This is a genomic window from Paraburkholderia sp. C35, from assembly GCF_003121405.1.
Taxonomy (GTDB): Bacteria; Pseudomonadota; Gammaproteobacteria; order Burkholderiales; family Burkholderiaceae; genus Paraburkholderia.
This window is the reverse complement of the sequence record NZ_QBUY01000037.1, coordinates 1-57671: the sequence shown is the minus strand read 5'-3', so window position 1 is coordinate 57671 and position 57671 is coordinate 1. Positions and strand designations below refer to the sequence as shown.

The following is a 57671-nucleotide window of genomic DNA, read 5'->3' as shown; positions in this document are numbered from 1 at the left end:
CTTGCGCTGGTCGCCTCGCCGGCGTCGAGACGCGCGAGCCATTCCTTCTTCGCCTGCGCGAACGCATCGAAAATCGACTTCGCGATCCACGGATGCTCGGCCAGCACCGAGTCCTTCACGACGATCGTGCCGTGCATCGGATAGACGCCCGTGCGCTTGTAGTACTCGGCTTCGAGCGCGGCAGCGTTGGGCAGCAGGTCCGGATAATCCGCTTCGACTTCCTTCCAGCCGCCCGTCGGCGCGCCCGTGCGGCCAATGCCCGCCGCCGCCGCAAAGCCCGCCGACAGTTCGCCCTTCTCCATCATTTCTGCCAGCGAACTGCCAGCGGGTGCGTGAATCACGTTCGACGGCAGCTCGAGTTGCGTGACGTGCTCTTCGTCATCGACAACCCACGTGACTTTCGATGAATCGAGGCCGAACTCGTCGATCAGGACCTGACGTGTCCACACGCCCGTCGTCACCGAATAGGCGCGCACGCCGACCTGCTTGCCTTCGAGATCCTTTGGCTCCTTGATGCCTGCGTCCGGGCGCACCAGCAGGCCGCCATGATGGAAACGCCGCACGACGAAGATCGGCAGACCGACGAACGGCGCGCCGTAAGCACGCGCGATGATGTACGTGGTCGGCGCCAGCTCGCACACGTCGAACTCGACGTCGCGCACCATCCGGCGAAACGCGCCGATCTGCGGCTGCACCGTGATGAACTCGGCATCCACGCCTTCGATGGGAATGGAACCATTACGGATAGCCGACGTATGCGGATGCTCGGCGATCGCGATCTTGAGCGGGACTTTCTTGGTCAACATCCTCTCCTTGGGTTGGTCGTCGCCGGCAACTGATGGAGCGCCTGGCGGGTCGTCTCGATGGGATGAGAATATTTGACCGGCTACGCCGTGTCCCTACACAAAATGGAGATTCAATGGCACTTTTGTGGGGCGTGTGGGTGCCGGGTTTCCGCTCATATTTCGGGGTGTTGCGCCGGAACGGCGCGCGGTTCCGCTGACACGCTTGTAATCAGGAACCTCAGGTCCGGGTGGGACTTTTGTGCAGCATCGTGAAACCGGCTTATCCTTGTACCTTCTCGCCGCAACCTTCGATATAGCCGACACCACGGGAGCCTCCATGACCGTCGACCCATCCGTTGTCACCGCGTTCACGCCCACCGGCAAGGTGCGCGCATCGATCAATCTCGGCAATCCGATTCTCGTCAACCGGCACGCCGACACCGGCGAGCCGTTCGGCGTCTCCATCGATCTGGCGCGCGCGTTCGCCGACAGGCTGGGCGCAGAACTGGAACTGGTCGTGTTCGATACGGCAGGCAAATCGGTCGAGGCCATCAACGAGGAGCGCGCCGATTTCGGCTTCTTCGCCATCGATCCACTACGCGGCGAAAAGATCGCATTCACGGCGCCGTATGTGTTGATCGAAGGCTTCTATCTGGTGCGCGACGATTCGCCCGTGAAGACGAATGCCGATGTCGATCAGCCGCACAATCGCGTTGCGGTCGGCAAGGGCAGCGCGTATGACCTGTTTCTCACGCGTGAACTGAAAGCCGCGCAGATCGTGCGCGCGCCGAGTTCGCCTGCTGTCGTGCAGACGTTCGTCGAAGAGAATCTCGAAGTCGCTGCGGGTGTGAAGCAGCAGATCGAAGCCGATGCGAAGAAGATCGGCGGGCTGAGGCTGCTCGACGAACGCTTCATGGTGATCCAGCAGGCGATGGGCACGCCGAAGAGCCGCGGCGAAGCGGCCGCGGCGGCACTGCATGCGTTTGTCGAAGAGATGAAAGCTTCGGGATTCGTGGCCGATGCGCTGAAAAGGCACGGTATTGCAGGCGCGTCGGTAGCGCCTCGAGCATAGGCGCATACGTCCGCGCCGGTGCCAGCCGGGCGCGGACGAGACGGCGGTCAGAAGCGGTGAATCACGCCAGCGGCAACCGTCACCATGCTGCGCGACGACGACGGCGTCGAGTTGAAGCCATCGCCGATCGTCGCCGTCGCGGGAATGATCGATACGCCGTTCGAACCTAGCGTCTGGCCGTTGGCGCGCTGATACGCCTGCAGCATGTAGATGCCCGTGCGCTTCGACAGGTTGTAGTACTCGGCCAGCGATCCCTGCTGATACTGCGCACCATTCGTAATGCCGTTCGCCTTGCTCGCGCGCGTGTAGCTGTAACCCGCCGCGAAATCCCACACGGTCGCAACGCGCACATGCGCAACAGCACCGAACGTGTTCCACACGCCCAAGGACTTGAACGACGATCCGATGCCGGGAATGTACTGCACGTTGGAATACGAAAACGACACGTCGAAGTTCTGCGTGAACGAATAGCCGCCCGTCACCGCAATACGCTGCTGTGCCGCCGACGTCTTGTATCCGTTGGTGACGGCCGAAATGCCCTGCTCGCCCGCTGACGATGCCGTCGAATTCACGTCCCACGCACCGCCGCCTGGCGTCGCGTTGTTGAAGCGCTCGATACCCGCGCCGATCCCAAACGCCCCGAGCTTGTATTGCAAGCCCGCACTCCAGCTCGCTCCCGTGTTGAGACTCCCCGGCACGCCGCCCAACGCATAGGAGCCGCTCGCAGTGAGTCCGTAGAAATTCGCTGTCGTGTACTGAACCGTGTTACTCGTCTTGTAGATCGTGTCGAAATTGTCGAGATCGCCGGGATGCGCGCCGGAGAAACCCGTCAGCCAGTTGGTCGGCGACCACGGCGCGATCATCCAGTAGTACGAGGTCAACTGGCGCCCGAGCGTCAACGTGCCATACGCCGGATGCGTCAAGCCGACCCACGCCTGCTGGCCGAACATCGCGTTCGCGAATTGCGCATTGCCGTTGCCCGAATTGAAGCGCGACATCAGGTTGAAAGTCGCGGCGAATCCGTCGCCCAGATCTTCGCGGCCGCGCATGCCGAACTTGCTGCCATCCCATGTGCCGGGTGCCATCTGGATGTTGTGCTTGCCGTTGCTGGTTGAGCCAAGCGTCGTCTGGCTGTTCGACCAGGCGATGGCATTGTCCATCACGCCATACAACGTGACGCTGTTTTGCGCCTGCGACAGGTTCGGCATGACCGCGAAGCACGCTGCCGACACGCCTGCCACCAGCCTTATTTTTTCGTTCACAACTGTCTCCTTTGTTTTTTATCAGCCGTTGCGCGACCACGTCATCGAGTTAGCGCTAACACGAAAAGACGCAAGTCGCGGCGGCAAACCGGGTGCAACTAGAACAGGAAAGCGGATTGGGTCAGCAGCATGGTCAGCCTGCGCGCTGTTCGATTTCTTCGAGACTCAAACCTGCCGTCTCGCGGATCTGGAAAATCGCGAACAGGAACGCTATTACGCAGCACGCGGAGAACACGCCGAAGGCCGATGCAGCGCCCATTTCAAGCAATGCCGGAAACGTCGACGCGACGATGAAGTTCATCAGGAACATAGCCAGTGCAGCGAAAGACATGGTGCGCGCGCGAATCCGCAGCGGCAGCAGTTCCGGCATCATCACCCAGACGAGCGGTCCCCAGCTGAACGAAAACGCTGCCTTGAAGACGGCCAGCGCACCCACGGCGATCACGCTGCCGGTTGCGGTCGCTGGTCCGCCGAAGTGGAACACACAACCGAGCGTCGCCATGCTTGCGCCCATCACCAGCGCGCCGCCGATCAGCAGCGGGCGCCGTCCAACGCGATCGACCACACGTGCAGCGAAAATCGTCATGAAGATGGACAGCACGCCGAGGCCGACGCTGTTCAGCAGCGCCGTCGATTCGCCGAAACCTGCCGCGCGCAGAATGGTCGGCGCGTAGTAGACGATGGTGTTGATGCCGAGCGCCTGTTGCAGCACGGCGAGTCCGAACACGCTGATGACCGTCGGACGCAACGCTTTCGACTTCAGCACGTCGATCAGGCGCACGCTCGAAGCGCTTTCGCTGGCCTGTTGAATCTCGCGCAGCGATTGCGCGGCATCGGCGGGCGTGTTGGTGATTTCGAGCACGCGGCGCGCTTCATCGACGCGTCCCTGACGCACGAGCCAACGCGGCGAATCGGGTTGAAACATCATGCCGAAAGTGAGGAACACCGACGGCACGGCCGCGAGGCCGAGCATCCAGCGCCATTGCCCGTGCGCGGCGAGCAGATAGCACAACACATAGGAAATCAGAATGCCCGAAGCAATGGCCAACTGGTTCATCGACGCCAGACCGCCGCGTATATGCTTCGGCGCGATCTCCGACAGATACAGCGGCACCTGCACTGTCGACACCCCGATCGTGATGCCGATCAGCACGCGCGCGGCGATCAGCGTCAGCGGGTCCGGCGCCAGCGCGGACAAAATCGACGTGACGATAAACATCACGCCCGCGCCGATCAGCATCTTGCGCGGACCGAAGCGATCAGCGAGGCGCCCTGTGCCGAATGCGCCGATCATCGCGCCCAGCAGCAGTCCGCCCACCACCATGCCTTGCAACTGCGCATTGAGCGCCATGTCCTTGCGGATAAACAGCAGCGCACCCGCGATCACGCCGCTGTCATAGCCGAACAGAATGCCGCCCAGTGCGCCGAACACGTAGGCCATGCGCGCGCGGTTGCGCGATCTTGCGGGAACATAGGTCAGCGTTTCGGTTTCCATGTGTTGTCTCGCTCATGTGTCTTTTTAGCAGGCTTTTCGCCCTGATATGTCGATGCAAACTGCTTTGATTGCTCGAACGGGCGCGTGTCGGCCCGCAAGGTCTCCTCCTGGAAAAAACCGCAACGCGCTATCCGACCACGGACACCTGCGCCAGACCGGCATCGACGATCATGTTTTGTCCCGTGACAGCCGCGGCCTGATCGGACGCGAGAAAGACGACCATATCGGCGATATGCTTCGTCTCGACGGGAAACTTCAGGCACTGCAACTCGATAAAGCGTTTCGCGTCTGCCGAATCGAACCACAGCGCCTGTTGCCGCTCTGTCAACACGGGGCCGGGCAGCACCGCGTTGACGCGGATATTGTCACCACCGAGTTCACGCGCGAGCGTCCGCGAAATGCCGCTGATCGCGGCTTTGGCCGCCGTGTAGGCGATCAGGTTGGGACGCCCGCGCAGCCACGAAATCGACCCCATGTTGATGATCGCGCCGCCGCCCGCGTGCGCCATGCCAGGCGCGACGCGCTGCGCCGCGAACACGTGATGCGTGAGGTTTGTATGGATCAGATCGTTCCAGCGTTCCGGCGTCAGTTCCTGCAACGCGCAGCGGTCGTCGCGGCCCGCGTTGTTCACGAGCACGCGGATCGGGCCGAGCGCCTGCGCGGCGGCATCCAGTACCGATCGATACGCAGCGACGTCGCGCACGTCGCAACGCGCGAACCACGGACGCGATGCGGCCGGATAGCGTTCGCACAGCGCGAGGCCCGCGGCTTCGTCGAGATCGCAGAAGGCCACGCGGGCGTGCTGCGCGACGAACGCATCGACGAGCGTCGCGCCGATCCCCGACGCGCCACCCGATACGAACACAACCGTGTTCTCCAGCGAGTGATAGATCGCGCTCATCAGTAGGCCACCTTCAGCGGCGCGTTGTCGGTCTGTCCTTTCATGCGCGCGAGCACCGACTTCGCCTGCTGCATCATGAACACGAGATCCGAACCGACGGCGACATAGTCGTAACCCATATCGACGAAACCCTGCACCATCTCCGGCGTCGGCCCGAGCGTGCCAACGGGTATGCCCGCCGCACGGGCGCGCTGCGCGGCAGAGCGCATCAGCGTCTGCACGCGTTCATCCTGCAAATTGCCGATGCAACCAAGCGCTGCCGACAGATCGCCAGGACCGATAAAGAGCGCATCGACGCCTTCCACCGCCGCAATTTCTTCGAGCCTGTCGATGGCTTCAGGTGTCTCCAGTTGCACGATGCACGTCGTCAATTCGTTGGCGCGCTTGCCGTACTCGCTGAACGTGCCATAGCGGCTCGCGCGATGGATGCCCGCAAAACCGCGCTGCCCAAACGGCGGATATTTCGCCGACGCAACGATCCGGCGCGCCTGCTCCGCGCTTTGCACATACGGAAACATCAGCGTGCGCGCGCCGAGATCGAGCGCCCGCTTGACCAGCGCGGGATCGTCGCTGCTCGACACGCGCACCACGGGCATGGCTGGCGTGCAGTCCACGGCCTGCAGCATCTGCCACATGTCGCGGAATTCGATCGGACCATGTTCCATGTCGATCAGCAGCCAGTCGAAGCCGGCATGGCCGAGCGCTTCCGCATTGCTTGCAGTGCCCGCCATCAGCCACGTGCCGAGCGGCGCGGTGGATCGGTCGAGCAGCGCGCGAAACGGGTTCACGTCAGCGTGGTTATCGGGTTGATGCTTGCTCATTGAAAACCTCAGGTTCGGGTATCAGTAGATCGACGGCTCGACAGGCGGATGCCATCCCTTCAGAAAATCGAAATCGCATCCTTCGTTGGCCTGCGTGACGTGCTCGAGGAAAATCTTCGTATAGCCACGCGGCGGCATGTTGATGGCGGGTTGCCATTGCGCGCGGCGTGCGTCGAGTTCTTCGTCCGTAAGGCGCACGTCGAGGCGTCCAGCGGCCACGTCCAGATCGATGATGTCGCCGGTACGGATCAGCGCGAGCGGACCGCCCGCTGCCGCTTCGGGCGCAACGTGCAGCACGCAGGTGCCGTAGTGCGTGCCGCTCATGCGCGAATCGGAGACGCGCACCATGTCGCGCACACCTTTTTCCAGCAGCTTTTGGGGAATCGGCAGATTGCCCCATTCCGGCATGCCCGGCGCGCCAAGCGGGCCGCCGTTGCGCAGCACGAGCACGGTGTTTTCGTCGACGTCGAGTTCGGGATCGTTGATGCGCGCGTTCAGGTCCGCCATCGAATCGAACACCAGCGCGCGGCCACTGTGCTTCAGGAAATGCTCGCTCGCGGCACTTGGCTTGATAACGGCACCCGAGGGCGCGAGGTTGCCGCGCAGCACGGCGAGTGCGCCCGCGTCGCTGACAGGCTGCGCGACAGGACGCACGACGTCGTCATCCTCGCACTGCGCGCCTTCGAGGTTGTCGCCGAGCGTGCGGCCATTCACTGTCATGCAATCGAGCGACAGGCCCGCATGAATCCGCTGCAACACGGCCGGCAAGCCGCCCGCGTAATAGAAGTCTTCCATCAGGCTCGTGCCGGACGGCAGGATGTTCGCCAGCACGGGCACACCTGCGCCGAGACGCTGGATGTCGTCGAGTGTGAGCGGCACGTTGCCACGGCCCGCTATCGCGATCAGATGAATCGCCGCATTCGTCGAGCCGCCGATCGCCATGTACGCGGCGACGCCGTTCGCCACTGCCTTTTCGTTGAAGAATGTGGATGGCTTCAGATCCTCCCAGACCATCTCGACGATACGCGCGCCGCTCGCCGATGCCATGCGCGTGTGCGCGGCATCCATCGCGGGAATGCTGGCCGCGTTCGGCAAGGTGAAGCCCATCGCTTCGGCGATCAGCGTCATCGTGCTCGCTGTACCCATCGTGTTGCAGGTGCCGGGCGTGCGCGCCATGTGCGATTCGAGCGCGATCCATTCGCGCCCGCTCAGATGACCCGCCTGCCGTTCGTCCCAGAACTTGCGCGTGTGGGTGCCCGCGCCGACTTTCTCGCCGCGATAACGGTCGTTCAGCATCGGCCCGGCCGGCACGAAGATACACGGCAGATCGGCGCTCAATGCACCCATCAGCAAACCTGGCACCGTCTTGTCGCAACCGCCCAGCAGCACCGCGCCGTCGATGGGGAGCGAGCGCAGCAACTCCTCGACTTCCATCGCAAGAAAATTGCGGTAGATCATCGTGGTCGGCTTGACGAGCACTTCGCCGAGCGACATCGCGGGCAGCTCGAACGGCATGCCGCCCGCCTGCAGAATGCCGCGTTTCACGGCCTCGGCGCGCTCACGCAGATGCGCATGACACGGCGACAGATCGCTCCACGTATTGACGATCGCAATCACCGGGCGCGACATGAATTCCTCGCGCCGCAAGCCCATCTGCTGCAAACGCTGCCGATGCGCGAACGATCGGGTGTTGTCGGGCGCGAGCCAGCGCTGGCTGCGGAGATCTTCGAGACGCTTTCGCTCTTTGTTCACGTGTGACCTGCTTCGATTGGCGAAACCCGGCGGATCGCCGCCGCGTTTTCAAGATAAAGGATGATGTTAGCGCTACCTTGAGATAGTATTCGTTAGCGCTAACGCAGAGTCAATCGAACCTGGTTAAGGATTTCCCTGGTCATGAATCAGTCAGCCCGCAAGCGTCGCGGATCCGGCCGCACCACATTGCACGACGTCGCCGAACTGGCGGGCGTATCGGCGATGACGGTCTCGCGCTACTTCAGCAACAAGGACAGCGTCGGCGTCGACATGCAAAAGCGCATCACGGCTGCCATCGAACAGACGGGTTATGTGCGCAACGTGTTTGCGGGTTCGCTGGCTTCCGCGCGCGGACGTTCGATCGGCATGGTGATTCCGCACATCTCCGGCGGCGTGTACGCGGAAACGGTGCAGGCGGTGACGGACACCTTGCGGCCGTTCGGCTATCAGTTGCTGCTCGCATCGAGCAACTATTCGACCGACGAAGAGGAAGCGGCCGTGCGCGCGTTTATCGGCTGGGCGCCTGCCGCCATCATCCTCACCGGGCAGAAGCGCTCGCGCAAAACGACGGATCTGCTCGCGAGCACGGGCATTCCCGTGGTCGAAACCTGGGCGCACAAGGCGAAGCCGCAGCATATTCAGGTGGGCTTTTCGAATCCGTCGGTGGGACGCGACTGCACGCGTTATCTGTATGAACGCGGCTATCGGCGCATCGTGTTCGTCCATCCACAGCGCACCGACGACGTCGGCGCGAACGATCGCGCGAGCGGCTATGAAGCCGCGATGCGCGAACTCGGCCTGACGCCGGCCACGTTTCGCCCGCAATCGGAAGTGCTGCTCGATGCGGGCATGGAAGCGTTCACGACGCTCACGAGCGGACGCAAGCCCGCCGAAGCCATCATCTTCCCGAACGACAATCTCGCAGCGGGCGCGCTGCTCTATGGCCTGCGCGAAAAGATCTCGATTCCCGACACCTGCGCAGTGATGGGATTCGGCGATCTGTCGATTGCCGACAAGCTGGTTCCTTCGCTGACGACCGTACGCCCGCCGCGCTACGAGATGGGCCGCATCGCTGCGTTGCGCGTGATCGACCTGATCCGCGCGCTCGACGAAGATGCGCCCGTCGATACGATCGAGCGCGACAACCTGTTGTCGTATGAGATCGTCGAACGCGAAAGCGCGTGACGCGGTTTGTCCGTTTGCCCCGATAAGAAGCGAGACACGTTTGATGAGCTATCCCGAACACGATCACCCTTCCCTGTCGTCTGTCGACATCGAACGCGTCGAGAGCTATGTGCTGCGCTATCCCATCGCGACGCCCGTTCAGACTTCGTTCGGCATCATGCGAGACCGGCCGGCACTGTTCGTCAAGGTGACGGGCCGCGACGGCGCATCGGGATGGGGCGAAGTGTGGTGCAACTTCCCGTCTTGCGGCGCGGAGCATCGCGCCGCACTCGTGCAGACGGTGATGGCGCCGTTGCTCGAAGGACAGCGCGTCGTGCATCCCGCTGCGATGTTCGAACATCTGACACAACGCACCGCCGCGCTCGCGTTGCAATCGGGCGAACACGGTCCCATTGCGCAGGTCATCGCCGGCATCGATCTCGCGCTGTGGGACTTGCAGGCGCGGCGTGCCGGCTTGCCGTTGTGGCGGCTGCTCGGCGGCACACGCGACGAGATCGGCGTCTACGCGAGCGGCCTCAATCCGACGGGCGCCGCACCTGTGGTCGCCGAACGTCTCGCGCGTGGCTTCAACGCGTTCAAACTCAAGCTCGGCTTTGGACGCGAACGCGACGCAGCGAACCTGCACATGCTGCGCGAGATCATCGGTTCAGAGCGCCGTCTGATGGCCGATGCGAATCAGGCGTGGGATCTCGACACCGCGCTCGCAATGGCCGATGTGCTCGACGCCCACGCGCTCGGCTGGATCGAAGAACCGCTGCGCTGCGACCGCCCGCTGACCGAATGGCAAACGCTGAGCGCGCGCCTCGCCACGCCCATCGCGGCGGGAGAAAACTTCGCCAGCGCCGCAGCGTTCGATGAAGGCATAACAGGCGGCGCACTCAGCGTGATTCAGCCCGACTCCGCGAAGTGGGGTGGCATTTCCGGCAACTGGCGGGTGACGCAGGCGGCGCAGGAAGAGGGTTTGACGTACTGTCCGCACTATCTCGGCGCGGGCGTGGGCTTGCTGGCGTCGGCGCATCTGCTCGCTGCAGCAGGCGACAGCAACGGGCGCGGCCTGCTCGAAGTCGATGCCAATCCCAATCCGCTGCGCTCGCTGCTGTGTGGCCCAATCGAAAGTCCTGTCGATGGCCGCGTGCGACTTGGCGATGCGCCGGGTATCGGCATCACGCCGGACATCGACGCGCTGCGTCGTGAGATTGCGCTGGCGGGCTAGCGCGCGGGTTCGCGTGCGTTGCACTCGCGCAGGCCAGCATGCCAAAGCGACGCTGTTAATATGCCCGGAGACGGACGGCCTCATCACGTCCGCACAACAAGCCACGAACACGTCGACAAGATCCCCGTCAGCATGCGAATCGATCCGTACAGCCTGGAGCTGTTCATCTCCGTCGTGCAGGAAGGCTCGATCGCACGGGCGGCGAGTCGCAATCACATTGCGCCTTCGGCGCTGAGCCGACGCATCGCCGATCTCGAGGCTGCGATGGGCCTGCCATTGCTGATCCGCTCGCCGTCAGGCGTCGAGTTGACGGAGGCCGGCCGCCACGCTTTCTCGCGCGCGGCATCCTTGCACGACCAGTTGCAGTCGCTCGCACGCGAGGTGCAATCGCTCAGCGGCCAGGTGGCCGGCGTCGTGCGTCTGTATGCCAATGCATCCGCGATCGTCGGCTTTTTGCCCGAGCGCCTGAAAGCCTTCCAGGCGCGCTTTCCCCTCGTGCAGATCGCACTCACGGAAGACATCAGCGACGAAGTGATCCGCGCCTGCATGGATGACCGCGCGGACGTCGGCATCAGCGCGAGCGGCAAGATTCCCGGTGGCCTCGATTCATGGCACTTCGCCGACGATCCGTTGATGGTCGTGCTTCCGCCCGATCACGAACTGACCGCATCGGACGCGCTGACTTTCAGCGAAGTGATCCGTTTCCCACTGGTCGCGTTGCAGGCGGGCGGCTCGCTGGATCAGACCTTGAAAGAGCGCGCCGATGCCGCTCGCACGCCCCTGAATGTCTCCGTCACGGTCAACAGTTTCGATGCGCAATGCCGGATGGTCGAAGCGGGACTCGGCATCGGCATCGTGCCGACCAGCGCCGCGTCCGCGTTCGCCGGATCGCGCGGTTTCGTGCGAAGGCCGCTCGATGAAACATGGGCGCGTGGCCGCACACTGCGAATTCATGCGCTGAAAAAATCGTCGCGGCTGAAAGCCGTGCAGGCGTTGATCGATTCGCTCGCGCACGCCGAGGGTTAACGCGGACATCGCCATTCGCGATGTCCCCTTTGCCGATCGAGCACTTCTGCGTCAATGCCATCGCCGTCTAGATTTCCCTTTGAAGGAGAAATCAGATGGCAACACTGGAATTGACAGGCCGGATACTGTTTCTTTGCGACGACCCTGAACGGATCGCACGGCAACTCGAAGGCGTCGATCTGACGCAAGCATCGGCGGGAACGTTGCGCGACGACGTCTCGACAGACGAAATCACGCCGATGAGCGTGCTCACCCGCTTCGACGAGCGCCTTGGCCGCTTCCCTTACGTCGGTTTCCGCGCGGGCGATCGCAATCCGATTGGCCCTGACGCAATACGCGACGGCGGGTTTTGCGTCACCGTCGCGGGCAACCGGTACGGCAAAGGTTCGTCGCGCGAACACAGTCCGCTCGCGGAATACCGCGCGGGCATCCGGCTCGTGATCGCGCGAAGCTTCGAACGGATCTATCGGCAGAACGCGGATAATCTCGGCCTGTTCACGTCGACGGATTTTGGGTTGATCGAACGCATTGCGCGCGGTGAGCCAATCGACATCGACGAACTGGTTGCATCCCGCGACAACCTGTCCGCGTCGATTCTGCGCAGCGGCGGACTGCTGCGCTATGGCGCGCAGCACATGCGGCATGTCCAGCCCGCCGCCGCACGCGTGGATAACACGCCACGTACGCTCGCGCAAAAGATTCTGGAGCGTCACGCGCTTCGCACGGAAGGCACGGGCGATTCGTTGACGCCCGGCGCCGGTGTGTTCGTTCGTGCCGATCACCGCTTTATCCACGAGTACTACACGGGCATGGCGACGCACATGCTGCACGCCACCTTCGGCAAGCCGCTGACGCTGCATCAGCCCGACACCATTCTCACGTTCGAAGACCATCTCTCGTATTCGCACAAGAGCGAACTGCACGTGCGAAACGGCCTGCTGCCCGATGTGCGCGAACTGTCGGCGGCGCACCGGCAATTCGCTGACGACTACGGTCTGATCAATCACGGCTACCTGAACACGAACGGCGACGCCTCGGCGGAAGGCTCCGAAGGCATCTCACACGCGATGATGGCGGAACGCTACGCGCTGCCGGGTCAACTGATCGTCGGGACGGATTCGCATACGCCGCATAGCGGCGCGCTGGGTTGCGTCGCGTTCGGCGTCGGCACCACCGATATGGCCAATGCGTTCGTCACGGGCGCGGTACGGATGACCGTGCCGCAATCGCTGCGCATCGAATTCAACGGCGACGTCCCGCCCGGCGTCACGGCGAAAGACCTCGCGCTGCATCTGCTCGCCGATCCACGCATCCGTTCCGGCGCGGGCGTCGGCAAGATATTCGAGTTCACCGGCTCCGCGATTGCCCAACTGACGACCGACGAGCGCGCGACGCTCACCAACATGACGGCGGAACTCGGTGGCTTCACTGGCATCGTCGCGCCCGACGCGGAAACGGTCCGCTTCCTGAAAGAACGGCGCGGTATCGACTTCGTCATCGAGCCGTGGATGTGCAGCGACGCGGGCGCAGCCTATGCCGACGTGATCGCAATCGACTGCTCGCGTATGTCGCCGATGCTCGCCGCACCGGGCGATCCCGGCAACGGTGTCGCGCTGCGCGATCTTGCGCAGCGTCCGCGTATCGAGATTGCGTATGGCGGCTCGTGCACGGCGGGCAAGCGCGAGGACTTCGATCACTACCACGCGGTGCTCGCATGGGCCGCCGCGCGCGGCATGCGCGTGCCATCGGGCGTGAAGCTGTATCTGCAGTTCGGCACCTCTGACGTCAGGGACTATTGCGTGCGGCGCGGCTATATCGAAGCGTTCGAACAGGTCGGCGCGATCCTGCTGCAGCCGTCGTGCGGCGCCTGCGCGAATTGCGGACCGGGTTCATCGACGGATGCGAGCCAGGTGACGATCAGCGCGATCAACCGCAATTTCCCCGGCCGCTCCGGACCCGGCCAGGTGTGGCTCGCCAGCCCGCCGACCGTCGTGGCGAGCGCATTGGCGGGCCGGATCGCCTCGTTCGCGGAGTTGCAGGAACAGCACGCATGACACATTCAAACTACGAGACAGGAGACAGACATGGCCATTCTGGAGGGCGCATCCGATCTACGCGCCACTGACGTTCCATCGCGGGTCGAGACAGCGTCGGCAGCCGCTGCGGGCGCGATTTCGGCGCGCCTCGACCGGCTTCCCGCGACGCGCGCGGTCTGGAAGCTGATCCTGCTGCTGAGCCTCGGCTTCTTCTTCGAACTCTACGATCTGCTCTTCACCGGCTATATCGCGCCGGGTCTCGTGAAGAGCGGCATTCTCACGCCGACCACCACGGGCCTGTTCGGCACGTCGGGCGTCGCGAGCTTTATCGCCGCGCTGTTTTGCGGGCTGTTCGTCGGGACGGTAGCGTGCGGCTTTCTGGCGGACCGGTTCGGCCGACGCGCGATCTTCACGTGGTCGCTACTTGCGTATGTCGCCGCGAACACGGTGATGGCGTTTCAGGACACGGCGGCTGGCCTGAACTTCTGGCGCTTCGTGTCGGGCATGGGGATCGGCGTCGAGTTGATCACGATCGGCACCTACATGTCGGAACTCGCGCCGAAGCATCTGCGCGGCAGGGCATTCGCGATCTGTCAGACGATCGGCTTTTCGGCCGTGCCCGTCGTTGCGTTTCTGTCGTGGCTGCTGGTACCCAAGGCACCTTTTGGCGTGGACGGCTGGCGCTGGGTCGTGCTGCTCGGCGGCATCAGTGCGCTGTTTGTGTGGTACTTCAGAAGAAACCTGCCGGAAAGTCCGCGCTGGCTCGCGGGCAAAGGCCGGCTTCGCGAAGCCGACGAAGTGCTCGCCCGACTCGAAGCACAGGTCGCGCAGCAACACGGACAGCCGCTGCCCGAGCCGGGACCGGCCGATCCCGTGCCGCGCAAGGCCGAATTCGGCGATATGTGGAAACCGCCATATCGCAAGCGCACGGTGATGCTGATCGTCTTCCACATCTTCCAGACCGTCGGCTTCTTCGGCTTTGCGAACTGGGTGCCAACGCTGCTCGTCAAACAGGGCATCACGGTGACGTCGAGTCTTCTCTATACGACGGTGATCGGACTCGCTGCGCCGCTTGGGCCATTGCTCGGCTACTGGATTGCGGATCGCTTCGAGCGCAAGCATGTGATCGTCTGCATGGCCGCGCTCAATATCGTGAGCGGGCTGCTGTTCAGCCAGGCGTCGTCGGCGGTTTCGATCGTGATACTCGGGGTGCTGCTGACGCTGGCGGGCAACATCATCTCGTTGACCTATCACGCGTATCAGCAGGAACTGTATCCAACGGCGATCCGTGCTCGTGCGGTGGGCTTCGTCTATTCGTGGAGCCGGCTCTCTGCCGTGTTCAGTTCGTTCGTGATCGCGTTCATGCTCAAGGATTTCGGCGTGGCAGGCGTGTTCGTTTTTATCGCAGGCGCAATGACGCTCGTGATCTTCGTTATCGGCTTGATGGGGCCGCGGACGCTCGGCAGATCGCTCGAAAGCATTTCACATTGACTGATGCGAGGCGCGTGCGGGCGGTATCGATCAAGTCCCGCACGCGTGAATCAGAAACTGCTGTAACGCCGCCGCCGGCCCGCTCAACTGCGCGCCCTTCTGCCAGATCATGCCTGCGTCCATCTGCGGCACGGTGTCGAGAATGGGCCGCGCGTCGATCCGCTTGCCTTCCAGCGACCACGGACGAAACACCATATCCGACAGCACGGTCACGCCGAAACCATGCGCGACCAGCCCGCGCAGCGCTTCCATCGAACTCGTGCGAAACGCGATATTCGGCTGGATGTTTTTCTTCTTCCAGTAGCGCAAGGTGGACTGCTCGCCTTCATCGACGGTAATCAGGATGTACGGATGTGCGGCGATGTCCTTCAGCGACGGCGAATCCACCTGCGCCAGCGGGTGCGACGGCGCAACCCACAATTGCCGCCGCGAGCGGATCAGCACCTGGCTGCCGAAGCGGCTGAGCTTGTCGATATTCGATAGCAGCACCACGCCGATTTCCACCTCGCCATCGAGCACCGCCCGTTCGATATCCGCCCGCTCCATGTCGCGCAGATCGAATTCGATAAACGGATACGTGGCCCGAAAGCGCGCCAGCAGTTCCGGCAGGAAATAGCCGAGCACCGTGTACGAAGCAGCGATGCGCACTGTGCCGCGCATATCGTGCGAGCGGAACGGCGGCTTGTGCACCGCATCACGCGCCGCGTCGAGCACGCGCCGTGCGTGGTTGTAAAAATCCTGCCCGTCGGGCGTGAGCGTGACGCCCTGCGGCAGACGCTCGAACAGACGCGTGCCGAGGCCGCTTTCCAGCGCCAGCACGGCATTCGTGATCGCCGATTGCGACACATGTTCATTCGCCGCCGCCATCGAGAACTGGCCTGTTTGCGCTGCCGCCACGAAGTAGCGCAGCTGCCGGAGTGTGAGATCGAACGCCATCTGATCTTCGAATACCAGAATTGTCTATTTGTGATTTTACGATAGCAAATTGGCTTCCTATACTCGGCTGAAAAATACGATTCCCCGGAGACAGCCCTGCCATGAATGCGCCCGATCTAGCCATTGCATCCGATCTAGCCGCCGAAACGCCCGACTCGTCGTCCGCGCCCGTCACGCTCGACGACAAATACACGTTGGAAAAAGGCCGCGTCTACATCAGCGGCACGCAGGCGCTGGTGCGTCTGCCGATGCTGCAAAAAGCACGCGATCTGAAAGCCGGCTTGAACACGGCAGGCTTCATTTCCGGCTATCGCGGCTCGCCGCTCGGCGCGCTCGATCAGTCGCTGTGGAAAGCGAAAAAGCATCTGCACGCCAATGACATCGTCTTCCAGCCCGGCGTGAACGAAGACCTCGCCGCGACGGCTGTCTGGGGTACGCAGCAGATCAATCTGTGGCCGGGCGCGACGCGCGACGGCGTGTTCGGCATGTGGTACGGCAAAGGTCCGGGCGTCGACCGAACGGGTGACGTGTTCAAGCACGCGAATTCGGCAGGCAGCGACGCGCGCGGCGGTGTGCTCGTGCTGGCGGGCGACGATCACGCGGCGAAGTCGTCGTCGGTGGCGCATCAGTCGGAGCATGCGTTCATCGCGGCGGGCATTCCCGTGCTGTATCCCGCGAACGTGCAGGAATATCTCGACTACGGGCTGCACGGCTGGGCGATGAGCCGCTATTCGGGCCTGTGGGTCGCGATGAAGTGCGTGACGGACGTGATCGAATCGACGGCGTCGATCGATCTCGATCCCGATCGCGTCGAGATCGTCACGCCGACCGACTACGCAGTGCCCGAAGGCGGCCTGAATATCCGCTGGCCCGATGCGCCGCTCGCGCAGGAAGCGCGGCTGCTCGACGAGAAGTGGTATGCGGCGCTTGCTTATGTGCGCGCGAACAAGCTGAATCGCGTGGTGATCGATTCGCCGACGCCGCGCTTCGGCATCATCACGGCGGGCAAGGCGTATCTCGATGTGCGCCAGGCGCTGAGCGATCTCGGCCTCGATGAAGACACGTGCGCGCAGATTGGCTTGCGCGTGCTGAAAGTGGGCTGCGTGTGGCCGCTCGATGCGCAGGACGCGCGCTCATTCGCGACAGGTCTGGAAGAAATTCTGGTGGTCGAAGAGAAGCGCCAGATTCTCGAATACGCGCTGAAGGAAGAGTTGTACAACTGGCGCGAAGACGTGCGCCCCAAGATCTACGGCAAGTTCGACGAGCGCGATAACGAAGGCGGCGAATGGTCGGTGCCGCGCGGCGACTGGCTGCTGCCCGCGCATTACGAACTGTCGCCCGCGCTGATCGCGAAGGCGATCGCGCGGCGTCTCTCGCGCGCCGATCTGCCCGACGACGTGCGCGCCCGCATGCTCGCGCGCGTCGCGATTATCGAAGCGAAAGAGCGCGAAGCGGCGAAGCCGCGCGTGTCGGTCGAGCGCAAACCGTGGTTCTGCTCGGGCTGCCCGCACAACACATCGACGAATGTGCCTGAAGGCTCGCGCGCGCTGGCGGGGAGCGGTTGCCATTACATGTCGATGTGGATGGATCGCAAGACAGAAACCTTTAGCCAGATGGGCGGCGAAGGCGTCGCGTGGATCGGCCAGATGCATTTTTCCGGCGACAAGCACGTGTTCGTCAATCTCGGCGACGGCACGTATTTCCACTCCGGCCTGCTCGCCGTTCGCGCGGCTATCGCGGCGAACGCGAACATCACGTACAAGATTCTCTATAACGACGCCGTCGCGATGACGGGCGGACAGCCTGTCGATGGCGTGCTGACGGTGCCGCAGATCGCGCATCAGGTTCACGCGGAAGGCGCGAAGCGCATCGTCATCGTCACCGATGAGCCGGAGAAGTATCACTCGGGTATCGTGCTGCCGGCCGGTGTCGATGTGCATCATCGCGATCAGCTCGATTCCGTGCAGCGCACGTTGCGCGAGATGCAGGGCACGACTGTGCTGATCTACGACCAGACCTGCGCGACGGAGAAGCGCCGGCGGCGCAAGCGCGGTGCGTATCCCGATCCGGCACGCCGTGCATTCATCAACGACGCCGTGTGCGAAGGCTGTGGCGATTGCTCGGTGCAATCGAACTGCCTGTCGGTCGAACCGCTCGATACGCCGCTCGGCACCAAGCGCAAGATCAATCAGTCGTCGTGCAACAAGGATTTTTCGTGCGTGAAGGGCTTTTGCCCGAGCTTCGTCACGGCGGAAGGCGCGCAATTGCGCAAGCCGAAGGCAGCATCCGGCAACGGCGCTCGCACGGAAGATTTCGACACGCTGCCGATGCCCTCGCTGCCTGCACTCGCGCGGCCCTACGGCATCCTCGTAACGGGTGTCGGCGGCACGGGTGTGGTGACGATCGGCGGGCTGATCGGCATGGCTGCGCATCTCGAGCGCAAAGGCGTCACGGTGCTCGACATGGCCGGTCTCGCGCAAAAGGGCGGCGCCGTGCTGAGCCACGTGCAGGTTGCGTCCACGCCCGACGCGTTGCACGCGACGCGCATCGCGACGGGCGAAGCGCGGCTCGTGATCGGTTGCGATGCGATCGTGTCGGCATCGAACGATGTGCTGTCGCGCACGCAGCACGGCGTGACAGTTGCCGCCATCAACAGCGGTGCAACGCCGACGGCCGATTTCGTCAAGAACCCGAAGTGGGCCTTCCCCGGCACGCAGACGGAAGCCGGACTGCGCGACAGCCTCGGCGACGGCTGTGCTTTCATCGATGCGAACGCGCTCGCGTTAAAGCTGCTCGGCGACACGATCTACAGCAATCCGCTGCTGCTCGGCTATACATGGCAAAAGGGCTGGCTGCCGCTGCAACTGTCGAGCCTGCTACGCGCGATCGAACTGAACGGCGTGTCGGTCGAGAAGAATCAGCAGGCGTTCAACTGGGGCCGTTACATCGCGCATCATGGCGATGCCGCTGTGCAGACGCTGCTGAAGCCCGCTGTCGCGCAGCAGGCGATCGTGATGCAAATGCCCGAATCGCTCGACAAGCTCATTGCATCGCGCGAGACGCTGTTGACGGCGTATCAGGACGCGGCATATACGCAGCGTTATCGGCAAGTGGTTGAAAAGATTCGCGCGAAGGAAACGCAGGTTGCGGGCAATGCGAAGTTGCCGCTCACGCGGGCCGTCGCTGCCAACCTTGCGAAGTTGATGGCCTACAAGGATGAGTACGAAGTCGCCCGCCTGTATGCCGATCCCGCTTATCTGGACAAACTGCGCCAGCAGTTCGACGGCGAACCGGGACGCGATTACAAGCTGAACTTCTATCTCGCGCCGCCGCTGCTCGCGAAGCGCGACGAACACGGCAATCTGCAGAAAAAGCGCTTCGGTCCGTGGGTGCTGCCTGTGTTCCGCGTGCTGGCGCGTATGAAGGGATTGCGCGGCACGGCGCTGGACGTGTTCGGCAAGACGGCCGAACGGCGCGGCGAGCGTCAGCTGATTGCGGAGTACGTCGCCATGGTCGACGAATTCTGCGCGACGCTCGATCTCGACCGGCTTCCCGTGGCGCTCAAGCTCGCCAACCTGCCGGACGATATTCGCGGCTTCGGCCACGTGAAGGAGCGCAACGTGCTGGCAGCGGCGAAGAAAAAAGAGCGCCTGCTCGACGCGTACCGGACGCCGCAGAAGCTGACTGCCAGCGCGTGAAATCGACGGGCTGACTGTCGGCCCGACGCAAATCCAGAGGACGAAAAGAAAAAGCCCACCGAGTTGGTGGGCTGAATCCATATCAAGAGGAGACATGGAGGAGACAGTTCTAAGTATAAACCCCTATCTCATTAATGCAAGCGTTTTTGTGTCGCAGCAACAACGCTTGTCTCATCTGCCCGACGGCGGGGAACGGCCAGTGCCGGTTCCGCACTGCCGTTGCAGGGCGAAGCAAGCCTGCTTCCAAGCCGCAAACCGCCGCCAGCGTCGCCATCGCGCCACACACCACACGCCAGCCCGTTGCACCAAAGCAACGCTTTCCGCATCTTCCCGCCGCGATTATTGAAATCGCATATGCGAATCATTCTTATTTGAATAGAATCGCTTCACCCGCCAGCATCCGTCTATACGACGACCGCTTCGCGCCACATACAAGCAGTTGACGCCCCGCCGTCACGCCCCAAAAAACAGTTTCATCCAGGGATTGGCCATCATGCCTACCAATGTTTCGTCGCGTCCGCGCGTGCGGCCGCTGCACGCCGCTGTCCGTCATCTGTTCGCCTTTGCGGCCTTGCCGCTGACGATGGGCATCGCCATCAACGCCCACGCGCAATCCGCCACGCCCTCAACCGGCGCCGCCGACAGCACCACGCTGCCCGCCGTCAAGGTGCAAGGCCAGGCGGACACGCTGCCCGGCGATTTCGCGCCGACTTATGGCGGCGGCCAGGTTGCGCGCGGCGGCCAGTTCGGCGTGCTCGGCAACCAGAAGAACAGCGACGTGCCGTTCAGCATGACCAGCTACACGGCGAAGGCGATCCAGGATTCGCAGGCGCAGAGCATCGGCGATCTGCTGTCGCACGATCCGGGTGTGCGTCCGGCGTATGGCTTCGGCAATTTCTCGGAAGTGTTCGTGATTCGCGGCTTCCAGCTGAATGGCGACGACGTGTCGCTGAACGGCCTGTACGGCATCACGCCGCGCCAGCTCGTTTCCGTGGATGTGCTCGAACGCGTCGACGTGTTCAAGGGCGCGAATGCGTTCCTGAACGGCGCGTCGCCGACCGGCTCGGCGATCGGCGGCGGCATCAACCTCGAACTGAAGCGCGCCGACGACAAGCCGCTCACGGAAGTGACGGTGGAAGGCACGGCGTCCGGCCAGATCGGCACGCATGTGGACGTGGGCCGCCGCTTCGGCAGCGAAGGCCAGTTCGGTATCCGCGTGAACGGTTCGATCGACGGCGGCCAGACCAGCATCGACGACGAATTCCGCCATAACCAGACCACGGCCGTATCGCTCGACTGGCGCGGCGACAAGCTGCGTCTGTACGGCGACTTCCTGTACCAGCGCAAGAACATCGATCAGGGCCGCTCGACCGTCTCCGTATCCGGCGACATCGTGCCCGAGCCGCCGTCGGCGACGCACAACTTCGCGCAGCCGTGGACGCAAAGCACGCTTGAAGACACGGTCGGTATCCTGCGCGCCGAATACGACTTCCTGCCAGGCTGGACGGCGTATGCAAGCGGCGGCGTGCATCGTTCGCATGAAGACGGCACGTACTCGTCGCCGACCTTCAACGCGCTCACGGGCACGACGGCCACGCGTGGCGACGTGCTGCGCACGACCAACGCGGAATCCGCCGAAGTCGGCGTGCGCGGCCGCTTCGCGACGGGCCCCGTCACGCATATGGTGTCGCTGGGTGCGGCGATCACGAGCCTGGTCGACCGCGAAGCGTTCGCCTTCAGCAGTTCGTTCCCGACCAGCCTGTATGGCGGCGGCATCGTGCCGGAACCGGCAGCGAATGGCTTTGTCGCGGGCAGCTTCGCCGATCCGAATCTCGCCGATCAGATCCTCACGAAGAGCGTGGCCGTGTCGGATACGCTCGGCTTCCTGAACGACCGCGTGCTGTTCACGATCGGCGCGCGTCACCAGCAGCTGCATCAGAACAACTACACGGTCGGCACGGACCAGATTTCGAGCACGTTCGACCAGTCGATCAACACGCCGATCTTCGGCCTCGTCGTCAAGCCGACCAACGAAATCTCGCTGTTCGCCAACCGCGCCGAATCGCTGGCTGCGGGACAAAGCGCGCCGTCGACGGCAGCCAACGTCGGCCAGACGCTCGCGCCGAATCGCACGAAGCAATATGAAGTGGGCGCGAAGTACGACACGAACCACTTCGGCGGCGAACTGGCGCTGTTCCAGATCGAGCAGCCGGTGGCCTACACCGACGTGACGACCAACATCTTCGGCACGAACGGCACGCAGCGTCACCGCGGGATCGAGTTGTCGGTGTATGGCGAGCCGATCAAGGGCGTGCGCCTGCTGGCGGGCGCGTCGCTGCTCAACGCGAAGCAGCTCGACACGAATGGCGGCGCGACGGATGGTTATCGTCCGATCGGCGTGCCGGCGTATCTGTTCAATATCGGCGGCGAATACGATCTGCCGTGGGTGCCGGGCCTGACGTTCACGGCTGCATGGGTCCACACGGGCAATCAGTATCTGGACGCCGCGAACAAGCTGTCGATTCCGGCGTGGGACACGTTCGATATCGGCGCACGCTACACGACGACCGTCTTCAAGCACACCACGACGTTCCGCGCGACTGTCGAGAACATCACCAACAAGTCCTACTGGTCGTCGACGACGGGCGCTTACCTGACTCAGGGCAAGCCGCGCACGTTGCTGATGTCGTTGACCACGGACTTCTGACGCGAGCGGTCGAACCAGACGCTGTCGGTGCGCCCCATCGATACGCGTCTGGCCGTCGCGCGCCACATCCACGCATAGCAGGCAGCGCCCAAAGCAGCGACGATATCGACGGCGAACGAGCCGTCAGCGCTGCCTGCCCATCCGATCGTCGACGGGAAAAGCCAGCCGGCCAGACTCGTCAACGGCAGCGCAGCCGTTGCAATGACGGCAAGCAGCAGCAGTTCAACGGCTGCACGCGGCGCACCACGCAAAAACGCCCACGCGATGCACACCAGAAACACCGTGTAGTAAATCGACGCGTGCCACTGGTGCATATCCGCGACATGGCCGTTCAGCCACTTCGCCGCGACGATGCTCAGCGAAATGCCGTTGATGCAGCCCAGCGCGACACCTACCGTCAGCGAAGCCAGAAAACTCGCCGAACGCTTCTGCGCGACCGACTGATTCTCCGCGCGCTGTGACTTGCGACGGCTATCGATCCACAGCAGATTGCCCGAGTAAAACAGGAACGCGCCTGCGAGTCCGAGCAGGAAATAACCCCATTGAATTGGCGCGCCGCCATAGCTGCCGAAATGCAGCGCGTAGATCGCGCTGGTGGTTGCGGCCCAGTTGTCGCCGTTGCCATCGCCGGGCAGGAACTTGTGGTTCACGAACTCGCCGCTGACGGGGTCCATCAACGCGAAGCCGCCGCTGCGCGCAAGGTAATGCGGATCGTCGCCGCGCACGAATACCGTTGCGCCGGGCTGTCCCGCGCGCCGCCACGTCAGTTCTTCAGGTTCGAAGCCGGGCGCCTGCGCGCGCACCTTGTCGAGCAGCGCGGTGGGCGCGAGCAGTTTCGTCGCATCCTGATCGGCTTTTGCAGGCGCCGCGCCGAAGAACGGATTCTGCGCGACCAGCATCGGTTGCAGCTTGCCGTCGTAGATCAGCTTGTCCTGCGCGCTGTAGATGTAATCATGCAGCCCGAAGCCGACCACCGACAGCGCCATCACCAGATGAAACGGCAGGCTCAGAATGCCGACCACGTTGTGCGCATCGAGCCACATCCGTTTGAGATTCTTGCCGATGCGCAGCACGAACAGGTCTTTGATCAGCGTCGGCAGCAGCACGATCACGCCCGACACCAGCGCCAGCCCATACAGCAGCGACACCACGCCCATCACGCCCATGCCGACATTGAAGCCGCCCGGCACGCCCGCCGTCATGTGCAGCACGTTGACGAACTGCGCGACATCGGATGGATGGGTTGTCTCGACATGCAACTGCCCATTTGAATCGAACGTGGCCGTCGCGCGCTGCGTGCGGCCATGCGTCGGCCACGAGAGCCAAGCGTGATCGCGGTCATGAAAACGCAGCGACAGATATTTGCGCGCGTCGGGTTGCGTCGCGAGCACCTGCTCGATGAGCTTCGGCGATTCGTCGACGCGAATCAGCTGATGCGCGCTCGCAGGCGACGTGGTCCAGTCGATCAGCTGATCCTTGAACATCGTGACGGCACCCGCGTAAAAGCAGATGAACAGCGCGAGTCCACAGATCACGCCCGTCCACGTATGCACGGTCTTGTAGACGCGTATGAGATCGGTGCGCATGGAAATTACTTGCAGAGTTCGAAGAGTGCGAGCGTGACGACGCTCGCCGCGCCCAGCCACAGCCACGCGCGCAATCCGCTGCGAAAGAAGTACGCGGCGGAGAAAATGCCTGTCCAGACGAGCGGCACGAACAACATCGCGGTTTCGGCTTTCGCAGCGTCGATGCTCGCACTCGGCGCGAGCCGCACCAACAGGCCGCTCAGCGCGAGCGCGACGATAAATCCGCAGATCACGCCCGCTGTCGTTTTGCCGATCCAGTGTCCTTCGACTTTGGGTTTCTTCGCCGCCGTGTCGCGGGTGACGTCGCTCATCGCGTGGTTCCTGATGCGCGCCGGTTGCGCAAGGCAGCCACGAACGGAAACGCGACAAAGCCGGCCATCAGCGTCGTCACGACGATGGAAAGTGTCGCGGCCAGATGACCCTCGGCAATGCCTGGCACCAGCGACGCGCCCAGCGCGATCAACGCCAGCCGGCGCGAGAAACGCGGCCATAGCGGCGCAGCGCGCCATTGCTGACCTGGCGATCCAAGATAGAAGAGAAGCGCGCTGACAAACGCGAGCGCGACCGGCAAGAACTCGCGCATGGGCGGGACGCTAAACAAAAGAGTGTCTTAATGAGAATCATTATCATACATCAGCGGCGCATCGGCCGCTTAAAAGGCGCGCGGAATCAGGGCAGACGCATCAGATCAAATGCTCGCGCTTGCGAAACTCGCGCGGCGCGACGCCGTAGGCATCGCGAAACCGCCGGCTGAAATGGGCGGCGTCGTTGAAGCCGTTGCGATACGCAATCTGTTCGATCGACAGACCGGACAACACAGGGTTGAGCAATTCGTCGCGGCACCGCGCGAGCCGCTGCTGCAACACGTATTTGCCGTATTGGAGATCGAGCGCTTCGAACAGCTTGTGCACATAGCGTTTCGACACACCGAGCCCGATGGCGCAGGCTTCCACATCCAGTTCCGGGTCGCAGAGATTGGCGTCGATAAAGCGCGTCAGTTGCACCCAGCGCAGCGGCTGCGCGGCTGCCGATGCTGCGGCATCGCCCGTGCGTTGCGCGATTTCTTCCGCTTCCCGATAGGCCGCGCCGAGCAACGCGACCAGCGCTTCTTCGGCAGCAGCGAGCGTAACAGGGCTCATGCTCTCGAACGACGGCAATACCTGATCGACGAAGCAATGCAGGCTCTTCACGATGCCCGACGCAGCGTCCGCGCGCTGCGGACGAAACTGCGCATGCCGCGACACCGCCTGCCCGAGAAAACGCGCGATCGGCAGACGGATCATCAGCAGATGCGCCGGCTCGTCGATGCGCGCAACGGACGGCACGCGCGCACGGCGGAACGTGACGTCGCCCTTGGAGAACGGCAGCGTGCAGCCCTGCTGCGTGACCGTGCCGCGCCCGGCCAGCGCGATCAGCACGATCACATCGTCGCCCGTGAGCCAGCGCAGATGATCGTTGTCGTGCCGCACTTCCTGGCGGCCCATATGCGCCGTCGCCAGCACGCCGCCGCCCGTCAGTCTGCAAGCGCGCAATTCGTCGTGCGCGATCTCGTCGTCGAAACGCAGTTCGCCCGGCATCACGATGTAATCGAGCGAACGCTTCAGCTCGTCGATACCGCGCGACGGCATCGGGAACAGCTTGGGCGCATACGGCAAACGAAATGCGGAACTGTCGGGCATGGCGAAATCCTTCCGGCCTGGACGCCGCTGGACGATCATGATGTCGCGATGACCCATTCTCGCATGGGATATCGGCGCGCCACGCTCAGAACAGCACGTCCGGCTCCCGTTTGATGACGCGCCGCGCGAACAGCGCAAAGCTCGACCTGACGATGCTCGGCAACAGCAGAAAGTCATGCGATTCTTTCGCGCGCTCCGCATCGATCGGCTTCAGCTCGCCGATCGATTGCGCAAGAATCTGACTGCGCGCCGCGCGCTCGATCAGCACCGACAGATACGCCGACTCTTCCAGCGACGACGTCGCCGCCAGAAAGCCGTGGTTCGCCAGCAGAATTACACGCTTGTTGCCGAGCGCTGCTGAGATGATCTCGCCTTCGCTATCGCCGATCGGCAGGCCCGGCCATTCGCGCAGGAACGCGCAATCGTCGTGAAACGGCGTGGCGTCCATGTGCGCGACTTCGAGCGGACGGCCTGTCATCGACAGCGCATTCACATACGGAGGATGCGTGTGCACGATGCAGTTCACGTCGGGCCGTCGCCGGTAGATCCAGAGGTGAAAGCGGATCGCCGGATTCGCCATGCCGCGGCCTTCGATCACGTTCATCTCGTCGTCGATGCGGATCACGTTGCTGCGCGTCGCCTCGTCGAATCCATAGGCCATTGCCGTGGTCAGAAACGTGCCGTCGGGTTCGCGCACGGTGATCTGCCCGGCGAGCGTTTCCGAATGTCCTTCGTGCGCAAGCATGCGGCACGTCAGCGCGATTTTCTGGCGTGCGTCCCACGCGCCCTGTTCGAGCTTGCGGTCCATCTTTGCGGCAAGGCCGTCGTTCGGATCGTTGCGGTCCTGTTCACTCATCGATTGCTCCATCAAAAGTTGTGCTTAAGCCGAACGCGCATCGCCCAGCGGACTCGCGCTGACATCGGGCGCATGATTCAGTGGCTCGGCATGCACCGCATCGTGCGTGCGCCGCGGCGCGAAGAACGTGAAGCACGCGGCAACCAGCGCACACGCCGTGATGTAGACCGCCACTGAATGCGGGTTGCCATGCCCTTGCGCAAGCAGCGACGAGCAGATCAAAGGATTGACGCCACCGCCGACAATCGCGCCGATCGCACCCATCGATACCCCCGAAAAGCGCACGCGCACATCGAACATATCGGCGAAGAAGCCGCCTTGCGGGCCATACATCATCGGATGCACGACGCCCAGCGCGAGCACGACGGCCACGCTGATCCACATCGGGTCGCGCGTGTTCAGCAGCGCAAAGAACGGCCATACGTAGAGCGCGCACGCCACCAGTCCTGCGAGATAAATCGGCTTGCGTCCGATGCGGTCCGACAACGCCGCGAACAGCGGCACCATGAATACGCCGAGCGCTGCGCCGCTCATGATCGCGCCGAGAATCACGGACTTCGGCAGCTTGAGTTGCACCGTCACATAGGCGACGGCAAACAGCACCACGAACACCGACCATGTAATCTCGCCCAGCCGCGCCATGAAAACAATCAGCACGGCGCGCGCGTGGTCGCGCATCAGATCGCGCAGCGGAAAGCGCGCGACACCACCACGTGCCTGCAATTGCGCGAACTCGGCGGTCTCCGGCAAACGCGCGCGGCCAATCAGGCCGATCACCACCAGCACCGCACTGAACAGAAACGGCAGACGCCAGCCCCACGCCAGAAACGCAGGCTCAGGCAGCAGCGCAGTGAGCAGCAGAGCGCCCGTCGATAGCAGCACACCGCCGTAGCTACCCGAATTGCTCCAGCTGCCGTACAGACCTCGACGATGCGCGGGCGCGCTCTCGACGCCCAGCACGATCGCCCCGCTCTGCTCGCCGCCGATGGCGAAGCCTTGCAGCACGCGTAGCGTCGTCAGCAGGATGGGCGCCCAGATGCCGATGGAGGCATAGGTGGGCAGGCAACCGACCAGCGTCGATGCAATGCCCATCACGAGCAGCGTGACCATCAGCAAGGTCTTACGGCCGATGCGGTCGCCGAAATGCCCGCAGATCAGCGCGCCCGCGCCGCGCGCGAAGTAGCCCGCTGCATACGTGCCAAGCGATGCAATCGTGCCCGCCAGCGGATCGAGGTTCGGAAAGAAAAGCCGGTTGAACACGAGCGCCGATGCCGTGCCGTACAGCAGGAAATCGTATTGCTCGATGGCCGTGCCGAGAAACGCGGAGACAAACACATACGGCCAGCGGGCGCGGGCAGGCGGGGACATGGGAACCTCGGGCGTGGGGGACGATGCATGCAGTATCGTTTTTGACGCGCCCGGGCATTTGTCTGTGCGTGAACCGATGTCTTGTTTGCGCGCGCACTGCGCGATGGCTAGGCGCGAAAGATGCGCCCCCAGTTGCTCACAGCATCGTTCGTGCATTCACGGCCTCGCCAGCCGATGTACCCATCCGGCCGCACGACCCATACCGCGCCGCCGGATGCCCCGAATGCCGACGCAAACGCACCCTGCTCGTCCGTCAGCACGGTCATCCGTTCGTCTTCCGCCACGGCGCAGCCCGGCGCCGTAATCAATACCGCCGACACTGCGCCCGGCAGCGACTCGCCCAGCGCGCGACAGCCATCGACGAATGCCTGAAGCTGCGAACCCGATGCATCGACATAACCGAGCAGCACATGCCGCCCATGCCCTATGAACTCGTGCAGACGACGCGGACGGCCGACAAATCGCTGCGTCAGGCCATGCACGTCCGGCACACGGTCGCCGGGTGCGGGTAACGCGGGGTCTGCGCCCTCGCATGCATCGGCGACGATCGGACTGCCGCGATACGTGATCAGCAGTTGTGTCTCGCGCATCGCGGGGTTGGCAGCCTGCCTGGCGAGCACGGCGTTGAGCGCGGCGCTCGTCGCCTGCACCACGTCCACACCGACGGGATGCCGCTCCGCCGAATAGCTCTCCAGCAGCGCAGCATGCGCAAGGCCCTTGGCGACGAGCGCGAGTTTCCATGCGAGGTTATGCGCGTCCTGCAAACCCGTGTTCATGCCCTGTCCACCGACAGGCGGATGAATGTGCGCCGCATCCCCCGCGATGAACACACGCCCCGTCCCATACGCGGACGCGATGCGATGGCTCACCCGATACACCGACGACCAGCGCATCGACGACAGACGCGTGCCTTCCGGCAGCGCGGGCAGCATGAGCGCGCTCATCGTGTCGAAATCGGGCGACGCATTGCCCGCCAGCAACGCCGCTTGTTCTTCGGGCACGATCATCGACAGCCGGTAACGCTGCGCCGATCCGCGCACAGGAACCGCGGCGATCGTGGTCTTCGCGCGCGCCGCGTCGCTCCATTCGAAGCGATACATCGGCCCGCGCGGCTGCGCCCACGCCACGTCGAGATCGGCCAGCGCAAAGGTCTGCGGAAACTGCGCGCCTTCGTACTGCAAGCCCAGCGCCGCGCGCACCTTGCTATGCGCGCCGTCGCATCCAACCAGCCACCGGCAACGCACCGTACGTGCTTCGCCGTGCGGACCGGTCAGAAACGCGTCGATGGCATCGTCCGTTTCGACAAAGCTGTCGAGCGTGAAGCCGTAACTCACACGTCCGCCGCGCTCCGCAAAAGCCGCCTCGAGCAGGCGCTCGGTTTCATATTGCGCAAGCGAAAGCGAGCCGTAGGGCAAGCCCTGCTCGGGCAGATGCATGCTCCGCGCCGGCATCATCGCCCCGTCCACCCATGTTTCGACACCCGAGAGCCAGATACCCGCCTCGATGGCACGATCGACGATGCCGAGATCGTCGAAAATCTCCAGCGTGCGCGGCGTCACGCCAAGCGCCTTACAAAAGAACGATCGCTCCGGCATCGAATCGATCACGCGCACGGCGACGCCGTCGCGCTGCAATTCGGTGCCGAGCAGCAAGCCGACCGGCCCCGCGCCGACGACAAGTACATCCACGTCTTCCATGTTCTGCTCCTCAGGTTCGATTGCGCATCCAGCTGGAATCAGGGCGGGCCGACATGCAAACCCAAAAAGAATACGTGATGCAGCGCAGCGTTTCATCCGAAGACCACGGCAATGAGCGCTATAGCGGTGGTCTATGGGCGGCATTGCCGCAATCGAATTCAGTTGCGCTCCGCCGTCGCATATATTGAAGTGGCACAGATATGCCGACACGCCACGATATGCGCAATCGCGCATGCCGGCGCGTTCGCGAACCCACACCCGAGGTGGGCCGACTGTCTGTCACACGAGCCTGACACCATCGTAGAAAGCAGAGTAGAGATCCTCACAAGGAGACGACGCATGTCAAACGATGCAAAGTGCCCCTTCATACACGCCGCCGGCGGCGGAACGACCAACCGTGACTGGTGGCCAAAGCAGCTTCGACTGGATCTGCTCAGTCAGCATTCCAGCCGGTCCAATCCACTGGACAAGGATTTCAGTTATGCCGAGGCATTCAAGAGCCTCGACCTCGCCGCCGTGAAGAAGGATCTCGCGGCGCTCATGACCGATTCGAAGGACTGGTGGCCCGCCGACTTCGGCCACTACGGACCGCTCTTTATCCGCATGGCATGGCACAGCGCGGGCACGTACCGCACCGGCGATGGCCGTGGAGGCGGCGGCCGTGGCCAGCAGCGTTTCGCGCCCCTCAACAGTTGGCCCGACAATGTCAGCCTGGACAAGGCGCGTCGTCTGCTATGGCCGGTCAAGCAGAAGTATGGCCAGAAAATTTCATGGGCCGATCTGCTGATTCTGTCAGGCAACGTCGCACTCGAAACCATGGGCTTCAAGACCTTTGGTTTTGGCGGCGGCCGCGAAGACACGTGGGAACCTGACCAGGACGTCTACTGGGGCAACGAAAAGACCTGGCTAGGCGGCGACGTTCGCTACGGCAAAGGCGCGGCACCGCGCGATGCCGGCGACGAAGGCGTACTCGTCGCGGACGAGGAACTGCACGGCGAAGAAACCAGCCGCACGGATGGCGGCCGCAATCTCGAGAATCCGCTAGGCGCGGTGCAGATGGGCCTGATCTACGTGAATCCGGAAGGCCCCGACGGCAACCCCGACCCGGTTGCGGCGGCGCACGACATCCGCGAAACCTTTGCGCGCATGGCGATGAACGACGAAGAAACCGTCGCGTTGATCGCGGGCGGCCACACCTTCGGCAAGACGCACGGCGCCGGACCCGCCGATAACGTCGGCGCTGAACCCGAAGCCGCCGAACTCGAAAGCCAGGGGCTCGGCTGGAAAAACGCGTTCGGCAGCGGCCGGGGCGGCGATACGATCACGAGCGGCCTCGAAGTGACATGGACGGCCACGCCAACGAAATGGGGCATGGGCTTCTTTGAGAACCTGTTCAACCACGAATGGGAGTTGACCAAGAGTCCGGCAGGGGCGAACCAGTGGGTCGCCAAAGGTGCCGCGCCCACGATTCCGCATGCGCATGATCCGTCGAAGAAACTGCTGCCGACCATGCTCACCACGGACCTGTCGCTGCGATTCGATCCCGCGTATGAAAAAATTTCGCGCCGCTTCATGCAGAACCCGGACGAATTTGCCGATGCATTCGCGCGCGCCTGGTTCAAGCTGACGCACCGCGACATGGGCCCGCGCGCCCGCTAGCGCGGCCCGGAAGTGCCTGCCGAAGAATTGCTGTGGCAAGACCCGATTCCGGCTGTGAATCATCCGGTGGTCGATGCTGGCGACATTGCGGCGCTGAAGCAGAAGATCCAGGCTTCGGGGCTGTCCGTGTCGGAGCTGGTATCGACGGCGTGGGCATCGGCCTCGACGTTCCGCGGTTCGGACAAGCGCGGCGGCGCCAACGGTGCGCGTATCCGTCTTGCGCCGCAGAAAGACTGGGTGGTCAATCAGCCTGATCAATTGGCGAAAGTGTTGAAGACGCTCGAAGGCATTCAAGGCGAGTTCAACGGCGCGGCAGCGGGCGGCAAGAAGATTTCGCTGGCTGATCTGATCGTGCTGGCGGGCGGCGCGGGCGTCGAACTGGCCGCGAAGAATGCGGGTCATGCCGTGACGGTGCCGTTCACGCCGGGACGGATGGATGCCTCGCAAGATCAGACGGATGTGGAATCGGTCGGTGCGTTGGAGCCGCTTGCCGATGGCTTCCGCAATTTCCTCAAGGGCAAGTTCAGTGGGCCGGCCGAGGCGTTGTTGATCGACAAGGCGCAGTTGTTGACCTTGACCGCGCCGGAGATGACGGCGCTGAGTGGCGGCCTGCGGGTGCTGAAGGTGCAGGCGGGTGGCGACTCGCATGGTGTGCTGACCAGTCGGCCCGAGGCGCTGACCAACGACTTTTTCCGCAATCTGCTCGATATGGGGATTGAGTGGACGCCTGTTTCGCAGGCGCGGGATGTGTTTGAAGGCGCTGATCGCAAGACAGGCGAGATCAAGTGGACGGGTACTCGCGTTGATCTGATCTTCGGGTCGCATTCGCAGCTGCGCGCGCTCAGCGAGGTGTATGCCAGTGAAGATGCGCAAGAGAAATTCGTGCGCGACTTTGTTGCGGCGTGGGCGAAGGTGATGGATTTGGATCGCTTCGACCTGTAGCTACCGCGATGTAACTTGACCCTTTGCGCGTTGCCCCTGGATGGGGCAACGCCTTCACACCGCCAGCAGCATCACACGCGGCAGAAACCGCCGGCATGCGAAACAAAAACTAAAAAAAGCAAAATCGCACAATATTACAACCCCCCAGTTGCCTCCATACAACGCCCCTGCGCACAGCGTTCTCCCGCCTTGCATACGTATTTTTGCACCGTTAACATAAAACGATATATACGGTTTCAGGCGTCATCTGCCCCTAACGCGGCAGGTCGTCTTCCAATCATCAATGCGCCTGCGTGGCAAGGAGGCGAATCATGTCCGACAAGCATCTCTCGAGTCAGTTCGACGCCTCGCTCAACATGCTCTCGACCAACCTGCTGGAAATGGGCGGCGTGGTCGAACGGCAAATCACCCGCTGTCTGTCCCTGCTCGACGCCTACGATCCGTCGCTGGTCGAAGACATCCGTGCCAGCGAACACGAACTGAACGCGCTCGAAGTCGAAATCGACGAAGAAATTCATCGCGTGATCGCGCGCCGTCAGCCCGCTGCACGCGACCTGCGCCTGCTGATGGCAATGTCGAAATGCGTGACCAACCTCGAACGCATGGGCGACGAAGCGCGCAAGATCTCCAAGCGCATGCGCCGTATCGACGAACAGGGCAGCCCGTCTTCCGTGTCGCTGACTGAACTGAAGAAATGCGGTGAGATGGCGTCGTCCATCCTGCATCGCGTGCTCGACGCGTTCGCACGCATGGATGCCGCCGCCGCTGCGCAGATCGTGCGCGACGACAAGGCCATCGACGAAGTATTCCGCACCTTTGTGCAGCGGCTCGCGACGCATATGAACGAAACGCCGCGCAACATTTCGGTTGGCCTCGAATATCTGTTTATCGCGAAGGCGCTGGAGCGCATCGGCGATCACGCGAAGAACATTGCGGAATTTGTCGTGTTCGTCGTGAAGGGGCGCGATGTCCGCCACATTCCGCTGCGCGAGCTCGAACGCGAAGCGCTGACAGATTGAAGCGGCGCGCAGCACGCGTAACCGGCAATCCCGCCAAACAGGCATCGGCAATATTCACTGTTGCAGATGCCCGTTCACGATAGCGGACATCACGCATCAAACTGCGGCAGAAAAGCATCGCAGCGCATATGAATAGCTCGATTGCTTTCTTGTCCTGACGTACTGCGTCGACAAGAATGAGCGCTCCACTACGACGGATGCGCTCATTCCTATGTCGAAAGCACCCAGCCTGCAACTCGATTCCGCCACGCTCGCCGATGAATACGATCGGCTCGGCATTCGCCAGTTCAATCACGGTCTGCAACTGCTCGACGCGCTCGCTCTGCGCGAAGGCGAACGCGTGCTCGACGTCGGCTGCGGCACGGGCCGTCTGACGGAATCCGCCGCGCAACGCGTCGGCCCGCAAGGCGAAGCGCTCGGACTCGATCCCTTGCCATTACGGGTCGAACGCGCATTGCAACGTGCACAGGGCCGTTTCGCGGCACGCGTAGGCCGCGCCGAGGATCTCGCCGGCATCGCCGATGCGCACTTCGACGTCGTCTACCTGAACAGCGTGATTCACTGGATACCGGACCAGCAACAGGCCTTGCGCGAAGCGTGGCGCGTGCTGAAGCCGGGCGGCCGGATCGGCTTCACGACCATGCCTGCCGATGTGCCGCACGATCTGCATCGCGTGCTGCACGCATTGACCGACAGCGACCCTGAGTCGCAACACGCCGACATCGGCGCGCCGAACAAGCTCACGCGCGATAGCGCGGCGACGCTGCTCGTGTCGCTGGGTTTCGAGGTCACGCTCAATGAAATCCGCGCATTCGACGACGCCTTCGACACCGTCGACGATGTGCTGTCCTTCAGCCGCGCCAGTTCGTTCGGCAACTTCCTGTCGTCGCTTCCTGAGCCACAGGTGGCGCATTTGCGCGCGCGTCTCGCCGTTGCGCTCGAAGCGCATCGCGGTCCGCGCGGCCTGCAGCTGACGCGCCGCATGATCTTCGCCACAGCGCGCAAACCGCTCGCGCATTGAGCCCGCCGGCAGCCGCCCGCCGCTCATCTCCTCATTCAAACGAATCCGCTTATTCAATGGACAACCGAATCCGCCGCACCTTCACGCTCGTGAAGTCCGTTCTGCTTGCGACTGCGCTGGCGTTCACCGTGCCGCAAGCGCACGCCGATAAACCCGCCGTGATCCGCATCGGTGTCGCGCAGCAAGGCACAGGCGATCCACCTACCTTCGGCGGCTCGCCCGCTGCGACCGTGCAGCAGCAGCAACTGCTCGAAAAGGAATTCGCCGCCGATGGCATCAAGGTCGAATGGCTGTTCTTCAAGGGCGCAGGACCGGCCGTCAACGAAGCCATCGCCGACAAATCGCTCGACTTCGCGTTTCAGGGCGATCTGCCCGCCGTGCTTGGCCGCGCGAACGGGCTGAAAACGCGCATTCTGCTCGAATCCGGCGTCCGTACTGGCGTGAAGATCGGCGTGCCACCCGATTCGAACGTGCAGTCGGTGAAGGATCTGAAGGGACGGCGCGTGTCGATTTTTCGCGGCACCAATCTGCAGCTCGTCGCGGATAACGTGCTCGCCGCCAACCAGCTCGACGAACGCGATCTGCGCGTGATCAATCTCGATTCGGCGAGTTCGCTGGCGGCGTTGTCGTCGAAAGGTATCGACGCGTCGGTCAACGATTACCACCTCTACAAGCTGCGCGATCAGGGACTGGCGAAAATCATCTACGAGTCGCAGACGGATGGGCCGCAATACACGCGTCAATCGCATCTGCTCGTACTCGACGATTTCGATCGCGCGCATCCCGACATCGTGCAGCGCGTGGTCAATGTGTTCGTCAAAGGCTCGCAATGGTCGTCCGACGAAGCGAACCGCGATGCCCTCTTCAAGCTGTGGGCCAAAAGCGGTGTGAGCTACGAATCGTGGCAGGCGGAGTTTGGCAAGGACAGCCTGAAGTCGCGCAATTCGCCGCTGATCGATCCGTTCATCGTCGCGCGCTACAAGGCGGTGGCGAGCGACGCGCTCAAACTCAAGCTGATCCGTCAGCCTGTCGACGTGGATGGCTGGTTCGAAACGCGTTATCTCGACAACGCGCTGCGCACGCAGTCGCTCGATCACTACTGGACGCGCTACGACGCGCAAGGCAAGCCGCTAGGCTGACGGAGGCCGCGATGAGCAAGGCAATGGATCAGTGGGCCGTCGTGTCGAAGCGCGCCACATCGGACCCTGCGAGTGACACCCATGAGCATGCGCGACGCCGTCTTCGCACGGTCGCGTGGCATCTCGCGCCCTGGCTGCTGCCCGCTGCGCTGTTCGCGCTCTGGAGCATCGGCTGTGCGCGCGGCTGGATCGCGCCGCAGATTCTGCCGCCGCCACAACAGGTATTCGACACGCTGCACGAACTCGCCGTGAGCGGCGATCTCGTGCGCAACACGCTGGTGAGCCTGCAACGGGTGCTGGTTGGCTTCGGTGTCGGCACATTGGCGGGCGTGCTGATCGGCGCGGCTTTGGGTTTGTCGCGCACCGTGGAAGCCTATGTGCTGCCCGCGTTCAACGCGCTGGTGCAGATTCCCGTGCTCGGTTGGCTGCCGTTTCTGCTGTTGCTGGTCGGCGTCGGCGAGCCGCTCAAGTATCTGCTGATCGCTCACGCCGCGCTCGTGCCCGTCACGCTGAGCACGATGCAAGGCGTGCGACAAACACCCGCCACGCTCGACGAAGTCGCGCGCGTGTTCGGCTACAACCGCTGGCAGCGCATTGCTTACGTCGTACTGCCTGCCGCCGTGCCGACACTCGCCACGGGCGTGCGGCTCGCCTTCACGAAAGCGTGGCTCGCGCTTGTCGTGGTGGAACTGGTGGCATCGTCGGAAGGGCTGGGTTACCTGATCGTGTATGGCCGACAGCTGTTCCAGCTCGATCTGGTGATGGCGTCCGTCGTGATCGTCGGTGCAATCGGCTTTGCGATCAACCGCGCGCTCGATGCGCTCGAAGCCCGTCTGCGGCGCGGGCAACCTTCCGCGTTCCGCGAATAAACCATTCGATCGAGGCATACGTCATGTCGTTCACGCGTTCGCTATCGCCGTCACGGCTGTTCTCACCGCGCAAGATCAGCGGGCCACCGCCATGCAGTTGCGATGCGCCCGTCACACCCGCGCGCGAATCCGCGCTGAAAAAGCGTCTGGCTGCGTTCAACTGGCGCGGGCTCGTCTTGCCGCTCGCTGCGTTCGCACTATGGTGGCTCGTGTCGGCACTGCATCTGGTGAAGAGCGGCCTACTGGTCAGCCCTGCCGATGTCGCGCGCACCGCTTGGCAGCAGATCGAAAGCGGTGCGCTGCTGCGTGCGCGGTCCGCGTCGCTCGCGCGCGAAGCCAGCGGTTTCGTGATCGGCACGGCGGGCGGCCTGCTGCTTGGCGCGGCACTTGGCTTCTCGCGCGTTGCCGCGCGCGTGATCGGCCCGACTTTCGATACCTTCAAGCAGATCTCGCTGTTCGCGTGGATCCCACTGATCTCCGTGTGGTTCGGTCTCGGCGATATGGCGAAGGTCGTGTTTCTCTCGCTGGCCGCGCTGCTGCCTGTCGCTGCGCATACATGCGACGGCATACACGCCGTCTCGCCGCGTTACGTGGAAGTGGCACGCGCTTTCCGCTACTCGCGCCTGCAGATGGCGCGCTTCGTGATCCTGCCCGCTGCGCTGCCGTCGATTTTCACGGGCATCTATCTCGCGCTGATCTATTCGTGGCTCGCCACGCTCGGTGCCGAGTACCTGCTCGTCGCGGGCAGCGGAATCGGCAACACGCTGATCGACGGCAGCGAGCAGTTCAGGATGGATCTGGTGCTGTTCGGCATCATCGTCGTCGGCATCACCGGCTGGGCGCTCAACGCCCTTGCGCGCGGCGTCGAACGGCGTGTGCTGGCGCGGCGCACGGCGGCATGACACAAGCAGGCAACCACATCGAAGGAACACCCTATGTCCACGACAGTCTCCGAAGGCATCCGCATTCGTAACGTCAGCAAGCGCTACCCGCAACAGGACGAAGCAAACGGCGCCCTGCTCGTACTCGACGATATTTCGCTCGACATCGCGCAAGGCGAGTTTGTCAGCGTGCTCGGCGCGAGCGGTTGCGGCAAGTCGACACTGCTGCGCCTGATCGCGGGACTCGATGCCGACTATCGCGGCAACATCAGCGTCGATGGCGAGCGCGTGCGCGATACGTCACTGGAGCGCGGCATCGTGTTTCAGGATCATCGGCTGTTTCCGTGGCTCACGGCATCGCAGAACATACTCGCGGCCTTGCGCAACGCACCGCTGTCGCAGCAACAGAAGCGCGAGGCGGTGGCCGAGCATGTGGCGCTGGTTGGTCTCGAAGGTTTCGAGCATGCGTATCCGCATCAGCTATCGGGCGGCATGGCGCAGCGCGTGGCAATTGCACGCGGACTCGTGAACCGGCCACGCGTGCTGCTGCTCGACGAACCCTTCGGCGCACTCGATGCACTCACGCGCAGCCGTCTGCAAAACGAGTTGCAGCGCATCTGGGAACACGAACGCATCACGATGATTCTCGTCACGCACGACGTTGACGAAGCGATCTATCTGGGCGATCGCGTCGTGACGATGGCACCGCGCCCAGGCCGCGTGAAGCGCATTGCGCACGTCGATCTGCCGCGTCCGCGCGAACGCAACGACGCACGCTTCGCGCAACTGCGCGAACAGATCCTCGCCGATTTCAGCGAGCGCCCCGCCTCCGACCATCACGACACGCCCGGCGGCGGCCAACGCGCGGCTGCACGCGAACCGCGTATCGGCGAATGGCGTCTTGCATGGTAAAGCGCGATTTCTTTCGACCTCGATCAAGGGAACCACAGTGAGCGAAGCACGACAACACCAACGACAGATCAGTCTCGGCGCATTCCTGATGGAAACGGGTCATCACATTGCCGCGTGGCGCCACCCGGACACGCATGCAACAGGCGGACTCGACTTTTCACACTACGCGCAGCTTGCACAGATCGCGGAACGCGCCAAATTCGACGCGATCTTTTTCGCCGATAGCGTCAGTGTGCGCGACACGCATCTGCCTTCGCTGTCGCGCACGGCGCGCGCCGACCACTTCGAACCGTTGACGCTGCTGTCGGCGCTTTCCGTCGTCACGTCCCATGTCGGACTCGTCGCTACGGTTTCGACAACATTCAACGAACCGTACAACGTCGCGCGCAAGTTTGCGTCACTCGATCATCTGAGTGGCGGACGGTCAGGCTGGAATCTCGTTACATCGAGCACGGAAACGGAGGCGCACAACTTCGGCTTCGACCAGCATCCCGACCATGCGCTGCGCTATGAGCGCGCGAAGGAATTCCACGACGTGGTGACGGGCCTGTGGGATAGCTGGGAAGACGATGCGTTTCTGCGCGACAAGGCGAGCGGCGTCTACTTCGATGTCGACAAGCTTCACGTGCTCGAACATCGCGGCAAGCATTTCAAGGTGCGCGGTCCGTTGAACGTCGCGCGCTCGCCGCAGGGACGGCCCGTCGTGATTCAGGCAGGCGCATCCGACGCGGGCAGGGAACTCGCCGCCCAAACGGCTGAAGTGATCTTCGTCGCCCATCAGACGCTCGACGAAGCGAAGCAGTTCTATCGCGATGTCAAAGGGCGGCTTGCGCGTTATGGACGGCGCCCCGAGGATCTGAAGATCATGCCGGGCATCTTTCCTGTCATCGGCAGAACGCAGCAGGAGGCGCAGGACAAGTTCGATGCGTTGCAGGACCTGATTCATCCTGTCGTCGGGCTGCAGTTGCTGTCGAACATGTCAGGCGGTGTGGATCTGTCGAAATACGATGTCGACGGACCGGTGCCGGAGTTGCCGGAAACCAATGGCGGCAAGAGCCGGCAACGGCTTTTGCTCGATCTCGCGCGGCGCGACAATCTAACGATACGTCAGTTGTATTTGCGGATTGCCGGAGCGCGCGGGCATCAGCAGGTGATCGGCACGCCGCAGAGCATCGCGGATCAGTTGCAGCAATGGTTCGAAGAAGAAGGCGCGGACGGGTTCAATATCATGTCGCCGTGGTTGCCTGGCGGCTTGAGCGAATTCGCTGATCTGGTCGTGCCGGAATTGCAGCGGCGCGGACTGTTTCGAAAGGAGTATTCGGGGCGCACGCTGAGGGATCATCTGGGGTTGGCGCGTCCGGAGAATCGGTTTGTGGCGCAGCAGAAACAGGTAGCGCAGACAGCCTGATGCCGTTGTAGCCGGCGACATGATCGAAAGTACAAGGATCAACCTGTCGCCGGCGCGCGTCACTTGTCAGAAGCGTCCGCCTCTTTGACATTCCCATCCCAACCGCCGCCTAACGCCTTCACCAGCATGACGGCGTCCTGCAGCGCAGTGCTGCTGTAATCGAGTGCGATCTTGCGGTCCTGCACCTGCGTCAGTTGCGTGTCGAGCACATCGATGCGGCTCGACGTGCCCGCCGTGAAATTGCGCTGCTGGCTGGCCGCCAGTTCACCACTGCGCTGCGCGACATCATTCGACGACGACGCCTGGCGCGTCGCGATCTGCACCGCGCTCAGATAATCTTCGACGTCCTGGAATGCGCTCAGCACGGTCTGCCGGTACGCGGCCACTTCCTGATCGTAGTTCGCGCGCGCCGCACGCACCGATGCAGCCGTCGAACCCGCGTCGAACACGGTCTGCGCGACATCGAAACCGAGCGACCAGAAACGCGTCGGCAGCGAGATCAGATGTGCGAGCGATGTGCCGCTCCAGCCGCCATCTGCGGAAAGCGTGATAGTCGGAAAATAGCCCGCTTTTGCTACGCCGATCTTCGCGTTGTACTGCGCAACGGTGCGTTCGGCCTGCACGATATCGGGCCGCCGCTGCAGCAATGCAGACGGTAGCGACACCGGCAGCGCAGGCAGGTCGAACCGATAATCCGCCTGGACGGGCAAGGAAAACGCCGCAGGCGCTTCGCCGATCAGCACGGCAATCGCATGCTCATACTGACGGCGCGTGAGCTGCGCGCTTGCGATGCTTGCGTCGATCGTCTGAAGCGTGTTGTGCGCGGTGCGCACATCGTCATATGACGACACGCCTTGTTTGTATTTCGCTTCCGTCAGCGCGAGCAATTCGGCGTCGATCCTGCGTTCTTCATCGAGAATCGCGAGATCGGCATCGGCGGCACGCACGGTGAAATAGTCGACGGCCAGCGTCGCGATCACGCTCAGGCGTTCGCCCGCCAGTTGCGCATCCGTAGCCTGCGCGCTTGCCTCGCTGGCTTCGACGGAACGCCGCACGCTGCCCCACAGATCCGGCTCCCAACTCGCCTCCAGTTGCGCCGACACGCTCTTCGACGTATAGCTGGTCGTGGTGCTGCCCGACGAAATCTGCGTCGTGCTGTTGCCGGTACCCGTGCGCGAACGCGTGCCCGAGCCTGCAAACGACACGGTCGGAAACAGGCTCGCACGCGACGACGCCACTTGCGCCCGCGCCGAGCGATAGGCCGCTTCGTACTGCGCGAGCGTCTGGTTGGCCTTCAGCGCGCGCTCGCACAGATCGTTGAGCGTCTGATCGTTGAACATGGTCCACCAGCGGCTATCGAGCGACGCTGCGGGATCGGGCTTCGCTTGTTGCCACACGCCACCAGCGTCCGGGCTGCTCATTTCCTTGAACGTGGCAGGCGTGGCGACATCGGGCCGCTTGTAGTCGGGGCCGACTGCGCAGCCCGCGCACAGTGCTGCAATGGCCGCAGCCACTACCGTTCGATGCACACGCCGCATCGTGCGGGTTGCTTTGTCCATCATGATGGGGTTCCGTTACGTGAGGCGCGGCGGCCGTTGAAGCGATCGAGCCAGAGGTAGATCACGGGCGTCGTGAAGAGCGTCAGGAGTTGGCTGACCATCAGGCCACCGAGAATCGCAACACCAAGGGGATGACGAAACTCGTGCCCGTATCCCGAACTGACGATCAGCGGCACGGCGCCAAGCAAGGCAGCGAGCGTCGTCATCATGATCGGCCGAAAACGCGTCAGGCAAGCCTGATAGATCGACTCTTCAGCGCTCGCATGCTGTTCGCGCTCATACGTCACCGCGAAGTCGACCATCATGATCGCGTTCTTCTTCACGATGCCGATCAGCAGCACAATGCCGATCAACGCGATGATCGTCAGTTCGTAGCCGCAGACGTACAGCGCGATCAATGCGCCGAGCCCGGCTGAAGGCAGTGTCGACAGTATCGTCAGCGGGTGGACGAGGTTTTCGTACAGAATGCCGAGCGCGATATACACGGCGATCAGCGCGCCTATGATCAGCAACAGTTCGCTGCCGCCAGACTGCTGCATCATCGCGCCTTGTCCTGCGAAGCCGGGCAAGATCGTGTTCGGCAGATGCAGCGAAGCGACAGCGGATTGGATGGCCGCGTTCGCGTCGCTCATCGTCACGCCTTCGCGCAGGTTGTACGACAGCGTGACAGCGGGAAACTGGTTGTCGTGTGCAATCGTGACGGGCGCGTGCGAAAGCGATCGCGTGGCGAGCGCGGACAGTGGCACAAGCGTTGTGGTGCTCGTGGTACTCGTGGTACTGGTCGCGTTCGTCGCAGGCACGTACAGCGTGTCCAGCGTCTTCGGATCCTGCCAGTATTGCGGCGCGACTTCCATCACAACGTGATACTGATTCGCCGGGCCGTAAATCGTCGCGATCTGGCGCTGGCTGAATGCGTCATTCAGCGCATCGTCGATGGCTTCGAACGGCACGCCCAGGCGCGCGGCTGCGTCGCGATTCACTTGCAGCATCATCGACAGGCTCGCGCTCTGCACATCCGTGTTCACGTCGCGCAATTGCGGCAGCGCCCGCAGCTTCGCCTCGATGCGCGGCACCCACTTGTCTAGTTCGTCCTGATTCTCCGCGGTCACCGTGTACTGGAACTGCGCGGAGCTTTGCCGTGCGCCGAACATCAAGTCCTGCGCCGATTGCATCAGCAGGCGCACGCCGGGAATGTCCGCTGTGCGGCGACCCAGATCGGCAATCACCTGGTCGGCGCTGTGTTTGCGTTCGGACAAAGGTTTGAGCGTAATGAACATCATGCTGTTGCTCACCGCATTACGCCCACCGACATAGCCCGAAACCGATTGCACATCCGGGTTCTGCAAAATGCGTCTGTTGATCTCGTCGAATTTTTGCTTCATCGCCTGAAACGAGATGCTCTGCGACGCCTGGATGCTGCCCATCAGCCGCCCCGTATCTTCGATCGGGAAGAAACCCTTCGGCATCACCGCGACCATGCCGACGTTAGCGAACAGCAGAAACACGGTGACAGCGAGCATTGTCTTCGGATGCCGCAATGCCCAGCGCAGACTGCGGCCATATGCACGTTCGACGCGCGGCCCGAACGCGCCTTCGCTTTGCTTGTGCGGCGCGCCGCGCAGCAGCAGGCGTCCGAGCGTCGGCGCGAGCGTGAGTGAGATCACCATCGAAATCAGGATCGCAATGGCCAGCGACACCGAGAACTCGCGGAACAGCCGCCCGACCAGTCCGCTCATCATGATCAGCGGCAGGAACACCACGACCAGCGATACGCTGATCGTCAACACCGTAAAGCCGACTTCGCGCGTGCCATCCAGCGCGGCAGCGAGCGGCGACTTGCCCTGATCGAGATGCCGCATGATGTTTTCGACCACCACAATCGCATCGTCGACCACGAAGCCGGTCGAAATCGTCAGCGCCATCAGCGACAGGTTGTTCAGGCTGTATCCGAGGAAGTACATCGCGGTGAAGGTGCCCGCCAGCGCGAGCGGCACCGTGATCGCGGGAATCAGCGTGCTGCGCCAGTCGCGGAAGAACGCATAGGACACAGCCGTCACCAGCAGCACGGCGGCCAGCAACGAGATCTCGACGTCGAACACCGACGAGCGGATCGTCTGCGTGCCGTCCAGCACGACGTTCAGCTTCACAGTCGACGGCATGCCTGCCGCAAGTTGCGGCAGCGTCGCGCGAATCGCATCGACGGTTTTGATCACGTTGGCGTTCGACTGCTTTGAGACGATCAGCAGCACGGCGTTCTTGCCGTTCGCAAGACCGTAGTTGCGCAGGTCTTCCGTCGATTTCACCACCTGCGCAACATCGGTGACATGCACGACGCTGCCGTCGTGCGTGCGGATCACGAGCGGTTTGTAATCGGCGGGTTCCATCAACTGATCGTTCGCGCCGATCACATAGTGCTGGCCGTTCATGCTGACCGCGCCCTTCGGCAGATCGACGCTGGCGTTCGCCAGTGCGGTGCGCACGCTGTCGAGCGAAATGCCGTAGCGGCTCAACTGATCCGGGTTCAGTTCGACGCGCACGGCGGGCAATGCGCCGCCGCCCACCGTCACGTCGCCGACGCCTTCCACCTGCAGTAGCTTCTGTTGCAGCACAGACGACGCATAGTCGTACATCTGCCCCACGCCCACCGTATCCGACGTCAGGCCGACGATCATCACCGGCGCTGCAGCGGGATTCATCTTGCGATACGTCGGCGTTTGCGTCAGCGTCGTCGGCCGATTGCTGCGCGCGGCGTTGATGGCCGCCTGTACATCGCGCGCGGCGCCGTCGATGTCGCGGTTCAGATCGAACTGCAACACAATCTGCGACGAACCCGACGAGCTTTGCGACGTCATCTGCGTGAGGCCCGCAATCGAGCCGAAGGCGCGTTCGAGCGGCGCAGTGACCGTCTTGGCGACGGTATCGGGGTTCGCACCCGACAACGTCGCGCTGACCATCACCACAGGAAAATCCACCGAAGGCAACGCGGCCACGGGCAGCAGCCGGAACGCGACGATGCCAAACAGCGCAAGACCGATTGCTAACAACATCGTGCCGATGGGACGACGGATGAACGGAGCGGACAGATTCATGCGTTAGCTCGCGTTCGGATCGTCTGACGGCGTGATTGCGGCGCGCGTCGCGAAACGATGCAGCGCGAGGAAGATCACGGGCGTCGAGAACAGCGTGAGCAACTGGCTCACCACCAGCCCGCCGATAATCGCGATGCCGAGCGGCTGCCGCAATTCGTGGCCCATGCCCGTGCCAAGCGCGAGCGGCAGTGCGCCGAACAGCGATGCGCACGTCGTCATCAGAATCGGGCGGAAACGCAGTTCGCACGCGCGGCGCATTGCATCTCGTGCGGCGAGCCCGAGCGTGCGTTCCTGTTCGAGCGCGAAGTCCACCATCATGATCGCGTTCTTCATCACGATGCCGACCAGCAGCACGATGCCGATCAAACCGATGATGTCGAGTTCGCCACCGCACAACAGCAGCGCAGCGAGCGCGCCGCAGGCGGCGGAAGGCAGCGTCGACAGAATCGTCAACGGATGCACGAGGCTTTCGTACAGGATGCCGAGCAGGATATACACCGCCACCAGCGCGCCGACCAGCAGCAAGGCTTCATTGGAAAGCGACGTGCTGTAAAGCTGCGCCGCACCTTCGAGGTTCATCTGCACGCTCGCGGGTGCATTGAGTTTCTTTTCGATCGCTTCGACGCGATTGACCGCCGTGCCGAGCGTGACGCCATCGGCGAGATTGAACGACACGTCGGCGTACGGGAATTGCGCCTGGCGCTGGATCGTCAACGGTGCCGCGCCGACTGTTGCTGTCGCGATGCTCGACAAAGGCGAAAGCGAAGCGGATGTGGAAGTCGAAGTCGTGGTCGAAGTAGACGAGGAAGAAGCACTCGTCGTCCCCACATACAATCCGTCGAGCAACGCAAGCGGCGACTCGCCGACTAACCGCACGTCCGCGCCGATCGTCACGTGATACTGGTTCACATGCGTATAGATCGTCGAAATCTGCCGGTCGCCGAATGCGTCGTAAAGCGTGTTGTCGATGTCTTGCGCCGTCAGGCCGAGCCGCGACGCCGTCGCACGGTCGAAGTCGAACTTCAGCACGTTGCCCTGCTGTTGCGCCTGGCTCTGCACATCGGTGAACATCGGGTCGGCGCGCAGCGCGTCGAGCAGACGCTGCGTCCATTCGTTGAGTTCGGTGCGATCCGTGGCCTGCACGCCAACGCGGTAACTGTTCGCGTTGATCTGGTCGTCGAGCGTCAGATCCTGTACGGGATGCAGATAGAGCTTGAGGTCCGCACGCTGCGCAGCGTCGCGCGTCAGCCGTTGGATGACTGTACGGCTCGCATCGCCATCCTTCAGCGTGATCAGCATGCGGCCTTGATTGATGGTCGGATTGTTCTGATCGATACCGACGAACGACGACACGCTCGCCACCGCGCTATCGCTAGCGACACGGCCCGCCAGCGTGCGGGTCGACGCCGCCATGCGCTCAAACGATGCACGCGGCGACCCCAGCGAAATCCCTTCGATCAAGCCCGTGTCCTGTTCGGGAAACAGGCCCTTCGGCAACAGCACGAACAGCACACACGTCAGCAACGTCGTGATGCCCACCATCACAAGCACCGTCACGCGATGCTCGAAAGCCCAATCGAGCCCGCGCAAATAGCCGCGATTCAAACGCGCGAGCCAGTCTTTCGCGTTGGCATCGCTATCGCTCGCGGCGTGATCGGCGCGCAGCATGCGGGCGGCCATCATCGGCGTGAGCGTCAGCGAAACCCACGCGGAAATCACGATCGCAATAGCGAGCGTCAACGCGAACTCACGGAACAGTCGGCCGATTACATCGGGCATGAAGAACAGCGGAATCAGCACGGCGACGAGCGCGACCGAAATCGACAGAATCGTGAAGCCGATCTGCCGCGCGCCTTTTAACGCAGCATCCAGAGGCGTCTCGCCGTTTTCGATGTGACGCATCACGTTTTCGAGCATCACAATGGCGTCGTCGACGACGAAGCCCGTCGCCACCGTCAACGCCATCAGCGTGAGGTTGTTGACGGAGAAGCCAAGCGCGTAGATGCCCGCCACCGTACCGACCAGCGCGAACGGCACCGTGACAGCAGGAATCAGCGTGAATTCGAGCCTGCGCAGAAACACGAACACGACCATCACGACAAGCGCAATCGCCGCAGCCAGTTCCATCTTCACGTCGTGCACGGAAGCGCGGATGGTTTGCGTGCGGTCGCTGAGCACGCTGATCTTCACGGTCGCGGGCAACGATGCGCGCAGTTGCGGCAGCAGCGCTTCGATCCGGTCCACCACTTCGATCACGTTCGCGCCCGGCTGACGCTGCACGTTAATGATGATCGCGGGCGTCGCGCCGCTCCACGCAGCCTGACGCGGATATTCGGCAGCTTCGGAAATCTTCGCGACATCGGCGAGGCGAACGGGTGCGCCGTTGCGATACGAAATCACCAGATCCTGGTAGTCGGCAGCAGACGTGAGCTGCTCGTTCGCGTCGATAGTGAAGGCTTGCAACGGACCGTCGATGGTGCCTTTCGCGCTGTTCACATTGGCATCGCCAACCGCCGTGCGAATGTCTTCTAGCGATAAACCCATCGCATTCAACGCGCGCGTATCGGTCTGCACCCGCACGGCAGGCCGCGCACCGCCCGACAGCGTGACAAGACCCACACCCGACACCTGCGATAACTTCTGCGCAATGCGCGTATCCGTCAGATCTTCGACGCGCGTGAGCGGCAGCGCATCGGACGTGACGGCGAGCGTCAGCACCGCTGTATCGGCAGGATTGACCTTGCTATAGACCGGGGGATACGGCAGATTCGTCGGCAGCGTGCTGTTCGCGCTGTTGATCGCGGCCTGCACTTCCTGCTCGGCTTCATCGAGATTCGTCGAGGTCTGGAACTGCAGCGTGACCAGCGACACGCCAAGCGAACTCGTCGAGTTCATGCGCTTGAGTCCCGCCATCTGCCCGAACTGCTTTTCGAGCGGTGCGGTGACGGACGTGCTGATCACATCGGGCGATGCACCCGGATACTGCGTATAGACCTGGATGGTCGGATAGTCGATTTCGGGCAGCGCGGACACGGGCATCAGCCGGTACGCGATCAGGCCGATCAGCAGCAGGGCAAGCGTCATCAGACCCGTCGCGACAGGACGGCGGATGAACGGGCGGGAAATATCCATCGGTATCGGTTGCGTCTAAGGCGCGTCAGTTGCGCACGATCTTCACGGCGCTGCCGTCGTCGAGCTTGTCCGCGCCGTCGAGCAAGATCACGTCGCCCGCTTTCAGGTCGCTCTGATCGATCACGGTGGCGTCGTTGTACGAGACACCCGCCGTGACGTGGCGCAACGCGACTTTGCCTGCGCCCTGTTTTGCATCGGCGGCATTCAGCGTCAGCACGAAGTCGCCGGATGAGCCGTGCTGGATCGCGACTGTCGGCACGGTCAACGCGTTCTGCAAGGTCCCAACCGTCATCCGTACATTGACGAAGCGGTTCGGGAACAGGCGGCCTTCGCGGTTCGGCGCGCTGGCCTTCAGCTTGACCGTGCCCGTCGTCGTGTCGGCCTGGTTGTCGATCGCGGCGAGCGTCGCGTGGTCGAGCACCGTGCGCTTGTCACGCGCGAAAATCTCGACGGGCAACGCGCCCTTGTCATGGAACGCGTCGACCACGTCGCCCATCCTGTCTTCGGGCAGTGCGTAGACAACGGTGGTCGGCGAGTCGCTGGTGATGGTCGCGATACCCGTCGTGTCGCTGGTCGTCACGTAGTTGCCTGCGTCGGTGGAGAGCAGGCCGATCGTGCCGTCCATCGGTGCGACGATCTCGCAGTAGCCCACCTGCACCTGCAGGTTCGCCACGCTGCCCTGATCCGCCTTCACGGTGCCCTGATACTGACGCAGCGTCGAGCGTTGCGTATCGAGCGTCTGACGCGAGATCGAACCGCCGTCGATCAGCGTCTGATAACGCGTCAAATCGGCCTGCGCATTGGCGAGCAGCGCCTGATCGTGTTCGAGCGTGCCTTGCGCTTCAAGCAGTTGCGCACGCAACGCACGCGAATCGATGCGCGCAATCGGTTGGCCCGCTTTCACACGCTGGCCTTCCTTCACGAGCACGGCTTCGAGCGTGCCGTTCACCTGCGTCTTTACGGTCACGGTCGCGCGCGGCGTGACGGTGCCGAGCGCGTCCAGTTGCAGCGGCACGTCGGCGCGCGTCGCGCTGCCAACGGTGACAGGCGTGGCCTGCGCTTCGGGATGCGGCGGCTTGTGGAGCGCAGCGAACGCCTGCCAGACGATCACGCCGGCAGCCACGATGCCTGCAGCGATCAACACACGACGGATTGGACGATTGAATTTCACGCGATGATTTGTCGGCACTCGGGCCGCTCAACGGTTTGCCACACGGAATAGAAAGCGACGCAGCGCGCCGCGCCTCACTCGAGGTTTGACGCGCTGGTCGGGATGTAGGCGGAATGTAACAACGAGGAAGCGCGCCCAGGTTTAGCGCGCTTAGCAGATGTTTCAGCGTGTTACGGCTGAGCGGCGACGCGCGTGGGCTGTGCGGCTTGCTGCGCGTAGGGCGCATCGGCGGGGCGCGGGGTGTCGCCCGAATGTTCGATCCAGCCGCCGCCAAGATACTGATAGAGATCGACAAGATTGGTCAGGCGGTTCAGCGACGCCGTAATCAGCGACTGCTGCGCCGAATACAGATCGCTCTGCGCCGTCAGCACGTTCAGGTAGCTGTCCACGCCGTTGCGATAGCGCATGTCCGACAGGTCATAGCGACGCTGCTGCGATTCGACGTTCTCCTGCAGCGCCTTGATCTGCCGGTCGTACGTGCCGCGCGCCGCCAGTCCGTCCGAGACTTCGCGGAACGCCGTCTGGATCGCCTTCTCGTACTGCGCCACGGCAACGTTCTTTTCGAGTTTCGCGAGATCGAGATTCGCGCGGTTCTCGCCGCCCTTGAAGATCGGCACGGAGATGGTCGGGCCGAAGCTCCATGCGAGTTGCCCCGGCTTGAACAGCGTGCCGAGGCTCGCGCTCGCCGTGCCGAAATCGCCTGTCAAGGAGATGCTCGGGAAAAACGCCGCACGCGCTGCGCCGATGTTCGCGTTCGCGCCGATCAGCGTCGCCTCGGCTTCCATGATGTCGGGACGGCGCGTCAGCAGATCGGACGGCAGGCCAGCCGGAATGTCCGCGAGCAGTTGCTGGCTCGCGAGCGGCAAGCCCTTCGGCAAGTCTGCCGGCAACGGCGCGCCGACCAGCAGCACCAGCGCATTCTCGGCCTGCGCACGCGAGCGCTGCTGGCTTTCGTAGTTCGCCTGCGCCTGCTGCATCGTGCCCGCCGCTTCGCGCAGATCGAGTTCGGAGCCAGTGCCGGTGTCGTACTGGAGCTTCGTCAGTTCGTACGAACGGCGTGCCGTGTCGTACGTGTTCTTCGTGCTTTCCAGCATGTCGTCGTAGGCGATCAGCGTCAGGTACTGGTCCGCCACCTGCGACACCAGCAGAATCTCTTCCGCCTTGCGCGCCTGCGCCGTCGAGAAATACGTCTGCAACGACTGTTCGGTCAGGCTGCGTACCTTGCCGAAGAAATCGAGTTCCCATGAAGCGCTCGCCGCCACCTGATAGTCGCTGCCGACCGACGCCCTGCCGACATACGACAGATCCTTTGGTGTGCGGCTGCGCGTGCCCGTGCCATCGACGGAAACCGACGGCATCAGGTCAGCACGTTGAACACGGTATTGCGCACGGGCTTCTTCCACCTTCAGCGCCGACACGCGCAAATCGCGGTTGTTCTGCAGCGCGAGTTCGATGAGCTTTTGCAGGCGCGGATCGGTGAAGAATTCGCGCCATCCGATGTCGGTTGCGGCGTGATCATTTGATGTGCGCGTTGCCTTGTCCGATGCGGGCTGGTTGTCATAAACGCCGCCTTGCGGAAACGTCGACGCGACGGGTGCAGCCGGACGCTCATACGTCGGCGCGAGCGTGCAGCCTGCCGCCAGTAACGCAGCGGCGAGCGTCGTTAATAATGTTTTGTTCATATGCGTGTCCTTACTGAGCCGTTTCTTCTTCGACATCGTGTTCGGCGCTGTGCGGCGCCGAACCGTCGCGCGAGAACTTCTCGCGGATCACGACGTAGAACATCGGGATCATGAAAACGGCGAGAAACGTGGCTGTCAGCATCCCGCCGATCACACCCGTCCCGATTGCGTGCTGGCTCGACGAACCCGCACCGTTGCTGACGGCGAGCGGCAACACGCCGAGCACGAACGCAAGCGACGTCATCAGGATCGGTCGCAAGCGCAGACGCGCCGCTTCAAGCGCGGCCTGCACCGCCGTCATGCCTTCGTTGATCTGCAATTCACGCGCGAACTCGACGATCAGAATCGCGTTCTTCGCCGACAAGCCCACCGTGGTCAACAAACCGACCTGGAAGAACACATCGTTCTCCAGTCCGCGCAGCGTCACGGCGAGCAGCGCACCGATCACGCCGAGCGGCACGACGAGGATCACCGCGAACGGAATCGACCAGCTTTCGTACAGCGCGGCAAGACACAGGAACACGACGAGGATCGAGATGCCGTACAGAATCGGCGCCTGCGAACCGGATTGACGCTCCTGGAACGACAACCCCGTCCACTCGTAGCCGATACCTTGCGGCAGCTTCGCGGCAATCGCTTCCATCGCCGACATCGCCTGGCCGGTACTCTTGCCTGCCGACGCCGCGCCCTGAATCTCGACCGATGAAATGCCGTTGTAGCGCTCGAGCTTCGGCGAGCCGTAGATCCAGTGGCCCGACGCCACCGACGTCAGCGGCATCATCGAACCCGAACTGCCGCGCACGTACCACTTGCTCATGTCTTCGGGCGACATGCGGAATTGCGCATCGCCTTGCAGATAGACCTTCTTGATGCGGCCATCCGTATCGAGGAAGTTGTTCACATACGCCGACGCCCATGCAATCGAAAACGTCTGGTCGATATCCGACACGGTCACGCCAAGCGCCTGCGCCTTCTCGCGGTCAATATCGACCTTGAATTGCGGCGTATCCGACAGCCCGTTCGGACGAACCAATGCAAGCGACGGATCCTTCGCAGCCATGCCGAGCAACTGGTTACGCGCCGCCATCAGCGCTTCATGGCCGAGGCCGGCGTTATCGGTCAACTCGAAATCGAAACCCGATGCCGTGCCGAGTTCGGGAATCGACGGCGGATTCACCGCGATCACAGTCGCGTCCTTGTACGCTGCGTAGTGTCCAAACACGCGGCCCACCAGCGCCTGCACCTTCTGGTTGGCATGCTGACGCTGCGAATAATCCTTCATTCGCACGAAGGCGATACCCGCGTTCTGGCCGCGTCCCGCGAAGCTGAAACCGTTCACGGTGAACACGGAATCGACGATGTCTTTTTCGTCGTTGAGCAGATAGTCGGTGACGTTCTTCAGTGTGCGCGCGGTGGTTTCCTGCGTCGAGCCTGGCGGCGTCTGCACCAGCACGAACATCGTCCCCTGATCTTCATCGGGCAGGAACGACTTCGGCAGACGCATGAACAGGAAGCCAACCGCGACGATCACCACGAGATACAGCACCAGCCAGCGGCCCGAGCGGCGAATCACATGCTGCACGCCCGTGTGGTATTTGTCGCGACCGTTATCGAAGGTGCGATTGAACCAGCCGAAGAAGCCCGTCTTCGCGCCGTGATGACCCTTCGGAATCGGCTTCAGAATCGTCGCGCACAACGCCGGCGTGAGCACCAGCGCAACGAGCACCGACAACACCATCGCCGCGACAATCGTCAACGAGAACTGCCGGTAAATCGCGCCGACAGAACCGCCCGAGAACGCCACCGGCACAAACACGGCCGACAACACCAGCGCCACGCCGACCAGCGCGCCCGTGATCTGGCCCATCGCCTTGCGTGTCGCCTCTCTCGGCGATAGGCCTTCTTCGGACATCACCCGTTCGACGTTCTCGACCACCACGATCGCATCGTCCACCAATAGACCAATGGCGAGCACGAGACCGAACATCGAGAGCGTATTGATCGAGAAGCCCGCCGCGCTCATGATCGCAAACGTGCCGAGCAGCACCACGGGCACCGCGATAGTCGGAATCAGCGTCGCGCGCAGGTTCTGCAGGAACAGATACATCACGAGGAACACCAGCACGATGCCTTCGAGCAGCGTCTTCACCACTTCCTCGATCGACATCTTCACGAACGGCGTCGTGTCGTACGGATACTTCACGACCAGGCCGTGCGGGAAGTTCTTCGACAGCGCGTCGATCTTCGCGCGCACCAGCTTCGCCGTTTGCAGCGCGTTTGCGCCCGTCGCAAGCTGGATGCCGAAGCCGGCTGTCGGCTGGCCGTTGTACTTGGTGTCGAAGTTATAGTTTTCGCCGCCCAGGTCGATGCGCGCAACGTCCTTGATGCGCACCTGCGAGCCGTCCTGATTCACCTTCAGCAGCACATTGCCGAACTGTTCCTGTGTTTGCAGCAAGGTGGCCTGCGTGATGGTCGCCTGCAACACCTGACCGGGCACGGCAGGCGTGCCGCCGAGCGAACCGGCCGCGACCTGCACGTTCTGATTCGTCAACGCCGTTTCGACATCGACGGGTGTGAGGGCGTACTGGTTCAGCTTGTTCGCGTCGAGCCAGACGCGCATTGCGAACTGTGAGCCGAACAATTGCACCGTGCCCACACCATCGACGCGGCTCACCGGGTCTTCCACGTGCGACGCCACATAGTTAGCCAGATCGTAGCGGTCCATGCTGCCGTCCGTCGAGACGAACGCCATCACCAGCAGGAAGCTGCTGCTCGACTTCGTGACCTTGGTGCCTTGCTGCTGCACGGATTCGGGCAGCAGCGGCGTTGCGAGTTGCAGCTTGTTCTGCACCTGCACCTGCGCGATGTCCGGGTTGGTGCCCGCGGCGAAGGTCAGCGTGATGGTCGCATTGCCCGAGTCGTCACTCGACGACGACATGTACAGCAAGTGATCGAGACCGCTCATCTGCTGCTCGATGACCTGCGTAACGGTGTTCTCCACCGTTTTCGCCGATGCGCCCGGATACGTCGCGCTGATCTGCACGGCGGGCGGCGCAATGGTCGGATACTGCGCGATGGGAAGATTGAAAATCGAAGCGATGCCCGCAAGCATCAGAATGATCGCGATGACCCACGCGAAGATGGGCCTGTCGATAAAGAACTTTGCCATGAGACGCGCCCTCGTTACTGCGTGCTTTGCGCGCTGGACGCAGGCGCTGCCGCCGTTTGCGCGGCGGCGGTATCGGCATTCGGCAACTGTGCGTCGACGGTCTTCACGGCCATGCCGGGACGCACTTTGTCGACGCCTTGCACGATCACGCGGTCGCCCGTTTGCAGGCCGCTTTCGACTACCCAGTTCGCGCCATAGGTGCCGGACGTCACCAGTTGCCGCGTGACGACCTTGCCGTCCGCGCCGACTACGAGCGCCGTCGGATCACCCTTCTGGTCATGCGTGACGCCCTGTTGCGGCACGACGTACGCCTGTTCGTTGACGCCTTCCTCGATCTTCGCGCGCACGTACATGCCTGGCAGCAACACGCGCTGCGCGTTGTCGAACAGTGCACGCACAGTGACGGAGCCTGTGGTCTGATCGACGGTCACATCGGAGAATTCGAGCTTGCCGGTGCCGCCGTATGGACGGCCATCTTCGAGAATCAGCGTGACCTTCGCGGCGTTCGGGCAGCTCGTCTTCAAACGCCCCTCCTGCGCATCTCGACGCAGCTTGAGGCCAACGAGACTCGATTGCGTGAGATCGACGTAGACGGGATCAAGCTGCTGCACGGTGGCGAGCAGCGTTGCCGCGCTCGACTGCACATACGCGCCTTCCGTCACCGACGACTTGCCGATGCGCCCCGAAATCGGTGACGTCACATCGGTGTAGCCGAGATTGATCTGTGCCGTTTCGACGGCAGCCTTGCCCGATGCGACATCGGCGGCGGCCTGGCCTTCCGAGGCGACGGCGTTGTCGTAGTCCTGCTTGCTGATCGCGTTCGCTGCCACCAGCACCTTGTATCGTTCCGCTTCCGCATGCGTCGAAACGAGCGAGGCCTGCGCCTTCGCAAGCGTCGCCTTCGCGCTGTTCAGCGAAGCGATATACGGCGCGGGATCTATCTTGTAGAGCGTCTGCCCTGCCTTCACTTCGCTGCCTTCCGTGAAGGCGCGCTTCAACACGATGCCATCCACACGCGCTCGCACTTCAGCGACGAGATGCGCGCTCACGCGGCCAGGCAGTTCGATGGTTACGGGTACGCCCGTGGGTTTGACAGTGACGACGCCGACTTCGGGCGTCTGTTGAGGCGGCGCGGCAGGCTTGTCGCTGCACGCGGCAAAAAACGGAATGATTGCGGAGATCGCGGCAGTGGCCGCGAGCATACGAAAGTTACGGTTCTTTAATAGCGCTGGCATCGTGCAAACTGGTTTGAATTGAACGGGGCCGGCGCGCAACGAGCGTTCATCCAACACGCACCGACACGATAAGGTCGTGACGATAGGCGTTGTCAGCCTTTCGTGGGTTACAAGGCCCAGGCTGCCGTAAGACTTGTTAATCCAGTGCCTGCTTGCGCCGACTACGATGGCCGCGTGATTCCTGCAGGAAACGAGGTATGAGACGAACGAAGCAACAGGCGCTCGATACGCGGGCAAAGATCATCGACGCCGCCGAGCGTGTGTTCTTCGTGCGTGGCTTTGCGCGTGCGTCGCTGGAAGACATTGCGTCGGAGGCGGGTGTGACGCGCGGCGCGGTCTACGGCCACTTCCGCAACAAGGAGGCCGTGTTTCAGGCTATCTACGAATGCGCGGACATGCCACTCGATCCGTTCGTCGTGCAGTCGTGCGAGCAGGACGCCGATCCGTTGCAGCATCTGCATGCGCAGTTGCGCCAGCGTTTGCGCGACGCGCTGCATCTGCGGCGCGCGCGGCGTCTGTACAGCATCGCGATGATGAAATGCGAAGTGACGGCGGAAACAGCGGCGTTCTATGAACGTGTGTCGATGGCCGCGCTGCGCGCCGAAAAACAGATCGACGCTGCGCTACGCGCCGCCTCGCAACGCGGACAGCTGCCGCCCGATGTCGATACGCGCGCTGCCGCCGGCTTCATTCACGCCGCGTTGACGGGCTTTCTTCACAAACGTCTGATGATGTCGACGGAATCGCGCGGCGATCTCGAAGCCGAGCAGACACTGGCTTCAGCGTTGCGCTGCGTGGGTGCTCACACTGCATTCGAGCGCGCCCGGGTATGACCTCGCAGTTCATCATACGTTTGTTCTAAACGGTTAAGATTTGGTAAGACTTGCTAAGTCCCCAGAACCGGGGCTGCGGCGCGTTGCGCTATAGTCTTACAGACCCGATACCTGGCGGCAACATCGCTGCCCGCCTCATGCGGCACAGCGTCGGCGCAGCCTCATCTCATCATGCCCAACACGCCTATCCAGGTGCTGCTCGTCGACGACGACGCCGACCTGCGCGACCTGCTTCGCAACTTCTTCCAGCAACGCGGCATCGAATTCTCGGTGCTGCACGATGCGACCCATCTTGCACGGCGGCTCGAACGCGAGCGTCCGTCGATCATCGTGCTCGACCTGATGATGCCGGGTGTCGACGGCCTCACTGCCCTCAAGCAGTTGCGCGCGAGCGGCGACACGATACCCGTCGTCATGCTGACCGCGCGCGCCGATGGCGTGGATCGCGTGATCGGTCTCGAACTCGGCGCGGACGATTATCTCGGCAAGCCGTTCATGCCGCAGGAATTGCTCGCGCGCATTCATGCCGTGCTGCGCCGTCACAAGCTGCATCCCGAAGCGCCGCCTGTCGAGCATCGTGAAGCACTGGTGTTTGGGCGCTTCAGGCTCGACTTCGCATCGCGCACACTGTTCTGCGACAACGAACCCGTCAAGCTCACAGGCAGCGAATATGCGCTGCTTGAAGTGTTCGCGCAGCATCCGATGGAAACGCTGTCGCGCACGCGCATTGTCGACTTGCTGCATGGGCCCGATTCGGAAGTAACGGAACGCGGCATCGATGTGCCTGTTTGGCGCTTGCGTCGACTGCTCGAAGACGATCCCGCTGCACCACGCCGCATTCAGACGATGCGCGGCATCGGCTATATGTTCGTGCCTGGCGAAACGGGCGACGGTATCGACGACAACGACGTCAGCGAAGACGACGACAGCGCATCGCAATGAAGAACCCGTTCAACACGCTCTTTGGCCGTCTCGCGACGCTGACGGTCGGCCTGATCGTGGCCGTGCATCTGATCTCGCTGATCCTCGTCGATCGCGAGCGCGGCCAGATCGACGCCGAGCATGCGCGCCGCGATGTGCTGCTGGCCGTGCAGGCCAAACACGACGGCGAAGCCGCTGCGCGGCACGTTGCGCAGACGCTCGGCATGGAATATATCGCTGAGGCGGATGTGGCCCGCTCGGGCTGTCCGAATGGCTGTACGGGCTCTGACGCACCATTCGAGCATGATCTGCTGGAGCGCATGCCGCCCGATAGCCGGGTCGTGTTCGATCCGCATACGGGGTCGATCTGGATGCGCTACGGCAACGAACCGTATTGGCTGTTCATGCGCAATGCGAATTTGCCGGGGATGCGGTTTGTCGGTTCATCGCTGGTGATGCTGGTGTTGGCTGTTTGTGCGGCGTTGCTGGCGGCGTGGCAGTTTCAGCGTCCGCTGCACCGGCTGGCCGATGCGGCGCGCGAGTTCAGGGTCGGCAAGCGCGTGCCGCCCGTGCAGGAGAGCGGTCCTGCCGAGATGCGCGCGTTGATCGGCGACTTCAACCAGATGATGCGCGAGTTGGCGCAGTCCGAGCAGGAGCGCGCGGTGATGCTGGCGGGTGTTGCGCATGATCTGCGCGCGCCGATTACGCGCATGCAGGTGCGTGCCGATCTTTTACCCGATGCTGCGAATCGTAGTGGCTTTTTGCGCGATGCTGAGTCGTTGTCGCGGATCGTCACGCAGTTTCTCGACTATGCGCGCGATACGGCTGATCCTTCGCCGCATGCGAATGTGGATGCGCATTGTCGTCGGCACTATGGCGATGGTCTTGATGATGAGGCGCTTGTGAAGTTGCATCTTCAGGCTGGCGAAGGCTTCAATCTGCCGCTGGTGGATCTCGACCGGATATTGTCGAATCTGATCGAGAACGCGATGAATTATGGTGAGCCGCCGGTTGAGATTTCTACTTCTGCGCATAACGGTGTGTATACGCTGACTGTGAGGGATCATGGTGTTGGGATTCCTCGGGATCAGCTTGAGCGGGCTTTGCAGCCGTTTACGCGACTCGATCCTGCGCGTGGTGGGGATGCGCATTGTGGTTTGGGCCTTGCTATTGTGCGAAGGCTTACGCGGTATAACGGTGGGAAGTTTTCTTGCGATAACGCTGTAGATGGGGGGTTTTGTGTGACGCTGATGTTTGGGCGGGAGGGGTAGTTGTGGTGGGTTTTGATTTGTTTTTTTCTGGCATCCGCTTTTTGTTATTGCTTTTTTCTGGCATTCGGTGGTTGAGCTCTCGCTGGCGTCCGCGTTTTGTTAGCGGTGCTTCATGCGTTGCCCCTGTGCGGGGCGGCACCTACTTTTCTTTGCCGCCGCAAAGAAAAGTAGGCAAAAGAAAGCGGGCTAACAC

At 62.8% G+C, this 57671-nt stretch carries 40 protein-coding genes and 1 pseudogene (1 of these 41 running past the window's edge); 20 read left to right on the top strand and 21 right to left on the bottom strand.

Features of this window, described 5'->3' with window-relative positions; genetic code table 11:
- A protein-coding gene (locus tag DK391_RS21930; RefSeq protein WP_109480084.1) for an ABC transporter substrate-binding protein crosses the window boundary here: on the bottom strand, positions 1-806 show its 5' portion. Its footprint begins 172 nt before the window's first position; only the first 806 of its 978 coding nucleotides appear in the window; it begins with the start codon at positions 804-806; its stop codon lies beyond the left edge, outside the window.
- A gap of 316 nt (positions 807-1122) precedes the next feature.
- Here DK391_RS21930 and DK391_RS21925 point away from each other — a divergent pair, with 316 nt between their 5' ends.
- Complete coding sequence (locus DK391_RS21925; protein ID WP_109480083.1) at positions 1123-1857, top strand: ABC transporter substrate-binding protein; 735 nt, start codon at positions 1123-1125, stop codon at positions 1855-1857.
- A 47-nt stretch (positions 1858-1904) separates the two neighbouring features.
- On the opposite strand, the gene DK391_RS21920 is transcribed toward DK391_RS21925, so the two are convergent.
- From DK391_RS21920 to araD, 5 genes are all read right to left on the bottom strand, one after another.
- The gene (locus DK391_RS21920; protein WP_275426829.1) at positions 1905-3107 is read right to left on the bottom strand and encodes a porin; all 1203 of its coding nucleotides are present in this window, start codon (positions 3105-3107) and stop codon (positions 1905-1907) included.
- Between the two features lie 145 nt (positions 3108-3252).
- A complete protein-coding gene (locus DK391_RS21915; RefSeq protein ID WP_109480082.1) occupies positions 3253-4614 on the bottom strand; it encodes a sugar porter family MFS transporter in 1362 nt (453 codons plus the stop codon).
- 127 nt (positions 4615-4741) lie between these two features.
- Entirely contained in the window at positions 4742-5515 is a 774-nt protein-coding gene (locus DK391_RS21910; RefSeq protein WP_109480081.1) for an SDR family oxidoreductase, read from the bottom strand.
- Complete coding sequence (locus DK391_RS21905; RefSeq protein WP_109480080.1) at positions 5515-6336, bottom strand: aldolase/citrate lyase family protein; 822 nt, start codon at positions 6334-6336, stop codon at positions 5515-5517. Before DK391_RS21905 ends, DK391_RS21910 begins: the two co-directional genes overlap by 1 nt.
- Before the next feature lie 21 nt (positions 6337-6357).
- Entirely contained in the window at positions 6358-8088 is a 1731-nt protein-coding gene (gene araD / locus DK391_RS21900) for an L-arabinonate dehydratase (RefSeq protein WP_109480079.1), read from the bottom strand.
- A gap of 141 nt (positions 8089-8229) precedes the next feature.
- On the opposite strand from araD, the gene DK391_RS21895 reads away from it, so the two are divergent.
- From DK391_RS21895 to DK391_RS21875, 5 genes are all read left to right on the top strand, one after another.
- Positions 8230-9273, top strand: coding sequence for a LacI family DNA-binding transcriptional regulator (locus DK391_RS21895; protein WP_109480078.1), 1044 nt, complete (start codon positions 8230-8232; stop codon positions 9271-9273).
- Positions 9274-9316: 43 nt separating this feature from the next.
- On the top strand, positions 9317-10486 hold the full coding sequence (locus tag DK391_RS21890; RefSeq protein WP_109480077.1) for a mandelate racemase/muconate lactonizing enzyme family protein: 1170 nt from the start codon (positions 9317-9319) through the stop codon (positions 10484-10486).
- 132 nt (positions 10487-10618) lie between these two features.
- Positions 10619-11512: a LysR family transcriptional regulator gene (locus DK391_RS21885; RefSeq protein ID WP_109480076.1), complete on the top strand. Its 894-nt coding sequence runs from the start codon at positions 10619-10621 to the stop codon at positions 11510-11512.
- Between the two features lie 95 nt (positions 11513-11607).
- A complete protein-coding gene (locus DK391_RS21880) occupies positions 11608-13566 on the top strand; it encodes an aconitase family protein (RefSeq protein ID WP_109480075.1) in 1959 nt (652 codons plus the stop codon).
- Positions 13567-13596: 30 nt separating this feature from the next.
- Positions 13597-15039, top strand: a complete 1443-nt coding sequence (locus tag DK391_RS21875; RefSeq protein ID WP_109480074.1) for an MFS transporter — start codon at positions 13597-13599, stop codon at positions 15037-15039.
- Positions 15040-15069: 30 nt separating this feature from the next.
- On the opposite strand, the gene DK391_RS21870 is transcribed toward DK391_RS21875, so the two are convergent.
- On the bottom strand, positions 15070-15975 hold the full coding sequence (locus tag DK391_RS21870) for a LysR family transcriptional regulator (protein ID WP_109480073.1): 906 nt from the start codon (positions 15973-15975) through the stop codon (positions 15070-15072).
- 101 nt (positions 15976-16076) lie between these two features.
- On the opposite strand from DK391_RS21870, the gene DK391_RS21865 reads away from it, so the two are divergent.
- The gene (locus DK391_RS21865; protein WP_109480072.1) at positions 16077-19673 is read left to right on the top strand and encodes an indolepyruvate ferredoxin oxidoreductase family protein; all 3597 of its coding nucleotides are present in this window, start codon (positions 16077-16079) and stop codon (positions 19671-19673) included.
- Positions 19674-20166: 493 nt separating this feature from the next.
- Positions 20167-22380: a TonB-dependent siderophore receptor gene (locus tag DK391_RS21860; protein ID WP_109480071.1), complete on the top strand. Its 2214-nt coding sequence runs from the start codon at positions 20167-20169 to the stop codon at positions 22378-22380.
- Here the strand turns inward: DK391_RS21860 and DK391_RS21855 are convergent.
- The 7 genes from DK391_RS21855 to DK391_RS21825 form a co-directional block, all read right to left on the bottom strand.
- Positions 22332-23966: a PepSY-associated TM helix domain-containing protein gene (locus tag DK391_RS21855; protein WP_109480070.1), complete on the bottom strand. Its 1635-nt coding sequence runs from the start codon at positions 23964-23966 to the stop codon at positions 22332-22334. The genes DK391_RS21860 and DK391_RS21855 overlap by 49 nt on opposite strands.
- A 5-nt stretch (positions 23967-23971) precedes the next feature.
- A complete protein-coding gene (locus tag DK391_RS21850; RefSeq protein ID WP_109480069.1) occupies positions 23972-24277 on the bottom strand; it encodes a hypothetical protein in 306 nt (101 codons plus the stop codon).
- Positions 24274-24549, bottom strand: a complete 276-nt coding sequence (locus DK391_RS21845) for a hypothetical protein (RefSeq protein WP_109480068.1) — start codon at positions 24547-24549, stop codon at positions 24274-24276. Before DK391_RS21845 ends, DK391_RS21850 begins: the two co-directional genes overlap by 4 nt.
- Positions 24550-24649: 100 nt before the next feature.
- Entirely contained in the window at positions 24650-25645 is a 996-nt protein-coding gene (locus DK391_RS21840; protein ID WP_109480098.1) for a helix-turn-helix domain-containing protein, read from the bottom strand.
- A gap of 85 nt (positions 25646-25730) precedes the next feature.
- Positions 25731-26501 carry an aldolase gene (locus DK391_RS21835; RefSeq protein ID WP_109480067.1) on the bottom strand — a complete coding sequence of 257 codons (771 nt, stop codon included), beginning with the start codon at positions 26499-26501 and terminating at the stop codon, positions 25731-25733.
- A 24-nt stretch (positions 26502-26525) separates the two neighbouring features.
- Positions 26526-27869, bottom strand: coding sequence for an MFS transporter (locus DK391_RS21830; RefSeq protein ID WP_109480066.1), 1344 nt, complete (start codon positions 27867-27869; stop codon positions 26526-26528).
- A 107-nt stretch (positions 27870-27976) separates the two neighbouring features.
- Positions 27977-29566 carry an FAD-dependent monooxygenase gene (locus DK391_RS21825; RefSeq protein WP_109480065.1) on the bottom strand — a complete coding sequence of 530 codons (1590 nt, stop codon included), beginning with the start codon at positions 29564-29566 and terminating at the stop codon, positions 27977-27979.
- 339 nt (positions 29567-29905) lie between these two features.
- Here DK391_RS21825 and katG point away from each other — a divergent pair.
- The 8 genes and pseudogenes from katG (at position 29906) to DK391_RS21785 (ending at position 39416) form a co-directional block, all read left to right on the top strand.
- Positions 29906-32167: pseudogene (gene katG / locus DK391_RS21820) on the top strand (catalase/peroxidase HPI).
- 311 nt (positions 32168-32478) lie between these two features.
- Positions 32479-33186 carry a phosphate signaling complex protein PhoU gene (gene phoU, locus DK391_RS21815; protein ID WP_109480064.1) on the top strand — a complete coding sequence of 236 codons (708 nt, stop codon included), beginning with the start codon at positions 32479-32481 and terminating at the stop codon, positions 33184-33186.
- Between the two features lie 211 nt (positions 33187-33397).
- Positions 33398-34207: a methyltransferase domain-containing protein gene (locus DK391_RS21810; protein ID WP_109480063.1), complete on the top strand. Its 810-nt coding sequence runs from the start codon at positions 33398-33400 to the stop codon at positions 34205-34207.
- Between the two features lie 56 nt (positions 34208-34263).
- The gene (locus DK391_RS21805; RefSeq protein WP_109480062.1) at positions 34264-35346 is read left to right on the top strand and encodes an ABC transporter substrate-binding protein; all 1083 of its coding nucleotides are present in this window, start codon (positions 34264-34266) and stop codon (positions 35344-35346) included.
- An 11-nt stretch (positions 35347-35357) separates the two neighbouring features.
- On the top strand, positions 35358-36215 hold the full coding sequence (locus DK391_RS21800; protein ID WP_239482911.1) for an ABC transporter permease: 858 nt from the start codon (positions 35358-35360) through the stop codon (positions 36213-36215).
- A 23-nt stretch (positions 36216-36238) separates the two neighbouring features.
- A complete protein-coding gene (locus DK391_RS21795; RefSeq protein WP_239482910.1) occupies positions 36239-37117 on the top strand; it encodes an ABC transporter permease in 879 nt (292 codons plus the stop codon).
- A gap of 33 nt (positions 37118-37150) precedes the next feature.
- Positions 37151-38008, top strand: a complete 858-nt coding sequence (locus tag DK391_RS21790; protein ID WP_109480061.1) for an ABC transporter ATP-binding protein — start codon at positions 37151-37153, stop codon at positions 38006-38008.
- Positions 38009-38045: 37 nt separating this feature from the next.
- Positions 38046-39416, top strand: coding sequence for an LLM class flavin-dependent oxidoreductase (locus tag DK391_RS21785; protein ID WP_109480060.1), 1371 nt, complete (start codon positions 38046-38048; stop codon positions 39414-39416).
- Positions 39417-39475: 59 nt separating this feature from the next.
- On the opposite strand, the gene DK391_RS21780 is transcribed toward DK391_RS21785, so the two are convergent.
- The 7 genes from DK391_RS21780 to DK391_RS21750 form a co-directional block, all read right to left on the bottom strand.
- Positions 39476-40978, bottom strand: coding sequence for an efflux transporter outer membrane subunit (locus DK391_RS21780; RefSeq protein WP_109480059.1), 1503 nt, complete (start codon positions 40976-40978; stop codon positions 39476-39478).
- Positions 40975-44064: an efflux RND transporter permease subunit gene (locus DK391_RS21775; protein WP_109480058.1), complete on the bottom strand. Its 3090-nt coding sequence runs from the start codon at positions 44062-44064 to the stop codon at positions 40975-40977. Before DK391_RS21775 ends, DK391_RS21780 begins: the two co-directional genes overlap by 4 nt.
- 3 nt (positions 44065-44067) lie before the next feature.
- Positions 44068-47196 (bottom strand): efflux RND transporter permease subunit, encoded by a 3129-nt coding sequence (locus DK391_RS21770; protein ID WP_109480057.1) that lies wholly within the window; start codon positions 47194-47196, stop codon positions 44068-44070.
- 25 nt (positions 47197-47221) lie between these two features.
- Positions 47222-48367: an efflux RND transporter periplasmic adaptor subunit gene (locus tag DK391_RS21765; RefSeq protein WP_109480095.1), complete on the bottom strand. Its 1146-nt coding sequence runs from the start codon at positions 48365-48367 to the stop codon at positions 47222-47224.
- A 170-nt stretch (positions 48368-48537) separates the two neighbouring features.
- Positions 48538-50049 carry an efflux transporter outer membrane subunit gene (locus DK391_RS21760; RefSeq protein WP_109480056.1) on the bottom strand — a complete coding sequence of 504 codons (1512 nt, stop codon included), beginning with the start codon at positions 50047-50049 and terminating at the stop codon, positions 48538-48540.
- 10 nt (positions 50050-50059) lie between these two features.
- Positions 50060-53218: an efflux RND transporter permease subunit gene (locus DK391_RS21755; protein WP_109480055.1), complete on the bottom strand. Its 3159-nt coding sequence runs from the start codon at positions 53216-53218 to the stop codon at positions 50060-50062.
- Between the two features lie 14 nt (positions 53219-53232).
- The gene (locus tag DK391_RS21750; protein ID WP_204117414.1) at positions 53233-54453 is read right to left on the bottom strand and encodes an efflux RND transporter periplasmic adaptor subunit; all 1221 of its coding nucleotides are present in this window, start codon (positions 54451-54453) and stop codon (positions 53233-53235) included.
- Positions 54454-54650: 197 nt separating this feature from the next.
- On the opposite strand from DK391_RS21750, the gene DK391_RS21745 reads away from it, so the two are divergent.
- From DK391_RS21745 to DK391_RS44945, 4 genes are all read left to right on the top strand, one after another.
- Positions 54651-55286 (top strand): TetR family transcriptional regulator, encoded by a 636-nt coding sequence (locus tag DK391_RS21745; protein WP_109480053.1) that lies wholly within the window; start codon positions 54651-54653, stop codon positions 55284-55286.
- Positions 55287-55457: 171 nt separating this feature from the next.
- Positions 55458-56228, top strand: coding sequence for a response regulator (locus DK391_RS21740; RefSeq protein WP_109480052.1), 771 nt, complete (start codon positions 55458-55460; stop codon positions 56226-56228).
- Positions 56225-57478 carry an ATP-binding protein gene (locus tag DK391_RS21735; RefSeq protein ID WP_109480051.1) on the top strand — a complete coding sequence of 418 codons (1254 nt, stop codon included), beginning with the start codon at positions 56225-56227 and terminating at the stop codon, positions 57476-57478. The genes DK391_RS21740 and DK391_RS21735 overlap by 4 nt, the downstream gene beginning before the upstream one ends.
- Positions 57479-57483: 5 nt before the next feature.
- A partial coding sequence (locus tag DK391_RS44945; RefSeq protein ID WP_204117413.1) for a hypothetical protein occupies positions 57484-57671 on the top strand: 188 nt, incomplete at its 3' end.

Excerpts from the sequence above, each read along its gene's own strand:
- DK391_RS21805 (WP_109480062.1), top strand. The coding sequence starts at position 34,264 with ATGGACAACCGAATCCGCCGCACCTTCACGCTCGTGAAGTCCGTTCTG.
- DK391_RS21770 (WP_109480057.1), bottom strand. The coding sequence starts at position 47,196 with ATGGATATTTCCCGCCCGTTCATCCGCCGTCCTGTCGCGACGGGTCTG.
- DK391_RS21915 (WP_109480082.1), bottom strand. The coding sequence starts at position 4,614 with ATGGAAACCGAAACGCTGACCTATGTTCCCGCAAGATCGCGCAACCGC.
- DK391_RS21885 (WP_109480076.1), top strand. The coding sequence starts at position 10,619 with ATGCGAATCGATCCGTACAGCCTGGAGCTGTTCATCTCCGTCGTGCAG.
- DK391_RS21895 (WP_109480078.1), top strand. The coding sequence starts at position 8,230 with ATGAATCAGTCAGCCCGCAAGCGTCGCGGATCCGGCCGCACCACATTG.
- DK391_RS21905 (WP_109480080.1), bottom strand. The coding sequence starts at position 6,336 with ATGAGCAAGCATCAACCCGATAACCACGCTGACGTGAACCCGTTTCGC.
- DK391_RS21855 (WP_109480070.1), bottom strand. The coding sequence starts at position 23,966 with ATGCGCACCGATCTCATACGCGTCTACAAGACCGTGCATACGTGGACG.
- DK391_RS21925 (WP_109480083.1), top strand. The coding sequence starts at position 1,123 with ATGACCGTCGACCCATCCGTTGTCACCGCGTTCACGCCCACCGGCAAG.
- DK391_RS21825 (WP_109480065.1), bottom strand. The coding sequence starts at position 29,566 with ATGGAAGACGTGGATGTACTTGTCGTCGGCGCGGGGCCGGTCGGCTTG.
- DK391_RS21790 (WP_109480061.1), top strand. The coding sequence starts at position 37,151 with ATGTCCACGACAGTCTCCGAAGGCATCCGCATTCGTAACGTCAGCAAG.
- DK391_RS21875 (WP_109480074.1), top strand. The coding sequence starts at position 13,597 with ATGGCCATTCTGGAGGGCGCATCCGATCTACGCGCCACTGACGTTCCA.
- DK391_RS21845 (WP_109480068.1), bottom strand. The coding sequence starts at position 24,549 with ATGCGCGAGTTCTTGCCGGTCGCGCTCGCGTTTGTCAGCGCGCTTCTC.
- DK391_RS21800 (WP_239482911.1), top strand. The coding sequence starts at position 35,358 with ATGAGCAAGGCAATGGATCAGTGGGCCGTCGTGTCGAAGCGCGCCACA.
- DK391_RS21870 (WP_109480073.1), bottom strand. The coding sequence starts at position 15,975 with ATGGCGTTCGATCTCACACTCCGGCAGCTGCGCTACTTCGTGGCGGCA.
- DK391_RS21750 (WP_204117414.1), bottom strand. The coding sequence starts at position 54,453 with ATGCCAGCGCTATTAAAGAACCGTAACTTTCGTATGCTCGCGGCCACT.
- DK391_RS21810 (WP_109480063.1), top strand. The coding sequence starts at position 33,398 with ATGTCGAAAGCACCCAGCCTGCAACTCGATTCCGCCACGCTCGCCGAT.
- DK391_RS21735 (WP_109480051.1), top strand. The coding sequence starts at position 56,225 with ATGAAGAACCCGTTCAACACGCTCTTTGGCCGTCTCGCGACGCTGACG.
- DK391_RS21910 (WP_109480081.1), bottom strand. The coding sequence starts at position 5,515 with ATGAGCGCGATCTATCACTCGCTGGAGAACACGGTTGTGTTCGTATCG.
- DK391_RS21745 (WP_109480053.1), top strand. The coding sequence starts at position 54,651 with ATGAGACGAACGAAGCAACAGGCGCTCGATACGCGGGCAAAGATCATC.
- DK391_RS21890 (WP_109480077.1), top strand. The coding sequence starts at position 9,317 with ATGAGCTATCCCGAACACGATCACCCTTCCCTGTCGTCTGTCGACATC.
- DK391_RS21850 (WP_109480069.1), bottom strand. The coding sequence starts at position 24,277 with ATGAGCGACGTCACCCGCGACACGGCGGCGAAGAAACCCAAAGTCGAA.
- DK391_RS21830 (WP_109480066.1), bottom strand. The coding sequence starts at position 27,869 with ATGTCCCCGCCTGCCCGCGCCCGCTGGCCGTATGTGTTTGTCTCCGCG.
- DK391_RS21740 (WP_109480052.1), top strand. The coding sequence starts at position 55,458 with ATGCCCAACACGCCTATCCAGGTGCTGCTCGTCGACGACGACGCCGAC.
- DK391_RS21755 (WP_109480055.1), bottom strand. The coding sequence starts at position 53,218 with ATGGCAAAGTTCTTTATCGACAGGCCCATCTTCGCGTGGGTCATCGCG.
- DK391_RS21835 (WP_109480067.1), bottom strand. The coding sequence starts at position 26,501 with ATGAGTGAACAGGACCGCAACGATCCGAACGACGGCCTTGCCGCAAAG.
- DK391_RS21795 (WP_239482910.1), top strand. The coding sequence starts at position 36,239 with ATGTCGTTCACGCGTTCGCTATCGCCGTCACGGCTGTTCTCACCGCGC.
- DK391_RS21760 (WP_109480056.1), bottom strand. The coding sequence starts at position 50,049 with ATGAACAAAACATTATTAACGACGCTCGCCGCTGCGTTACTGGCGGCA.
- DK391_RS21880 (WP_109480075.1), top strand. The coding sequence starts at position 11,608 with ATGGCAACACTGGAATTGACAGGCCGGATACTGTTTCTTTGCGACGAC.
- DK391_RS21775 (WP_109480058.1), bottom strand. The coding sequence starts at position 44,064 with ATGAATCTGTCCGCTCCGTTCATCCGTCGTCCCATCGGCACGATGTTG.
- DK391_RS21860 (WP_109480071.1), top strand. The coding sequence starts at position 20,167 with ATGCCTACCAATGTTTCGTCGCGTCCGCGCGTGCGGCCGCTGCACGCC.
- phoU (WP_109480064.1), top strand. The coding sequence starts at position 32,479 with ATGTCCGACAAGCATCTCTCGAGTCAGTTCGACGCCTCGCTCAACATG.
- DK391_RS21780 (WP_109480059.1), bottom strand. The coding sequence starts at position 40,978 with ATGATGGACAAAGCAACCCGCACGATGCGGCGTGTGCATCGAACGGTA.
- DK391_RS21840 (WP_109480098.1), bottom strand. The coding sequence starts at position 25,645 with ATGCCCGACAGTTCCGCATTTCGTTTGCCGTATGCGCCCAAGCTGTTC.
- DK391_RS21865 (WP_109480072.1), top strand. The coding sequence starts at position 16,077 with ATGAATGCGCCCGATCTAGCCATTGCATCCGATCTAGCCGCCGAAACG.